Origin of the sequence: Ensifer sp. Root127 (assembly GCF_001425225.1) — a bacterium.
Classification (GTDB): Bacteria; Pseudomonadota; Alphaproteobacteria; order Rhizobiales; family Rhizobiaceae; genus Ensifer; species Ensifer canadensis.
Map to the genome: position 1 here is coordinate 1 of NZ_LMDX01000003.1, position 55,713 is coordinate 55,713.

59 protein-coding genes (1 of these 59 only partly in view) are annotated in these 55,713 nt (G+C 61.2%); 41 read left to right on the plus strand and 18 right to left on the minus strand.

Going from position 1 to position 55,713, the window contains the following annotated elements:
• The 5 genes from ASD03_RS07720 to ASD03_RS07740 all read right to left on the minus strand — a co-directional run.
• Positions 1-294: ThuA domain-containing protein (locus ASD03_RS07720; protein WP_348523267.1), on the minus strand; the 294-nt coding region annotated here is incomplete at its 3' end.
• Between the two features lie 108 nt (positions 295-402).
• Positions 403-1,431 (minus strand): ABC transporter ATP-binding protein, encoded by a 1,029-nt coding sequence (locus ASD03_RS07725; RefSeq protein ID WP_057212620.1) that lies wholly within the window; start codon positions 1,429-1,431, stop codon positions 403-405.
• A gap of 11 nt (positions 1,432-1,442) precedes the next feature.
• Positions 1,443-2,273 carry a carbohydrate ABC transporter permease gene (locus ASD03_RS07730; protein WP_025429604.1) on the minus strand — a complete coding sequence of 277 codons (831 nt, stop codon included), beginning with the start codon at positions 2,271-2,273 and terminating at the stop codon, positions 1,443-1,445.
• A complete protein-coding gene (locus ASD03_RS07735) occupies positions 2,273-3,259 on the minus strand; it encodes a sugar ABC transporter permease (protein ID WP_057212622.1) in 987 nt (328 codons plus the stop codon). The genes ASD03_RS07730 and ASD03_RS07735 overlap by 1 nt, the downstream gene beginning before the upstream one ends.
• 186 nt (positions 3,260-3,445) lie before the next feature.
• Positions 3,446-4,708, minus strand: a complete 1,263-nt coding sequence (locus tag ASD03_RS07740) for an ABC transporter substrate-binding protein (RefSeq protein ID WP_057212624.1) — start codon at positions 4,706-4,708, stop codon at positions 3,446-3,448.
• Between the two features lie 362 nt (positions 4,709-5,070).
• On the opposite strand from ASD03_RS07740, the gene ASD03_RS07750 reads away from it, so the two are divergent.
• Positions 5,071-6,090 (plus strand): substrate-binding domain-containing protein, encoded by a 1,020-nt coding sequence (locus tag ASD03_RS07750; protein ID WP_025429608.1) that lies wholly within the window; start codon positions 5,071-5,073, stop codon positions 6,088-6,090.
• 297 nt (positions 6,091-6,387) lie between these two features.
• Here the strand turns inward: ASD03_RS07750 and ASD03_RS37380 are convergent, their stop codons facing one another.
• Positions 6,388-6,660 (minus strand): hypothetical protein, encoded by a 273-nt coding sequence (locus ASD03_RS37380; RefSeq protein WP_082557276.1) that lies wholly within the window; start codon positions 6,658-6,660, stop codon positions 6,388-6,390.
• Between the two features lie 204 nt (positions 6,661-6,864).
• Between ASD03_RS37380 and ASD03_RS38710 the strand changes: the two genes are divergently transcribed.
• From ASD03_RS38710 to ASD03_RS07765, 3 genes are all read left to right on the plus strand, one after another.
• Positions 6,865-7,113, plus strand: a complete 249-nt coding sequence (locus ASD03_RS38710) for a hypothetical protein (protein ID WP_156407903.1) — start codon at positions 6,865-6,867, stop codon at positions 7,111-7,113.
• Positions 7,114-7,389: 276 nt separating this feature from the next.
• On the plus strand, positions 7,390-8,949 hold the full coding sequence (locus ASD03_RS07760) for an ABC transporter substrate-binding protein (RefSeq protein WP_057212630.1): 1,560 nt from the start codon (positions 7,390-7,392) through the stop codon (positions 8,947-8,949).
• Positions 8,950-9,159: 210 nt separating this feature from the next.
• A complete protein-coding gene (locus ASD03_RS07765; protein WP_057212632.1) occupies positions 9,160-9,699 on the plus strand; it encodes a ribonuclease H in 540 nt (179 codons plus the stop codon).
• 140 nt (positions 9,700-9,839) lie between these two features.
• Here ASD03_RS07765 and ASD03_RS07770 read toward each other — a convergent pair whose 3' ends face one another.
• A complete protein-coding gene (locus tag ASD03_RS07770; RefSeq protein WP_025429610.1) occupies positions 9,840-10,148 on the minus strand; it encodes a hypothetical protein in 309 nt (102 codons plus the stop codon).
• Positions 10,149-10,579: 431 nt separating this feature from the next.
• On the opposite strand from ASD03_RS07770, the gene ASD03_RS07775 reads away from it, so the two are divergent.
• The 4 genes from ASD03_RS07775 to ASD03_RS07790 all read left to right on the plus strand — a co-directional run bounded on the left by ASD03_RS07775 (position 10,580) and on the right by ASD03_RS07790 (position 14,542).
• Positions 10,580-12,187, plus strand: a complete 1,608-nt coding sequence (locus tag ASD03_RS07775) for an ATP-binding protein (RefSeq protein WP_156407904.1) — start codon at positions 10,580-10,582, stop codon at positions 12,185-12,187.
• Positions 12,184-12,783, plus strand: a complete 600-nt coding sequence (locus ASD03_RS07780; protein WP_025429612.1) for a response regulator — start codon at positions 12,184-12,186, stop codon at positions 12,781-12,783. The genes ASD03_RS07775 and ASD03_RS07780 overlap by 4 nt, the downstream gene beginning before the upstream one ends.
• A gap of 116 nt (positions 12,784-12,899) precedes the next feature.
• Entirely contained in the window at positions 12,900-13,388 is a 489-nt protein-coding gene (locus ASD03_RS07785; RefSeq protein ID WP_057212636.1) for a heme-binding protein, read from the plus strand.
• A gap of 893 nt (positions 13,389-14,281) precedes the next feature.
• Positions 14,282-14,542 carry a hypothetical protein gene (locus ASD03_RS07790; protein ID WP_063978395.1) on the plus strand — a complete coding sequence of 87 codons (261 nt, stop codon included), beginning with the start codon at positions 14,282-14,284 and terminating at the stop codon, positions 14,540-14,542.
• A gap of 129 nt (positions 14,543-14,671) precedes the next feature.
• On the opposite strand, the gene ASD03_RS07795 is transcribed toward ASD03_RS07790, so the two are convergent.
• The gene (locus ASD03_RS07795) at positions 14,672-15,511 is read right to left on the minus strand and encodes an APH(3'') family aminoglycoside O-phosphotransferase (RefSeq protein ID WP_057212639.1); all 840 of its coding nucleotides are present in this window, start codon (positions 15,509-15,511) and stop codon (positions 14,672-14,674) included.
• A gap of 214 nt (positions 15,512-15,725) precedes the next feature.
• Here ASD03_RS07795 and ASD03_RS07800 point away from each other — a divergent pair, with 214 nt between their 5' ends.
• From ASD03_RS07800 to ASD03_RS07855, 12 genes are all read left to right on the plus strand, one after another.
• Positions 15,726-16,130, plus strand: coding sequence for a VOC family protein (locus tag ASD03_RS07800; RefSeq protein ID WP_025429616.1), 405 nt, complete (start codon positions 15,726-15,728; stop codon positions 16,128-16,130).
• 144 nt (positions 16,131-16,274) lie between these two features.
• Positions 16,275-16,601, plus strand: a complete 327-nt coding sequence (locus ASD03_RS07805; protein ID WP_025429617.1) for a metalloregulator ArsR/SmtB family transcription factor — start codon at positions 16,275-16,277, stop codon at positions 16,599-16,601.
• Positions 16,598-17,008, plus strand: a complete 411-nt coding sequence (locus ASD03_RS07810) for an SRPBCC domain-containing protein (RefSeq protein WP_025429618.1) — start codon at positions 16,598-16,600, stop codon at positions 17,006-17,008. The genes ASD03_RS07805 and ASD03_RS07810 overlap by 4 nt, the downstream gene beginning before the upstream one ends.
• A 76-nt stretch (positions 17,009-17,084) precedes the next feature.
• The gene (locus tag ASD03_RS07815) at positions 17,085-17,297 is read left to right on the plus strand and encodes a hypothetical protein (RefSeq protein WP_025429619.1); all 213 of its coding nucleotides are present in this window, start codon (positions 17,085-17,087) and stop codon (positions 17,295-17,297) included.
• Between the two features lie 11 nt (positions 17,298-17,308).
• Positions 17,309-17,788, plus strand: coding sequence for a DUF1801 domain-containing protein (locus ASD03_RS07820; RefSeq protein WP_025429620.1), 480 nt, complete (start codon positions 17,309-17,311; stop codon positions 17,786-17,788).
• A 173-nt stretch (positions 17,789-17,961) separates the two neighbouring features.
• Entirely contained in the window at positions 17,962-18,180 is a 219-nt protein-coding gene (locus ASD03_RS07825) for a hypothetical protein (RefSeq protein ID WP_128090555.1), read from the plus strand.
• An 83-nt stretch (positions 18,181-18,263) separates the two neighbouring features.
• On the plus strand, positions 18,264-18,452 hold the full coding sequence (locus ASD03_RS07830) for a hypothetical protein (protein ID WP_057212641.1): 189 nt from the start codon (positions 18,264-18,266) through the stop codon (positions 18,450-18,452).
• Between the two features lie 425 nt (positions 18,453-18,877).
• The gene (locus ASD03_RS07835) at positions 18,878-19,183 is read left to right on the plus strand and encodes a hypothetical protein (RefSeq protein ID WP_025429623.1); all 306 of its coding nucleotides are present in this window, start codon (positions 18,878-18,880) and stop codon (positions 19,181-19,183) included.
• A 101-nt stretch (positions 19,184-19,284) separates the two neighbouring features.
• A complete protein-coding gene (locus tag ASD03_RS07840) occupies positions 19,285-19,668 on the plus strand; it encodes a hypothetical protein (protein ID WP_025429624.1) in 384 nt (127 codons plus the stop codon).
• 87 nt (positions 19,669-19,755) lie between these two features.
• Positions 19,756-20,430 carry a response regulator transcription factor gene (locus ASD03_RS07845; RefSeq protein ID WP_057212644.1) on the plus strand — a complete coding sequence of 225 codons (675 nt, stop codon included), beginning with the start codon at positions 19,756-19,758 and terminating at the stop codon, positions 20,428-20,430.
• Positions 20,427-21,890, plus strand: coding sequence for a HAMP domain-containing sensor histidine kinase (locus tag ASD03_RS07850; RefSeq protein WP_057212646.1), 1,464 nt, complete (start codon positions 20,427-20,429; stop codon positions 21,888-21,890). The genes ASD03_RS07845 and ASD03_RS07850 overlap by 4 nt, the downstream gene beginning before the upstream one ends.
• A gap of 213 nt (positions 21,891-22,103) precedes the next feature.
• Positions 22,104-23,324, plus strand: a complete 1,221-nt coding sequence (locus ASD03_RS07855) for an adenylate/guanylate cyclase domain-containing protein (RefSeq protein ID WP_244494186.1) — start codon at positions 22,104-22,106, stop codon at positions 23,322-23,324.
• A 45-nt stretch (positions 23,325-23,369) separates the two neighbouring features.
• Here ASD03_RS07855 and ASD03_RS07860 read toward each other — a convergent pair whose 3' ends face one another.
• On the minus strand, positions 23,370-24,008 hold the full coding sequence (locus tag ASD03_RS07860; protein ID WP_025429628.1) for an alpha/beta family hydrolase: 639 nt from the start codon (positions 24,006-24,008) through the stop codon (positions 23,370-23,372).
• A gap of 153 nt (positions 24,009-24,161) precedes the next feature.
• On the minus strand, positions 24,162-24,803 hold the full coding sequence (locus tag ASD03_RS07865) for a hypothetical protein (RefSeq protein WP_025429629.1): 642 nt from the start codon (positions 24,801-24,803) through the stop codon (positions 24,162-24,164).
• A 117-nt stretch (positions 24,804-24,920) separates the two neighbouring features.
• On the opposite strand from ASD03_RS07865, the gene ASD03_RS07870 reads away from it, so the two are divergent.
• Positions 24,921-25,346, plus strand: coding sequence for a low affinity iron permease family protein (locus ASD03_RS07870; protein WP_057212650.1), 426 nt, complete (start codon positions 24,921-24,923; stop codon positions 25,344-25,346).
• 39 nt (positions 25,347-25,385) lie between these two features.
• Here ASD03_RS07870 and hutC read toward each other — a convergent pair whose 3' ends face one another.
• Complete coding sequence (hutC, locus tag ASD03_RS07875) at positions 25,386-26,114, minus strand: histidine utilization repressor (RefSeq protein ID WP_057206141.1); 729 nt, start codon at positions 26,112-26,114, stop codon at positions 25,386-25,388.
• On the opposite strand from hutC, the gene ASD03_RS39655 reads away from it, so the two are divergent.
• Positions 26,004-26,285, plus strand: coding sequence for a hypothetical protein (locus ASD03_RS39655; RefSeq protein WP_057220388.1), 282 nt, complete (start codon positions 26,004-26,006; stop codon positions 26,283-26,285). The genes hutC and ASD03_RS39655 overlap by 111 nt on opposite strands.
• Positions 26,286-26,732: 447 nt before the next feature.
• Here the strand turns inward: ASD03_RS39655 and ASD03_RS07880 are convergent, their stop codons facing one another.
• On the minus strand, positions 26,733-26,912 hold the full coding sequence (locus ASD03_RS07880) for a hypothetical protein (protein ID WP_025429633.1): 180 nt from the start codon (positions 26,910-26,912) through the stop codon (positions 26,733-26,735).
• A gap of 402 nt (positions 26,913-27,314) precedes the next feature.
• Here ASD03_RS07880 and repA point away from each other — a divergent pair, with 402 nt between their 5' ends.
• From repA to ASD03_RS07905, 4 genes are all read left to right on the plus strand, one after another.
• Positions 27,315-28,511, plus strand: coding sequence for a plasmid partitioning protein RepA (repA, locus tag ASD03_RS07885; protein ID WP_025429634.1), 1,197 nt, complete (start codon positions 27,315-27,317; stop codon positions 28,509-28,511).
• 3 nt (positions 28,512-28,514) lie between these two features.
• Complete coding sequence (gene repB / locus ASD03_RS07890) at positions 28,515-29,519, plus strand: plasmid partitioning protein RepB (protein ID WP_025429635.1); 1,005 nt, start codon at positions 28,515-28,517, stop codon at positions 29,517-29,519.
• A 155-nt stretch (positions 29,520-29,674) separates the two neighbouring features.
• Positions 29,675-30,982 (plus strand): plasmid replication protein RepC, encoded by a 1,308-nt coding sequence (gene repC, locus ASD03_RS07895; protein ID WP_057212653.1) that lies wholly within the window; start codon positions 29,675-29,677, stop codon positions 30,980-30,982.
• 1,333 nt (positions 30,983-32,315) lie between these two features.
• Positions 32,316-33,470, plus strand: coding sequence for an RHE_PE00001 family protein (locus ASD03_RS07905; protein ID WP_025429638.1), 1,155 nt, complete (start codon positions 32,316-32,318; stop codon positions 33,468-33,470).
• Positions 33,471-33,839: 369 nt separating this feature from the next.
• On the opposite strand, the gene ASD03_RS07910 is transcribed toward ASD03_RS07905, so the two are convergent.
• The 3 genes from ASD03_RS07910 to ASD03_RS39660 form a co-directional block, all read right to left on the minus strand.
• On the minus strand, positions 33,840-35,018 hold the full coding sequence (locus ASD03_RS07910) for an IS110 family transposase (RefSeq protein ID WP_057212655.1): 1,179 nt from the start codon (positions 35,016-35,018) through the stop codon (positions 33,840-33,842).
• 260 nt (positions 35,019-35,278) lie between these two features.
• Positions 35,279-36,433, minus strand: coding sequence for an amidohydrolase (locus tag ASD03_RS07915; protein WP_057212656.1), 1,155 nt, complete (start codon positions 36,431-36,433; stop codon positions 35,279-35,281).
• Positions 36,434-36,675: 242 nt separating this feature from the next.
• Complete coding sequence (locus tag ASD03_RS39660) at positions 36,676-37,074, minus strand: hypothetical protein (RefSeq protein WP_057212658.1); 399 nt, start codon at positions 37,072-37,074, stop codon at positions 36,676-36,678.
• Between ASD03_RS39660 and ASD03_RS07925 the strand changes: the two genes are divergently transcribed.
• Positions 37,073-37,570 (plus strand): substrate-binding domain-containing protein, encoded by a 498-nt coding sequence (locus ASD03_RS07925; RefSeq protein ID WP_057212661.1) that lies wholly within the window; start codon positions 37,073-37,075, stop codon positions 37,568-37,570. The two genes, ASD03_RS39660 and ASD03_RS07925, sit on opposite strands and share 2 nt — an antisense overlap.
• A 22-nt stretch (positions 37,571-37,592) precedes the next feature.
• On the opposite strand, the gene ASD03_RS07930 is transcribed toward ASD03_RS07925, so the two are convergent.
• Entirely contained in the window at positions 37,593-38,417 is an 825-nt protein-coding gene (locus ASD03_RS07930) for an IclR family transcriptional regulator C-terminal domain-containing protein (protein ID WP_025429642.1), read from the minus strand.
• A 148-nt stretch (positions 38,418-38,565) separates the two neighbouring features.
• Here ASD03_RS07930 and ASD03_RS07935 point away from each other — a divergent pair, with 148 nt between their 5' ends.
• The 6 genes from ASD03_RS07935 to proC are packed head-to-tail and all read left to right on the plus strand — an operon-like array spanning position 38,566 to position 45,748.
• Positions 38,566-39,336: an enoyl-CoA hydratase/isomerase family protein gene (locus ASD03_RS07935; RefSeq protein WP_025429643.1), complete on the plus strand. Its 771-nt coding sequence runs from the start codon at positions 38,566-38,568 to the stop codon at positions 39,334-39,336.
• Between the two features lie 57 nt (positions 39,337-39,393).
• Positions 39,394-40,470, plus strand: coding sequence for an ABC transporter substrate-binding protein (locus tag ASD03_RS07940; protein WP_057212662.1), 1,077 nt, complete (start codon positions 39,394-39,396; stop codon positions 40,468-40,470).
• Positions 40,471-40,481: 11 nt separating this feature from the next.
• Positions 40,482-41,561: an ABC transporter ATP-binding protein gene (locus tag ASD03_RS07945; protein WP_025429645.1), complete on the plus strand. Its 1,080-nt coding sequence runs from the start codon at positions 40,482-40,484 to the stop codon at positions 41,559-41,561.
• Entirely contained in the window at positions 41,558-43,324 is a 1,767-nt protein-coding gene (locus tag ASD03_RS07950) for an ABC transporter permease subunit (protein WP_057212664.1), read from the plus strand. Before ASD03_RS07945 ends, ASD03_RS07950 begins: the two co-directional genes overlap by 4 nt.
• Before the next feature lie 21 nt (positions 43,325-43,345).
• Positions 43,346-44,878 (plus strand): AMP-binding protein, encoded by a 1,533-nt coding sequence (locus ASD03_RS07955; RefSeq protein ID WP_057212666.1) that lies wholly within the window; start codon positions 43,346-43,348, stop codon positions 44,876-44,878.
• 48 nt (positions 44,879-44,926) lie between these two features.
• On the plus strand, positions 44,927-45,748 hold the full coding sequence (gene proC, locus ASD03_RS07960; protein ID WP_057212740.1) for a pyrroline-5-carboxylate reductase: 822 nt from the start codon (positions 44,927-44,929) through the stop codon (positions 45,746-45,748).
• A gap of 24 nt (positions 45,749-45,772) precedes the next feature.
• Here proC and ASD03_RS07965 read toward each other — a convergent pair whose 3' ends face one another.
• On the minus strand, positions 45,773-46,699 hold the full coding sequence (locus tag ASD03_RS07965) for a LysR family transcriptional regulator (RefSeq protein WP_057212667.1): 927 nt from the start codon (positions 46,697-46,699) through the stop codon (positions 45,773-45,775).
• Positions 46,700-46,985: 286 nt separating this feature from the next.
• Here ASD03_RS07965 and ASD03_RS07970 point away from each other — a divergent pair, with 286 nt between their 5' ends.
• The 5 genes from ASD03_RS07970 to ASD03_RS07990 are packed head-to-tail and all read left to right on the plus strand — an operon-like array spanning position 46,986 to position 51,239.
• The gene (locus ASD03_RS07970; RefSeq protein ID WP_057212669.1) at positions 46,986-47,762 is read left to right on the plus strand and encodes a 5-oxoprolinase subunit PxpA; all 777 of its coding nucleotides are present in this window, start codon (positions 46,986-46,988) and stop codon (positions 47,760-47,762) included.
• Between the two features lie 16 nt (positions 47,763-47,778).
• Complete coding sequence (locus ASD03_RS07975) at positions 47,779-48,021, plus strand: acetyl-CoA carboxylase (RefSeq protein WP_057205843.1); 243 nt, start codon at positions 47,779-47,781, stop codon at positions 48,019-48,021.
• Positions 48,018-49,403, plus strand: coding sequence for an acetyl-CoA carboxylase biotin carboxylase subunit (locus ASD03_RS07980; protein WP_057212671.1), 1,386 nt, complete (start codon positions 48,018-48,020; stop codon positions 49,401-49,403). The genes ASD03_RS07975 and ASD03_RS07980 overlap by 4 nt, the downstream gene beginning before the upstream one ends.
• Entirely contained in the window at positions 49,403-50,278 is an 876-nt protein-coding gene (locus ASD03_RS07985; RefSeq protein WP_057212673.1) for a carboxyltransferase domain-containing protein, read from the plus strand. The genes ASD03_RS07980 and ASD03_RS07985 overlap by 1 nt, the downstream gene beginning before the upstream one ends.
• Positions 50,268-51,239: a biotin-dependent carboxyltransferase family protein gene (locus ASD03_RS07990; protein ID WP_057212675.1), complete on the plus strand. Its 972-nt coding sequence runs from the start codon at positions 50,268-50,270 to the stop codon at positions 51,237-51,239. The genes ASD03_RS07985 and ASD03_RS07990 overlap by 11 nt, the downstream gene beginning before the upstream one ends.
• 94 nt (positions 51,240-51,333) lie before the next feature.
• Here the strand turns inward: ASD03_RS07990 and ASD03_RS07995 are convergent, their stop codons facing one another.
• Positions 51,334-52,344: a GntR family transcriptional regulator gene (locus ASD03_RS07995; protein ID WP_057212678.1), complete on the minus strand. Its 1,011-nt coding sequence runs from the start codon at positions 52,342-52,344 to the stop codon at positions 51,334-51,336.
• A 563-nt stretch (positions 52,345-52,907) separates the two neighbouring features.
• Here ASD03_RS07995 and ASD03_RS08000 point away from each other — a divergent pair.
• The 3 genes in view from ASD03_RS08000 to ASD03_RS08010 are tightly spaced (at most 60 nt apart) and all read left to right on the plus strand, a layout consistent with a single transcriptional unit that may run on beyond the window.
• Complete coding sequence (locus ASD03_RS08000) at positions 52,908-53,984, plus strand: ABC transporter ATP-binding protein (protein WP_025429656.1); 1,077 nt, start codon at positions 52,908-52,910, stop codon at positions 53,982-53,984.
• Positions 53,985-54,044: 60 nt separating this feature from the next.
• Positions 54,045-54,944, plus strand: a complete 900-nt coding sequence (locus ASD03_RS08005; protein ID WP_025429657.1) for an ABC transporter permease — start codon at positions 54,045-54,047, stop codon at positions 54,942-54,944.
• 2 nt (positions 54,945-54,946) lie between these two features.
• Positions 54,947-55,713, plus strand: partial view of an ABC transporter permease gene (locus ASD03_RS08010; RefSeq protein ID WP_025429658.1) — the 5' portion only. The gene runs 79 nt beyond the window's last position; only the first 767 of its 846 coding nucleotides appear in the window; it begins with the start codon at positions 54,947-54,949; the stop codon falls past the right edge of the window.

A 55,713-nucleotide genomic window follows, 5' to 3' on the forward strand; every position in this document is an offset into this window, starting at 1 on the left:
CAGGCCCATGCCTTCCCAGACGCGCTTGGCAACGCGCTCGACGACCTCGTCGCTGACGGCGCCGTGGTCCTTGTGCCCCCACCACAGAAGCACATCGGTCTTGGCCAGCCGCTCCTCGCTCAGGCCGTGTTCCGGTTCCTGCAGCGTCGCCGTCGTTGCCTCGATCGAAACGTCCGTGTTCAGTGCTGCCGCGATGGTGTTGTGCATCCCGTTCGGATAGATGCTCCTGACGACCTCGTTGGTCTGCTCATGGATGTTCTCGCCCCATACGACTGTTTTGATAGGCACGGTCATTCTCCCTGCGTGTTCGCCCGTCACGGGCATGTCGTCTTACGATTGATCGGGTCGCCATGAATTGGCGACCCCGAAGCTTAAGGCCGTCTCAGTGTTCACCAGGGCTTGTCAGGCGGCCCCTCTCATGGGCGCACGGCCCAGGGCCAGCCCCGACGCATCAAAGCGGTGAATGTTGTCACCGACCGGCGAGATCTGTACGATCTCTCCCGGTTGGTGAAGCGAGGTGCCACCTTCCCGGACGATGACCGGTTCGGCGGAGCCGATATCGAGATAGATGTAGCTGTCGGACCCCAGCATCTCGGAATGCACCACCGTCCCGGACCATTTGCCGTCACCCGCCCTGATTTCCAGATGCTCGGCCCGGATGCCGATCGTGTGGGCGTCGTAGGGAGCAGCAAGAGCGCCCGAGAGGAAGTTCATCTTCGGCGAGCCGATAAAGCCGGCGACGAACACAGAATTCGGGCTCTCGTAGAGTTCGAGCGGCGTGCCGATCTGTTCGACCACGCCATCCCGTAGCACGCAAATGCGATCTGCCAATGTCATCGCCTCGACCTGATCATGCGTGACATAGACCATCGTCGTCTTGTGCATACTGCGATGCAGCTTGGCGATCTCGATCCGGGTCGCGACCCGAAGTGCCGCATCGAGATTGGAGAGCGGCTCGTCGAACAGGAAGACCTTGGGGTCGCGTACGATCGCGCGGCCGATCGCGACGCGCTGCCGCTGGCCACCGGAGAGCTGCCGGGGCAGTCGCTTGAGATAGGGGGTGAGCTGCAGCATCTCCGCCGCCGCTTCCACCCTCTTTTTGCAACTCTCCTTGTCCTTGCCCGCAAGCTGCATGCCGAAAGACATGTTCTCGAAGACCGTCATATGCGGGTAAAGCGCGTAGGACTGGAACACCATCGCAATGCCGCGCTTCGACGGCGTCAACTGGTTGACCACCTGCCCGTCGAAGGAAAGCGTGCCGGACGTGATTTCCTCGAGCCCGGCAATCAAGCGCAGCAGCGTGGACTTGCCGCAGCCGGAGGGTCCGACGAAGACCATGAACTCGCCGGCCCGGATATCCATGCTGACGCCCTTGATCACCTCGAAGGCGCCGAAGGACTTGCGCACGTTGCGCAATTGAAGCTCTGCCATGTTTTTCTCCCCTATCCTTTGACGCCGCCGGCCGTGAGCCCGGAAATGATCCGCCGCTGAAAGATCAAAACGAGGATCACCAGCGGCACGGTGACGATGATCGATGCGGCCATGATGTTGCCCCACGGAATTTCGTACTGGCTGTTGCCCGAAAGAAGCGCGATCGCGACCGGCACGGTGCGCTGGCTGTCTGAAGACGTGAAGGTCAGCGCAAACAGGAACTCGTTCCAGGCGGCGATGAAGGCGAGCAGGCCCGTCGTCACCAGCGCCGGCCACATCAGCGGCATGAACACCCGGGTGATGATCACCCAGGGTGTGGCGCCATCGACGATCGCCGCTTCCTCGATCTCGACCGGCAGATCCCGCATGAAGGTGGTGAGCACCCAGACCGTGAAGGGCAGCGTGAAGATCATGTAGGAAAAGATCAGCGCCAGCGGCGTGTTGAAAAGCCCGACCGAGCGGATGAGTTCGAACAGACCGGCAAGCACGGCGATCTGCGGAAACATCGACACCGACAGGATCGTTAGAAGCAAAAGCCCGCGTCCGCGAAACCGCACCCGTGCCAGCGCATAGGCAGCGGTGACCGCGAGCAGCAGCGACACCGCGACGACGACGGTTGCGACCAGCAGGGAGTTGGCGAGGTTGCGCAGGAAGCCACTGCTCGAGACGATCCCTGCGTAGTTCTCGAAGGAGATCTCAGTCGGCCAGTAATCGACCCGAAAGAGCGCGGTTCCGGATTTAAAGCTCGTCAGGACCGCGTAATAGAACGGGAAGACGGCCATGATGATAATGGCGGCGACGAGGGCATAGAACGCCGTGCGTCTGGTAAGAGTGGCGATCATCAGCGCTCTCCTCCTTCGAGATTGACCCGGCCGAACCACATGTAGGCGACGGTGATCGCCGCAATGATCAGGAACAGCATCGTCGAGGCGGTGGCGCCATAGGCGAACTTGTCGAAGTCGAACAGGTTTTCGCGCGCCAGTACCGACATGGTCTTGGTCTGCGCATTGTTGGGCGTCAGCACATAGATGAGATCGAAGATGCGCAGCGCATCGAGCATGCGGAAGATCACGGCGACCATCAGAGCGGGCCGGATCAGGGGCAGCGTCAGCCGCCAGAAGACCTTGACGGGATGAACCCCGTCGATTTTGGCCGCCTCGTAGATATCCGACGGCACCATCTGCAGCCCGGCGAGGATCAGCAGCGCCATGAACGGTGTCGTCTTCCAGACGTCGACGATCAAAACCGCGACCATCGCGGTCTCCGGATTGGCCGTCCAGGCGATCTTCTGGCTGATCAAACCAAGGCCGAGCAGCAGGTCGTTGAGAATACCGAACTGGTCGTTGAGCATCCACGCCCACATCTTGGCGGAAACGATCGTCGGAATGGCCCAGGGGATCAGGATCGCCGCCCGCACCAGCCCGCGCCCCGGGAAATGGGCGTTCAGCACCAGCGCCACAACCAGTCCCAACACCGTCTCAATGGTGACGGATATCGCCGAGAATTTCAGCGTGGTCCAGACGGCGTTCCACCAGGCGGGATCGGCAAGCAGGCCGTTATAGACCGTGCGCCCGCTCTTCAGCGTGATCCAGCTCAGATAGTTCTTGAAACCGACGAACTCGGCGCCATCAAGGTTGGTCAGCGACGCATTGGTGAAGCTGAAATAGATGGTGCGCAGCAGCGGCCAGCCCGCGACCAACGCCAACACCAGCAAGGTCGGCGCGAGAAAGACCCAGGCGGAACGAATGCGCTGGGCGTTGAGGTCGGAGCCGATTCTGGCACCACTCTCGAGTGTTCCAGGAGGCTCTGCTAGGGAAAGGTCGGTCATGTCTATACTCACCCTTGCCATTCGGCGCACGGCCGAGCGGTTGGCCTGAGAGGAACGGCGCCGCCAAGGCAATTCCGGGAAAAGTGTGAAACTGTTCTCTGTCCGGAATTTCCTGTAATCCAGCGCGCCGGAGTGGCTCAGTGGAGCGAGGGAAGGCCCTGAAGCACTTCCCTCGCCCCGGGAGGATTACCAGCTGTCGCCCTTCATCTCCGTGAGTTCGACTTCGAGCAGTTCCAGGTTTTCTGCCGCCGTGCCGTTGCCGGACAGCGTGTTGTGAACGGCATTCCAGAACTTGGCGGAAACCTCATTGTATTTGACCTTGGTGACCGCCGACGGCCGCGGCACGGCACTTTCGAAGATCGGCTTCCAAGCCGGCATGAACGGCTGTGCCTTGGCAATCTCCGCATCGTCGTAAAGAGCAGCAACCGTCGGAAGGTTCGAGAGCTGGATGGCCCGCTGCTTCTGCACCTCAGGGGATGCGAGGAACTTGACGAGAGAAATCGCCGCTTCCTGTTCGTCAGAATATTTAGAGACGGCAAGGTTCCAGCCACCGAGCGTGGAGGACGGTTGATCGCCATCAGTCGCCGTCGGCAGCGGCGTGACGGCGAACTTGCCCTTCACCGCGCTGTCGTCACCATTGCCGAGCGCGTAGGCATAGGGCCAGTTGCGCATGAAAACGGCGTTGCCGGTCTGCCAGACACCGCGCGATTCCTCTTCCTGATAGGCAAGCGCGCCTTGCGGCGAAATCGTGCCGATCCATCCCTTGATGCGGTCGATGGCTGCCGCCGCCTTCTCGTTGTTGATCGAGATTGTGCCGTCCGGCTCGACGATCTGGCCGCCACCTGAAGATTTGACCCATTCGAGCGCATTGCAGGTCAATCCTTCATAGGCGTTGCCCTGGAAGACGTAGCCCCAGAGGTCTGGCTGGCCGGCGGTGCGTTCCTTCTCCTGGATTTCCTTGGCGGTCGCCGCCAGTTCGTCCCAGGTCTTCGGCGGCGCCTTGCCGTATTTTTCCAAGAGGTCCTTGCGATAGTAGAGCGCCGGCGCATCGGTAAAGGCCGGCAGGGCCACCAGGCGGCCGTTGACGGTCTGCGAGGCAATGATCGACGGGAAGTGCTGACCGACGACATCCTTGGTCGCTTCCGTCAAGTCGACGAACTGGTCGGCGAGCTGCGGCGCCCAGACGACGTCGGTCTGGTAGACGTCGACGTCCTTGTTTCCGGCGGCAAGCCACAGACGGTACTGGCTGAACTGCTCGCTGCTCGACGGCGGCATGGTGACCAGGCTCACCTTGTGGCCGGTTTGCTTCTCGAAGACGTCGAGTTGCTCGCGGATGAAATTGACGTTCTTCCCGGTCGTGTTGGCCGCCAGCGAAAGCTCGGCGGCTACGACGACATCGGCTGCGGCGATGGCCGTGCAAAAACTCAAGGCGCTGAGAATGGCTCTCATGTCGGTTGACTCCTCCTGGTTCCCCTATGCCGCTCGAAAACTCCTCAGTAATTCGAAAGCGGTTTGGTTGGAAAAAGCTGCCAGAAGCAGAAAAATCTGTCAACCCTTTCGAGAAACCCCCTGCAAATACGTGGGTACTCAGAATTTTATTATTATGATTCAATATATTGCCGAGTGCATGATCGTTTATGATGGAGACAAGCGGCAAATATGGATTTACGCATGCTCGGTCAAAATTTAAAACGCTTTGGTTATTTGCTCGCGAGGAGATGCATGTGGGAACGCGCCGACAATTGGATTGTTACCGGCGGTGAAGGCGTATATTCCTGCAGGATAATGAGGGCTGAGGATACGAGTATCGCATGAAGCTAAGGGAGTTCGCGCAACAACTGGGCCTTTCGCCGACGACAGTCAGCCGTGCTCTGAGCGGCTATCCCGAGGTCAGCGAGAAAACGCGAACAAGGGTGGCCGAGGAAGCCGCCCGCCTCGGCTATCGTCCGAACATCAATGCTGTACGGCTCGTCACCGGGCGCGCCGGCGCCATCGGCGTCGTCATGGGGCGGTCCGGCGAATTCCACTTCTCCGAGTTCATGAGTGGCATGGCGGAGAGATTGGGAACCCAGGACATCGACATCCTGGTCAGCCCAATGGACGAGAAAGCCACCAAGGGCGAGATCCAACTCTACAGCCGGCTGGCCGTAAGCGGCCGGGTGGACGCCGTGATTGTGCATTCGCCGGAACCGAATGATGAACGCATCACCTTGCTGCACAGGCTCGGCATGCCCTTCCTGGTCCATGGCCGTTCCGAAACCGACGTGCCCCATGCCTGGCTCGATATCGACAATGAGGGCGCCATTCACCGTGCAACATCACATCTGCTCGATCTCGGGCACAGACGCATCGCGATGATCAATGGGCGCGAGGGCCGAACGTTCTCGCTTCATCGCGACAAGGGATACAGAGATGCATTGCAACAGCGAGGCATCCCGTTTGACCCGCGTCTCGTCGCCCACGGCAACTTTACCGACGAGCTTGGCTTCCGCTTCGCACGTTCCTTCCTCGAGCAGACCCCCCGCCCGACGGCGTTCGTCGCCGGCTCAATGATGACGGCACTTGGGGTATACCGGGCAGCGCGCTCCATCGGGCTCGAAATCGGACGCGATATCTCCGTGATCGCCCATGACGACGTCTTTCCCTATCTGACACCCGAGACCATGGTCCCCTCGCTCTCCGCCACTCGTTCGTCCATGCGCGCCGCCGGCGCGCGCACCGCCGATCTCGTGCTGCAACTGCTCGCCGGCAGACCCGCATCCGAGATCCACGAACTCTGGCCGGTCGAGCTTATTCTTCGTGAATCGACCACGCCCCTCCGCCAAAGCTAACAAGGAACGCTGGCCATCGGCTGCTACAGGCCGGGCTTCGGCAGCTTCTTCGAAGGCTACATCTTGCAATCTTCGGCTATCCCTCCGCGGTTCGACCAGGCAAGAAGGCCGCCGCCCAAACAACCATTCGCAAACCTGGGACCAGGACCTCCAAGGCTCAGTCTCGTCCCTGCGCCAGACGGCAGTTATGCCTCCTTTCTTGCCGAGCTCCGAGCGCTCCGCAACAAACGATCACCGTAATACAGACTGTCCCACCGCCCCTTAAGCCACCTCAACATAACAATGCCGGCGCTGCCCTCATAGCCAAAAGCGGGTGGTCTTAGGGGTCGCTCGCATGCCGTCGTGCGCATAGAGACGACCGGGGGCTTCCGGGTGACGAAGGAAGTGGAGTTCCTTGCCGGCCGCGGCGTAGGAATGGGGCGAAAATTGTTCGAGGCACTCGGGGACCGGGTTGGCGGCGTTTGCGGCCTTGACGCCGAACCAGTTCAGAGCGTCCTGCGGGGAATAAGCCTCCGCGACGAGGAGGGCACCGCTCGGCTGAAGGGCCACGGTCAGCGTGATACCCCTCACCTTCCTGAGCTCGAAATTGCGGTTGGGAAGATCCAGCGTCGATTCCGGCGCAAAGCCGATGCCAAGACCGGCCGCGGATTGTCAACAAATACGTTATAAATAGTACTCAGCATTGTCGACAATTACGTTGACAAACGCTGTCTGTGTGCGATGGTCCGGGTTAGCAGGCACGAGCTAGGGAGGAGCAGTGTTGATGCAAGGTCCTTGGAAGACCGTCGCGACAGCGTATCCGCTGGGCTTTTTGCGAGTGGCGCACACCCAACACGCTCCGCTGAGCCGATCGGCGTGCATCTTCTCACTCTATCCCCATTCCGCATCGAACGTTCCTCAACCACGTCGATGGTGTTTGCGCTGGCTATCGACTGGCAGCTTATCGACAACAAGATTTGGCGTTTCAAGCTACGCAAGGTGGCGAGTTTGGCAACGATACGGATTTCAACGCTGACAACTTGATTACCTTGCTGGCTAAGGAGCTCGACCGCCAAAGCGTCTGGCGATCGAAACGGGGGCGCTCGGGTCAAGCACGCGTTGCTCATGTTCCCGCTGTAGCGGCAGCCGGTGGCCTCGGGCGATGACCGTCAAGATTGAGCAGATCGTGTCCGCGCCGACAACAAGCCGCGCCACTGGCTGACCCGGCGATCCGACGTATCGGCTGCGAGCCGTCCGTGCCTTTTACGAAAAAGATTCCCGTCAAAGGGATAGGTGACCTCAACCAGGGAGAACTGCAGAATGCTCAAGAAACTGACCCTCGCGGCCGTCATGTCGGCTGCGCTTTCCGCGGCTGGTCACGCGGAAACGCTCAAATGGGGCGCCTCGCGCGACATCTATTCGCTCGACCCTTATTCTTATGGCGACAGCTACACGCTGTCTTTTCTCAATCACGTCTATGAGGGGCTTGTCCGCTTTGACGCCGAACTGAAGATCGAGCCGGCGCTGGCGATATCCTGGGAGACCGTATCGGATACGGTCTGGCGGTTCCATCTGCGCGAGGGCGTGAAGTTCCATGATGGCGCCGACTTCACCGCGGACGACGTGATTGCCTCTCTTACTCGGGTCAGCGATCCGGTGTCCCCGCTCCGCGGCAACCTTCCGGCCTACAAGTCGGCGAAGAAGGTCGACGACCACACTGTCGATATCGAACTGGTCGGACCCTCCCCGCTGCTGCTGAACGACCTGACGAATATCCACATTTTCGACGCTACCTGGCTCACCGACAACAACTCGCTGAAGCCAACGGATGTCGGCAAAAGGATCGAAGGCTACGCCACCTACCACGCCAACGGCACTGGTCCGTTTGAGCTCGAGAGCCGCGCGCCCGACAGCAAAACCGTTCTTGTCAAGAACGCCGAGTGGTGGGACGCGTCGCAGTCCAACATCGATCGCATCGAGTTCACACCGATCATCTCGGCAGCGACGCGAGTAGCCGCGCTGTTGTCGGGCGAGATCAACTTCACCGAGAATGCGCCTGCACAGGATATCCCGCGCCTTGTCGCGCAGCCGGACCTGAAGGTCATGGAGCGCACCGACCTGCGCACCATCATGGTCGGTTTCAACCGCAAACCGAACCTGGCCAACGGCGTCGACAACAAGTTCAACGACCTGCGTGTCCGCCAGGCTGTCGCCCATGCGCTGGACAAGGACCTCATTCAGAAGCGGGTCATGCGCGGCAAGTCGAGGATCGCGGGGACGATCATTGCGCCTGAGATTCCCGGGTATGCCGAAGCACTGGACATGGTGGTGCCGTTCGATCCCGAATTGTCAAAAAAGCTGCTCGCCGAAGCCGGCGCCAGCGATCTCCCCTTCACCCTCGTCTGCACGAACGAGGCCTATATCAACGAGGAGGAGCTTTGCCAGAGTATCGTCAACATGCTGAGCCGCGCCGGTTTCAAGCCGCAGCTCGACATAGGCCCGACGGCTGCACAGGCGCCCAAGCGCACGGGGGGGCTATCTGATGTCTACCTCATCGGCTGGGCGAACGAGCCGATGCTCGACAGCTACTCGATCCTGCTCCAGATGATCGAGACGAGGAGCGACAAGGCGGGCGTTTTCAACTGGGGTGGCTGGAGCTATCCAGATATTGATAGGCTGATCATCCAGGCATCGACCGAAATGGATCGAACGAAGCGGCTCGAATTGCAGACCAAGGCACTCCAGATGGTCAAGGACGAAATGATCATGTTGCCGTTGCACCAGCAGCCAATGGCCTGGGCGATGAGCAATGAGATCGACCGGGTCGCTCAGCTGGCGGACAACAAGCCGCGCCACTGGCTGACTCATTTCGCCGAGTAACCGCCGTGAGGAGCTGGAACGACAGGCGTTCCAGCTCCTGCCCAACTTGCGTTTTCAGCGCGTCCCAATCGCGGTCGTGGCGTCGCCAGCCTATTTCGAGCGGCATCCGCTTCCACAAACCCCGTATGGATCGTACGGCGGCTTCTGCCTTGAGCCCACTTCAGAATGTAAAACGTTAGGCAGATGTACGCGACAGGATTAAATGGCAAGATGAACGGCATTTTCACCAAGCTCTGTGCTCCCGATCACACCGCCGAGATACTGCCCATTTCCGAGGGCCTTCACGTCTTTACGGACGGCTCGTATGAACCGACCTCTGCCAAAGGCGGATGGGCATTCGTCGTCTATCGCAATGGCGCGGAAATAGCATCCGAGTTTGGCGGCGCCCGACCTTCCGCCGACAACACAATGGAGTTGACCGCGCTCTTCAAGGCAGCGCTGTGGGTCAACGGCAATGCCTCAGGCGAACGCACAATCGTCTGGTCCGATTCCGTTTACGCGGTAAATGGCTGCAACAGCTGGCGCCAGATCTGGAAGAACAACGGCTGGAAAAAGATTGTCCCTAATGCGAAGGCCAGAAGCCGGACAATAGCCAATGCCGAGCTTTGGATGGCGATCGATCTTCAGCTGTCTCGCAATCCCCAACTGGCTATCGCGTGGTGCAAGGGCCATTCCGGGCTCGTTGGCAACGAGCGTGCGGATACCCTTGCGGGACTTGCGCGCCAATCTGCCCGGTGCAGCGACCGTTGAAACCGTCAGTGTCTTTCGCCAATTCGGCGATGCCAATGACGGCATTGCCAGGACGGCCAGAGCGTTTCCGCGAAACGCTCTAACGCCATGTTTTACCCATTTCCGGACGGAAAACCGTTCGCGCTTTTCCTGGAAATCCTCTAATGGCAGGCTTCCGGTGTGTGGGTCATCACAGCAGCCACGGCAGCAGTTGATCTCGTCGAGGACAGATGCACGAGCGTAATCCCCAGCTCGAGAAGAAGTTCGGCAGATTTGAGATCCTGCGTTCCGAGGTTGTCGGCATATCCGCGGATCGTACCTGCAACACACTTCGAGTTGGCGGCAAAACGGGCGTCGCCCAGGTCTTCGGCCTCTTCGGCGACAGCATCGAGCGCACCGGCGACCGTTTCGAGCATGCAGCACCGTTCGCGCATGCTCATGTCTTCAAGCGTTTTTGGGATCCCGACCATGTTATCTCCTTCGCGCCCGGCAGGATGAGCCGCGGCGCTGGTATCACGTTCGAATTCTGGTGTTGCACCTCATATGGAAATCGCAGCGGCTATAAGCAAATCATGCCGGCCATGCGGCTGCTGCATGGCACGCGCAGCAATTCAAAGTGCTACAGCGACCTTTGCGCGTCTAATAAGACGCGCGGCGCTGTGGGGCTGCAGCGGTGTGTGCCACCGCGCGTCAGGTTCCGCCAGGTTTCATCATCACGTGCGTGTGGTATGACGTCTCACGGCCCCAACGTTTTGGGGTCAATCATCAGATTGGGATGCGGTAGCCGGCGAAGCAGAGACATGTTTGAATTGAGTGCTCATTTTACGCTGCGCGTGTTGGATCAGGCCGAAGACATCGGCAGCAGACCAGCCACGTCATCTTTGACCCTGGTTGAGTTTGAGTGAGCAACACCCTCTTGAAGTCCTGGTTGTTCGGCGTGGCGTTGTGGCTCGCTGCGGTCTCGGCATTTGCGCTCTATTCCGTCGAAACGTCGCGGCAGCGGCTGACCGATGAACTGGCGGTGACGGGCCGGACCCTGCACCGCTTGATATCCCAGCGTGCCGCGCAGCACGACGCCCACATGACCAGCTTGATCGCATTAACCGGCGACACGGACCCCACACGATTGGACGCCACCCGGCAGGTGATGGAAAGTGTTGCGCGCTTCTATCCGCGCATCGCCTGGCTCGCGCTTGTTTCGCTCGATGACAAGGTCGGACAGCAAGGCGCCGCAACGGCACAAAGTGGCGGCGCACCTAAACTGTTGCTCGAAGTCCCCTCCGGCGGGGGCGAAGATCTTTCCCCGTTGCGCGACGCAATCACGCGACAACAGCGCGGCAAGGTCGGGGCCTATGTCGGCAGTAGTGGCCGGTATCTGCTGGCCAAGCGGGCACAGGCGCCTTCGAACACCGCGCTGGTGATTTCCATCGACGCGCGCCATCTGCTGGAGCAGGAGGAACAACCGCGATGGGCGCACGTCAGGCTTACGCTCAACGAGCAGCTGTTGCTCGACCTGCCGGCCGAGGATGCCGTCAGTGGCAACACATCTTTCGTCGCCCCCGCCCATTTCGAATCGACGATCGACAGTGAGAGCCAACGGATCTCGCTGTCACTCGACCGGCCGATGCCGACTGAGGCGCTCCTGCCTTTGAGACCGTTGATCGGCTTTGCGGCAATGGCCGGACTGGCGTCTTTCGCGCTGGTGTTCGCATTGCGCCAGCGCGCCGCCGTCCAGAAATCCCAGAAGTCGACGCGAGAGGCCGAAGCCCGAGCGCTCTTGCAGGAGCGGCAGGCGCTGCTTGCTCATGCTTCGCGTGTCAACGCCATGGGCGAACTGGCGTCAGGCATAGCGCATGAACTGACGCAGCCCTTGACGGCGATGCTCAGCCGCAGCCAGGCAGCGCTCAGATTGGCCGGCACGGACAAGCCCGATATCGGGCTGATCTCGGAGGCACTTGAAGTCAATGTCCGCGAGGCGAAGCGTGCGGGCGAGATGTTGCGGCGGATGCGCGACTATGCCTCCAACCGTACACCGGAGCCTATCACCAGCGCGATCAACGGTATCGTTGCCGAAATCGCGGCCCTCACCGGCTCCGATCTTCAGCGACGCGGCATCCAGCTTAGCCTCGACCTGACGAAGGAGCCGCTTGCGGCCGACGTCGACCCGATTGAGCTGGAGCAGGTTCTGCACAATCTGATCCGCAACGCGGCCGACGCGCTGGAGGGCGCAGGGACCAAAGACGCGCAGGTCGAAATCGAGACACGAGCCATTGGCGACGAGGTAAAGATCATCGTGCGTGATAATGGACCGGGGATCGCCGCAAATGCTTTTCCCAAGCTGTTTCAACCGTTTTTTACGACCAAGCCCGATGGCATGGGCCTGGGGCTCTCGCTGTGTTCGACCCTGATCGAGCGCGTCGACGGCCGAATAGAAGCGGAAATTGCTGCAGGTGGCGGGGCGTGGTTTACGATTACGCTGCCACGTGCGCAGGAACAGGAGCCGCAGTGAGCAAATACCGGGTCTATCTGATCGACGACGATGAGGCGGTACGGACAGCGATCGCCTTTCTGCTCAGCACCTATGGCATCAATGTCGAAACATTTGGCGATCCCCAGACTTTCCTGACGCATATCGATGAGGAGAAGCCGGGATGCCTTATCGTCGATCTGCGCATGCCCTTGGTTTCGGGGCTGCAACTGCACGCGAAACTGGCCGCGCGCGGCATTGATTGGCCGACGATCATGATCACCGGCCATGGCGACGTCGCAGCCTGTCGACGGGCGTTCAAGGCGGGTATCCAGGATTTCCTGACCAAACCGGTGGACGGCGAGGTGTTGGTGGAGGCGCTGCAGCAGGCGTTCGCCAGCTTCGATGCACGGCTCGAAAAGCGCGAGGCACGACTGCAGCTCGCACGGCTGACCGAACGCGAGCGCGAGGTTCTCGATATGGTCGCCTTGGGTTGGGCAAGCAAGGAGATTGCGGCAGCGCTCAACATATCGGCACGAACCATCGATGCGCACCGGGCGAAGATAGCCGAGAAGCTTGGCACCAGTTCGGTGGCCGAGTTCGTGCGGCTAACGCTCGCGGATAAGGGACCGGCATAGGTTGTCCTACCTATGCCAGGTGGTGCCATCGCGGATTCTGCAGGCGGGGCCGATTGGATAGTTCTGGTTTCGGAAAAGCGAAACGCTTCCTCCGGAAAAAGGACAGGAACCACGCCATGATCAAGACCCTTCTCGCAACGGCTTCCGCGCTCGTCATCGTCAGCGGCACCGCCCAGGCCGAACTGCTGACCGAAAAGAATATCCCGTCGAACCTCGCCGTCGAGATCGCCACGAATGCGGTCCAGGCCTGCGCCGCCGATAAGTACAACGTGACGGCAGCAGTGGTCGATCGCGCCGGCGTGCTGCGCGCGCTCGTGCGCGCCGACAACGCCGGACCGCATACGGTTGAGGCGGCTCGCGCCAAGGCGTTCACGTCCGCATCCTCGCGCACACCGACCTCGAAAATGGCAGAGAACGTCGCCAAGAACCCGGTCGCAGCCGAGCTGGTCAACATCGAAGGCTTTCTCGTGCTCGCCGGTGGTGTACCGATCAAGGCCGGTGACGTCACGATTGGCGCAATCGGCGTGGGTGGCGCTCCTGGTGGCAATCTCGATGAGGCCTGCGCAGCGGCCGCGATCGAAAAGGCTGCCGGCCAGCTGAAGTAATTCAGAAGCATGTCGCGCAAAAAAGCCCAGCAGTTTTGCGCGACATGGAAAGACAAGGCGCAGAGCGCAGCGACTGAATTCATCGCGACGCGCTTAGGCGACCGCAGGTAGGACCGGCCCTTCCGGTGCGATCGGCGGCCTTTGCTCACACTCCTATGCATGGTCTCGGACAGGCTGGCATCGCTCGAACAGCGAAGCCGGCCTGGCCTGCCACTGTCTAGGCGCGGGTAGCGGTCGCCATCCAATGCAGGGATCATCCCCCTTGGGTCCCGGCCGATAAATGCGGTCGCCATCAATCGGCCAACAGGTGCCACGCTCCGGAAAAGCACACCCGACCAGACAAGCCTCGTCCTCCGGTTTCACTAAGAAATTCGGCAAGCAAAGGCAGCGAGAAGAACGGCGGAACGCTTCCGCGATCACCGCTCCAGGCGACGGGCGCCCGCGGCCGTAGCACAGAGACAGTCTTTGCGGCAGCAGCCTTGTCTCATAGAACGGCAGAGCCAGCGTGCGCTGGTGTATCGATGCCCGGGCAACAGAACGGTGTTGCAACTCAGCAACATATCTCACATCAATATTTGCAATTCGCAATTGCGACTTGCGAAGAGAATACTCTCATGCGACGTTGCATTGTCAGCAACCCACACTATAGGAGGCGTGAGATGACATATACTCTCTTTAATATGCGCACTTCTGGTGGATTCGTTGCTGTGCTCGGGATGCATCTCGCATCCTGCGTCGACCCATCGGGTTCACGAAGCGCCTAAACGCTGACCTTCGACGGCTCGGCATTTCCCAACTGACCTAACGCTACCGGCCCACCGCGAGACCATTCGCGTCCAAGCCCAAATCAACGTTTAGAGGACCCGATCGCGTCGCAGCATCGGGATGAACACATGCGTGAAACATCATTTCCGGCCGCCGGCACTCTGCCGGCAGCCCTCGACGAACTGTGCCGTACATTTGGCATCTGGAGAACAACAGGCGGCCTCGTCAGGGCAGCCTGGCGGCATCATCGACTGGTCAACCAGACAACCGGCCTCTCCAACCGGATGCGCCGCGATATCGGGCTTCCCGAAATCGGCGAACCGCCCGACGATCCCTGGATCGCTGCGTGGGGATCACCTCGGTGGGCCCCGTCGGTTCTGATCAACTGAGGTGGAAGGCAACCGCCAAGCCCAGCGGGCAAGACGGTTGTCGCCATAGCGCAACACGGGCACGATGCAAGTCGTGCCCGTGACCTGCCGCGCGGACGCGACGTAGACATCATAGCCGAGCCATCAGGCTCACGCTGGAACCGGCCCATCGACGGGTGGCGCCATCAAGCCCCACGTCAGTGGATCGAGACGCAGGTAGAAATCGAGACGCGCACGATCGGGTGCTACAATTCCCAATGTATCAAACAGGATGGCAAAAGCCCGCTGCTCCTGATCCGGACTCGTCCAGCTTTCACGGGCGTTGGCTGTCATCAGCGCCAGATCGGCGTAGCGGTCCGCCGTTCCGAGACGACCGAGATCGATCATGCCGCTGCAGCGAAGGGTTCGAGGGTCGATCATGAAGTTCGGCATGCACGGATCACCGTGACAGACGACCCTGTCACCCGTTTCCTGCTCGAGGCGAACCGCAAGTTCGCGCTCCACGCGCGCCAAAAGGTCGTGGGCGGGTGTCTCCTGATCATCGACCGCAAGAAAATCGGCGTTCACGGCATCCCGGGCCACCACGTCCACGGCGCGCGCGAACATGGGCGCCAGACCGCGGTCGAATGGGCATTGGCCGACATCGAGCGCGTGGAGAGAGCCGAGTTGCCAGGCCATGGACGGCCAGGCCTCGAGTAGGTCGGCAGCCGAAAGATCCACTGCCGGGATGCCTTCGATTGCAGAAATGATCAGGCAGGCACCTTCGTCGGCAATGTGCCAATCAGTCACTTCAGGCGTCAGGATGCCTTTGCCCTGCAGCCACAGGAGCCGATCGCGCTCTCCGGAAAGCTCGGCCGACCGGGCCGCCGTCGCGACCTTGGCATAGGCTCGTCCGTCGCTGCGCTGATAGACGAAATCTCCGGACTCTCCCGTGACGACCGGCACCCATTCGAAGGGCGAACGCCCGAAAAATTCATGTGACAAACTCAATGCGAAGACTCCCGCGACCTCAAAAGTGCTTGTGTTAGCTGGGTACCGCCAGCAAAGATTGCAACATCGTAGATCCGACAGATTAGACGCCGTCTGCTGCCTCATGCCCGGCCGCGCCGATCACCGATGGTGGCTTTCCACAGAACGCTGGCCGATGCTCGATCAAACTGACGCCGGCAACGCCGCGCACTTCCAGCACAGGACAGAGGGTAAAATGAACCAGACGCTCGCACTCATCGCTATTGTTGTTCGAGACTATGACGAAGCGATCGATTTCTATGTGAACAAGCTGAAGTTCGCCTTGGTCGAGGACAGCTATCAACCGGAACAGGACAAGCGCTGGGTCGTCGTCAAACCGGTCGGCGACGGCAGCACCTCCTTGCTACTCGCCCGCGCTTCCAGTCCCCACCAGGAAAACTATATCGGCGACCAGGCGGGTGGCCGCGTCTTTCTCTTCCTGCGGACCGATGACTTTGTGCGCGACTACGCCGATCTGGTGGCACGCGGCGTCGAATTCGTCAGGGAACCCAAGGATGCACCCTACGGGACCGTCGCGGTCTTCAAGGATCTCTACGGCAACCTTTGGGATCTTGTGCAGTTTACGGATGGCAGGCCCTGAGGCCCTCGAGCACGAAGGGTTCCAACGCCGCGGACTTCCGCAAGGTTTGCCGCTGTACCTAACGTCGACGACGTCAGAACCGGGCTTGACTACCCATAGCTCGGCGGTTATTGATCCAATCCATAGCCAACGAGTTATTGAATTGTGACGCCACAGCCGCACGAGATCCTGTTCAAAACCCTTGCCGATCCGACGCGACGGGCGCTCTTTGAGCGGCTGTGCCGCGACGGCGACCAGACGGTCGGGGCACTTACGGCGCACGCCGGGATATCGCAGCCGGCCGTTTCCAAACATCTCGGGATCCTGAAGCGCGCCGGCCTGGTGCAAGATCGGCACGAAGGCCGCCTGACCCACTATAGCGCGCAGCACGGCGCGCTTGACCCGTTGATCGGCTGGGCAAACCAGATGGCCGGGTTCTGGCACAACCGCTTCGACGACCTCGAAGACTTGCTCAAAAGGATGGACCAATGACCGAAACATCAACCGAAACGCTCACCGTCATCGTCGAACGGGAGGTACCCTATCCGGCGGAGAAGATCTGGCGCGCGCTCACCCAGCCTCACCTGATCGAGGAGTGGCTGATGAAGAACAATTTCAAGCCAGACCGTGGGCACCGCTTCAATCTGACTGCCGACTGGGGCGCCGTCGACTGTCAGGTGCAGGCGGTCGAACCCAACAAATCGCTATCCTATAGCTGGGACACCAAGGATCTGAAGAGCCTCGTGACCTGGACGCTCACCCCGACGGGCGCCGGTACCCGGCTGCGCATGGAGCAGTCCGGTTTCCGGCCAGATCAGCAGCCGTACTATCAGGGTGCAACGGCCGGATGGCCGAGATTCCTTTCGGCGCTCGAGGCGGTCCTGGGCCGGATGGACTGAAGACCAACCCTATTCTTTGAGTTCGCGCCACGCGGATCGCCCGATCCGTTGCGGCTGGTATTGTGAGGAGGTGCCAATGAACTGGAACAACTGGATTCGTCAAATTCACCGCTGGACGTCGCTTGTCTTCGCAGTGGTGGTCGCCGCCATCTTCATCGCCTTGGGCGTAGGCAAGCAGCCCGCCGAATGGGTCTATTTCCTACCCCTGTTCCCACTCGCCATTCTCGTGCCCACCGGTCTCTACATGTTCGTGCTGCCTTACCTTAGCGGGCGACGCACCGCCGGATAGGAGAAAGCGCGATGGCCAGCAAGACATCCAAGAAGCCGGCGGCGGCAAAGGCAGACAAACCACGCGCCGCGGCACCGGCTCAGGCCGGCGACGTGCCCCTGCTGTCCGGTGGCAACCCGCAGATCGCCAAGGGCTATGGCGACGCCCCCGTCCAGGCCTATATCACCGCGATGCCGGGCTGGAAGAGCGATGTCGGCCGGCGCCTCGACGCGCTGATCGAACGCACAGTCCCCGGCGTCTACAAGGCCGTCAAATGGAACTCTCCGCTCTATGGCATTGAGGGTGAGGGCTGGTTCCTCGGCATCCATGTCTTCACGAAGTACGTCAAGGTGGCGTTCTTCCGCGGCTCGTCTCTCAATCCGATGCCGCCCGGCCAGTCGAAGCACAAGGAGGTTCGCTACCTCGACATTCGCGAAGACGACCAACTCGATGAAGAGCAGTTCACCGACTGGGTAGGGCAAGCCAGCCAACTGCCCGGCGAACGCATGTGACGGCCATGAGGCTGCGTGGCCCGACTCCGCCGATCTTCGGCAGTTCACCGCGCGCGTTAAAGGTTCATTAAGCATAGCTTGAATCGGGCCGCCCGATGCACTTGGGGACGCGCACAGCTTCACCTAAGTACACGCTCCTCACCCGATGCTGGGTGATTGAATGGAGTGACATGATGTCAATGGAAAATGAGGCAGCCGCCCAGGCGCTGGCGCTCGACCGTTCGGTCAGCGATGCCGAAATCAGTATCGCCATCTCCCACGCACAGAACGCGATCGAGGCCGCGGGCGAGACCCAGTCTCCGGGGCTTCGCCGCGCGATGCAGGTCAAGGATGCACTCGAAGGCGCTCTGCGTATCCGCGGTCGGACCACCGGCCGGCCGGTGAACGGATGAATTCCGTAGGTCCCATCCACGGCGGTCCGTTCAAGATCACCGCGCGCGCCCGATAGGTTCCGCACCGCCAAACAGGATTCACGATGCAGCTGATGTCCATGCCGGTTGTCGCCGGCATATCCCTGGGCGTTGCGATCATCACGATCTTCTCCCAAAAGCACCGTGGCAAAGCCGCCGGCGAAAGGGCGCTCGTCTCCCTCGGAAGCTTTCTCGCGAGCCTTCTTGTGCTGTTCATTCTCAACTTCGCGATCTTCTGCGTCCAGCAATCCTAATGCACGTCCGATCGAATCTGTTGAGCGATGCCGGCCGTATCATGTCGCGCAAAGACATGTGCGGCGACACCAGCGCCGCAAACAGCCCTGATGGCGTCCCGTCAACGTCGCGCGCCAAGGCCACGAGGCCACTTGGCCCGTTGACACGGATGGTATGCAGCACCGCGCTTTACGGTTTCCTTATTCCCAAACTCCCTCTTCCCAAGCGATTTTCTATGCACGCTTGGGCTAAGTGTTGCCGCGCCCCGACGCGTGATCAGTCGGTGCGCCAATGAAATATCGGCCGAGGCAGCGCTCGAACGCCACTGCCATGCTTGCGCCGCTTTCGGGTGGCTTGAGACGCCGGCCCCCTTTCCTTTGCGGCGTCACGGCCAGCAGCGATGCCTCAAGGAGCAAACGACAGATCCTATGACGAGTATCAGACGATGAAGATGAGAAACGCATTCAGGCTTGCGCCAAAACAGAGCCGGAGATTGCCCACCGAGTATTTCATTCTGGCGAATGTGCGTTTCGAAGGGCAGGTCGTCGGATACCTCGCCGGACGGCCAATCCGCGAAATAGCGACCGACGGCGGCGGGCTTCGATACCAGTTCGTCGGCGTCGCCGCGCGCAACGCTGCCGGAGGTCCGGACGTACAGTCGCTGCGCAAGGGCGAATGGATCGTTCAACCGGGGCTGGTCTATGCCAGTATCGGCGACGACGTCGTCGCTTCTGCAGACCGCGCCGCCTGACACCGGTCGAAGTGTCGGGGAAGCTATCGAATAGGACCGCAATGTCTATGTAATCTTGGCAGATTAGCTCCGGGGTAGACAATTCGAACCCGGGATCGAACATGCCCTTTTGCAAAGCGCGCGGCACCTTCGCCGCCATCGCTATCACCGCAGCCCTCATTCTGACCGGCTGCGCCTCCACCGTGATGAAGAACTATATCGGCCAGCCGGTGGAATCGGTCGTCATCGACTACGGACCGCCGACCGCCGTTCTTGACCTCGGATGGGATCAGCGCGCCTACCAATGGCGCAAGATCTCCACCAACGTCGTTTCCGGCTCGACGAGCGGTGAGATTCGCGACACGCGGCGCGGCCAGCGCTATGAAGAGACCGTAACGCCGGGCTATGTCGAGGAGCAGGAGTGCTTCTATACATTCTACGCCCGACAGCAGGGCGGCCGCTGGTATGTGACGAACTTCCGTCAACCGAAGCTCGAATGCGAGTGAGCGCTTCAACTCGCCCCCGATTTGAGAAATGATGCATTCGACACCGCGGCTCCGGCGCTTTCGGAACCGCATTCAGGAGAGATCGGCATGCGCATCCTGCTGCTAGAGGACGAGCCCGAAATGGCGTCGGCCCTGAAGGCCGCGCTCGAGCGTCGGCAGGTGATCGTCGATCATGTTTCGACGCTCGCCGACGCCGAGGCCGTGGTCGAGCTCTGGTCCTACGACGTAATCGTACTCGATCGCCGCCTTCCTGACGGCGAGGGCCTCAGCCTCATTCCGAAGCTGCGCGCGCTGCGCGTCGAAGCGCCGATCATGATGTTGACGGCGCTCGGCGCCATCAACGACCGCGTCGCCGGTCTCGATGGCGGTGCCGACGACTATCTCGCCAAACCGTTTGCGGTCGAGGAACTGATGGCGCGCCTTCGTGCACTTGGTCGCCGTCCCGTCACGCTCAAGTCCGACCAGATCATGGTTGGCCGCCTGACCTATGATTTCCGCCATCGCGAAGCGGTCGTCGACGACAAGCCGCTCGACCTTCTGCGGCGGGAAAGGCTGGCGTTGGAGGCGCTGATGCGCCGCCCGGGCCGCACGGTCCTGCGCGCAACGCTGGAAGATTCCGTCTATGCCATGGAAGACGAGATCGATTCCAACGCGCTCGATTCCCACCTTTCGCGGCTGAGACGAAAGCTCGAAGAGGTCGCGGCCGGCGTCGAGATCAGGGCAATCCGCAACCTCGGCTATCTCCTGCGCGCAACGGCATGAGAAAACCTCGCTCGCTTCAATGGGTCCTGGTGCGCCGCCTGATCCTGCTGCAGGCGGCAACGTTCGTCGCCTTCATCGCCCTGCTGGCTGCGATCCTGACGATCGCCCAGCCTCGGCTGATCATCGACAACGAGGCGGCCATCAAGCACCTGTCCGAGGCGGTGGCGCACGACAAGAGCGGCGGCCTCATTGTGCGCGACACCGAGGAGCTTCGTGCGTTCCGGGAAGACTTCCCCAATCTCTGGTTCATCATCCGCGATGCCGACGGGCATGTGGTCGAGCAAGGCAGCATTCCGGCCGCCTATGAAGCGGCTGGTGGAGAGCTGTTGAAGAATATCGGCCGCGCGACGCTGCGGTTCGATCAGGGCGACCTTCGACCGGAAGCCGCCCTTGCCAATGTCGACACCGATGTCGGCCGAGTGCAGATCCTTGCCTCCTCGATCTCGTCGCGCGACGAGAACGATGGGCTCGAAGTCGAGATCAACGTGAACGCCGAGATGGCAAAGGATGCCAATGGCAATCCGGACTGGCTTCGCGTGCTGCCGGTCCTGGCGCTGCTTATCCTTTGCCTGCTGCTGCCGATCATCCTGGTGATGGGCGTCGCCACGTTGGTCACCACGCCGGCCGTTGTGCGCCGCTCGCTTGCCGGTCTCGTTGCGACAGCCGATCAGGCCGGGCGGATCGATATCGACAATCGCGCGGTGCAGCTCGAAACCGCCCAGGTGCCGACGGAAATCGCGCCGATGGTGCATGCCTTCAACAACGCGCTTTCTCGTCTGGACGAGGGTTACGACCAACGCAATCGGTTCCTGACAGACGCGGCCCATGAATTGCGCACGCCGATCGCCATCCTTCGCACCCGCGCCGAATTGCTGCAGGAAGATCCGCAGAGTGCGCGGCTAAGGAAAGATATCGAGCGGCTGTCGCATCTGGCCCAACAGCTTCTGGAACGCCAGGTGCTTGAGCACGGCAGCGGCACCCGCGAGGTCGTCGACCTTGTGGCGCTCGCCAAAACGTTGGCCGCCGACTTCGCGCCGCTCGCCTTCGAGGCCGGCTACGAACTGGCCTTCGAGACGAATGCGACGCGGCCAGTGCCGGTCAGCATTCATGTTCAGCAAATCGAGCAGGCGGTCGCCAATCTCCTGCGCAACGCCGTCGAGCATAGCGCCAATCGCGGAACGATCACCGTACTGGTCGACGCCCGCGGCGGGATCGAGGTCCATGACGAGGGTCCCGGTATTCCTGAGGACGAGCGAGACCGTGTCTTCGAACCCTTCTACCGCCTGCGCCCGCGTTCGAGCGGCGCTGGCCTCGGGCTCAATCTGGCCCGCGAAATCGCCCGGCTGCATGGCGGTCGTATCGATATCCTCTACGGTTCGTGGTCCGGCGCGCGGATCAGGCTGCAATTGCCGGTGGTCGACGGGCATCACCTCGCGGCGCTTTCGACCACCTCCGCCTGAACAGCACCGGGCGGCAGTCGGTCGGTCGAACAAGGCGTCAACGGCTTTGCAACTTTTCAGATCACTTTTCGCCTTAGCCCTTATCAACGGTCGGCCGATGGTCCACATATGTCTCGGCGTTTCGAGGTCAGCGTTCTCCGGAGCTTCCGCTTCGAGAGCAGCAAGGCCGTCAGAACAGAGTGGAGAATTGCGATGCAGACTTCATCCGAGGCAATGGCCGGACCGCTGCACGACAGCGGCGCCCGTCCCATCGACAGCAAGGGAATTCTCGACTGGCTGATCATGGAGACCCGTGACCAGCGCTTCATCGACAATATTTTCGTGGATCTGTGCGAACGACTGGTCCAGGCCGGCGTTCCGCTCGCGCGGGCCACCCTGCATTTCCGGATCCATCACCCGCAGTGGCTCGGCGCCCGCATCCTTTGGCGCAAGGGCCTGACGGAGGCGGATATCCGCATGTTCGATTATGGTGTCGAAGACACGACGCAGTATCTCAACAGCCCGCTCTATGCCGTCAACAACGGCGCCAGCCAGGTTCGCAAGAACCTCGAGGCGGCAACCGACGATGAGGTGCCGAACTCGCTCTATGAAGAACTCCGTGCCGACGGCTTCACCGACTACGTCGCCTTGCCGCTGGAACACACGCTCGGCAAGCGCCACGTGGTGACCTTCGCCAGTGATCGCAAGGGCGGCTTCGAGACTGTTCATCTCGAGGTTCTCACCAGTCTGTTGCCGGTTCTGGCCCTTGTCAGCGAAATCCGGCTGAAGAACCGGATGGCGCGAACGCTGCTCGAAACCTATGTCGGGCCGCATGCAAGCGAGCAGATCCTTGCCGGTGCGACGACACGGGGGAGCGGCGTGACCGTCAGCGCCGCGATCCTGATCTGCGACCTTCGCGACTTCACCAAACTATCCGACCTCTGGCCGCGCGATGATGTGATCGAGTTGCTCAACGGTTACTTCGATGCCATGTCCGAGCCGATCGAGCGGCATGGTGGCGAGATCCTCAAATTCATGGGCGATGGCCTGCTGGCGATCTTCCCGCTCAGCAATCCGCGGGCCTGCGAAAACCTGCTGCAGGCAATCGGTGAGGCGGAGGTCGCGATCGCCACCCTGAACCAGGAAAATCTGGCAAGGGGGCGCGAGGCCCTCGGCTACGGCATCGGGGTCAACGTCGGCGATGTGATGTACGGCAACATCGGCTCTCGCCGGCGGCTCGACTTCACAGTGATCGGACCGGCCGTCAATATCGCTTCGCGCCTAGAGAACCTGACAAAGCAGGCGAAGCGCCCGGTGCTGCTGTCACGCGCCTTCGTCGAATTGGCGGGACGCACGCGCGACATGGAGCATTTGGGCGCCTTTCCCGTGAAGGGCCTCGACGATCCGATTGACGTCTTCGCATTTTCGTCCGGCACCGCTCAGGCGGCGGAATGATCGGTGCAGAGTCTTGGTTTTTGCTAATCGGGCGGGCGCGACCGTTTAAGGCAACCGCTCGCCGACCCAACGCGCGACGGTCTGCGCCATCGTTTTCAGATGATCTGCAGCGGAATAGCCGGAGATCGTCTTGCGTGGTTTGAGATCGTGGTCGCCATCTTCGAGCCAAAGGATTTCTATTGCACCGGACAGGGGGTATCCGGGGACCTCCTCGCGCGTGCCGAATTCGTCGCGCGTGCCCTGGCAGATCAGCGTCGGCGTCTTCAACTCCCCGAGGTGTTTGGTGCGCAGCTGATCGGGCTTTGCTGGAGGATGGAACGGATAGCCGAGGCAAAGCAGGCCGATGATTTTGCCTTCGGCATAGAGCTCGTCAGCAATCATGCTGGCGACACGCCCACCCATCGATTTGCCGCCGATTAGCAACGGGCCGACCGCACCAAGAGACGCCACGGCGGCCCTGAACTCCGGATTGAGCGTTTCGGCGCGCGGTGGCGGTTTGCGGCCGCCTGATCGACGCCCCGCCATGTAGTCGAATTCGAACCGGGCCACACGAAAGCCTTCGGCAGCCAGCGCTTTGGCCGATGCGGTCATCGAAGCCGAATCCATCGGCGCGCCGGCACCATGCGCCAGCAAGATGGTCACCGGCGCATTCTCTGGCCCATCAAACAACATCGTCTTTTCCATCTCGACACCATCCGGCGTATCCGCCAATGAAATGCTGACTTTTATGCTGCGCCAGCGTCTTTTGGTCGACGTGGCTCGTGGGTCAACGTGTTTTCTACTGCATGTTTCCTTAAATCGTATCCGATTTAAGGAAACATGCAGCAATTCAAAGTGCTACAGCAACCTTTGCGCGTCTAAATAAGACGCGCGGCGCTGTAGCATGTCGAGCGCCGTGAGCCAGGGGTGCAGCGTACCATAAGCAGTCACGATCGATTGCCGCAACCAGTCGCGCTGCAACGCACTCAATAGCGGTAGGCAGGCCCCGAAATCGAACTCGTCTTTTTGTCGGGGCGTTTTTGCCTTGTAGAACAACTGGACCTCAACAGCGAGGAACGGTGGATCCCCGCCAGCCGCCATCGCGCTGATCGGCCGGGTCACCAGAGGATTTCGGCGCGAACGCCAGCTTTCCCCATTACTGTGGTCGAACATCAGTTGAAAGCGCCATGGCCCTTGCCGCTCGCCACGGCACCAGACATCGTTTACCGTTTTCGGCAGGCTTTCCGTTTCGCTCCACCGGCGCAAATGCCCCGGCGGATCCGCAGCCCAGCAATCCCATTGCCGAAGAAAGGAACGAACGTGCGCGCTGTCTCTCTGCAGCACGAGGATATCGATGTCGCCGTGACTGCGAAAAGGGCGACCGACGAAATGCTCGATCGCATACCCACCAGCGATCCACCAGGGAAAGGGTGCGGGCGCGAAGAGTACCGCGATGTCTTCGGGCAACAGCGGCTCCCACGGTTTTTCATGTTCCTTCATCCGCAGATCATTCCCGTCTTGCTATTCTGGCCGCTGTGACACTGAACGGAACTTTCTTCGTGACTTGCCTGTTAAAGAACAGTTGAAAGCCGTTCAGGTGCTCAGACGTCCGGCAAGATCGATGCCTTTTCCCGATTTGCCAATGCCGTTTCGAAACAGTCCGGCAAGCCAGGCACATTCGCATTCGCAGTCGGTGCCGTTCTCCTGTGGGCGGCCACAGGTCCGATCTTCGATTTTTCCGAGACCTGGCAATTGGTGGTGAACACGGCGACGACGATCATTACATTCCTGATGGTCTTCGTCCTTCAGAACTCTCAGAACCGCGACAGCGCCGCCCTTCAGGCCAAACTCGACGAACTGATCCTGACCAGCTCGGCCGAAAACGAATATATCGGGATCGAGAGACTTGAGGAACATGAGCTGGAACGACTGACGGAACTCCTGAAGCAGCATGCGCGAGATGCGCACGATCACGCGCTTCACCAGAAAATTTCAAATGCCGTCGGCAAGAAACGCAAACGGCGAGCCGACCCAGCGGCGTGAGACAGCGCGTCGTGTCGCGGCAACCGTGCGGCGCTCGATCTAACCGAGCGGGCTCGGCGCAAATTGCGCCACCAATTCATGTCGATCACCCGGATAAGTCAATCGCACATGGGTGACCGGGGCGCGACCGCTCCAGGTGCGCCGCTCGATGACGAGACAAGCGGCGCCTGTCGAAATGTCGAGCGCCTGCGCCGCGTTGCGTCCTGCCGCCACGGCCCGGATGCGATGTTCGGCCGTACTCCACGGTACCTTTCCGAGCAGCCAGGAACCGGGCGCTGACGTCTCGAAAAGCTCTGTCTCGGCTTCGGGAACAGCCGCCAGGCTGATAAGCCGCTCCTCGAAACAGAAGGGGCGACCGCCGGCGAAATGCCGGCAACTCACTTCGAGCAGTCTTGCAGACGGCGGCAGGTCGAGCCGACCGGCATCGCTGCCCTCGGCCTTGCGGATGCTGCGTTCATCCAGGTGAAAACTGTAATCCAGTCCAAGGGACTGAACCTCCAGCTTGACATCGTGGATTTCCATCACCGCCGACTGCACATGCGGGAAAGTGACGTAGCTCCCCGACTTGCGCCGCCGCTCGATCAGTCCGCGTTTGACCAGTTCGGTCAGCGCCTTGTTCACGGTCATGCGCGAACAGCCATATTGCTCGGTCAATTCATGCTCGAACGGGATGCGATGTCCAGGTGGCCACGCGCCGGAAAGAATGTAACCTTCCACATCCCCGAGGATTCTCTGGTGCAACGAAAGCGACTGGGGCTGGTTGCCCACTTCGTCGGCTGGCTGATCGCTCGGAATGTCGGCACCCTCAATGGTTTGCTGTTGCCGGCAAGCTTAAACATTTCCCGGCGCCGCGACAGCCCTCCCCTCGCCCTTTCCCGCTTTTTCGCCAAAGCTTCCTCGGCCGTCGGGTTACGCGACGGGTGGCTGCAGCTTATGTAAGCGGCGCACGCACTTCCAACCGCGGACGCAAATCCTCGCGACACAGCTAACGGCAGCACCAATGACGCTTGCCGAGATCAGCCTCACTTCGGCGGCGTCCACCCCAAGCTGGGCGATAACTGCCCCGCGGCTCGCCCATTCCGGCGCCGGCCTCCACCATACTAACTTATTGTAATTTATGGCTTTATTTTCGTGTTCGGCATTGTTCGAAGCCGAGCGTTCAGCCGTTGCCGCCGAGTTGGCTCGATATCGCTTCTTGGACAGGAAGAGCGCGGGCGGTTGACAGCTGTCAACGTTGACGGCCAATCATTTTGGGCGCGTCATAAGCTCCCTGTTTCGCAACGAGGAGACGCAATCAAAAGAGGTCCAGCGGCAAAGCGGCGTTCGGGCCGGACCCTGTGCGACGGCTGCATTGGCCACCGCACATTTTGGGCAACCAGGGTCGTATCAATAAAACAGATGCCAGGGCGTCAGGAAGGCGCGGGCCCATTCCTGATCGCGCTCGCGCTCACGATCGTCAGCCGGTTCGTGTGGCGTCAATTCAATGCGCGGCTTTACCGACTGCACGACGGCCTTCGGCGCTGGCGGCTCGAGGTAACCAAGTGTCATCCCGCCGAGATAGAACATGCTGCATCCCTTCCAGTCCACCTGACATCATCGTCATCGCACCACGATCTTGCCACAATTCAACTCGCTGTCAATAGTCGACTAAATCCATATTTTAATAGCCACAGTTTGCGATGGAGCATCAAGGCAGCGTTCTTCTCCCCCTCGGCTGCAAAACAGGTGCGCGCGCCGTTCGCGGGGAGCTGTAGTTGCTGGTTGGAATCGGGCCGACATGTTAACAACCTGGTCGGCCGTCGCACGAGTTGTCCGCGGACAACTGGCGCCATTGCGCGCCCTCCGTTGCTTGAGCCGGCAACACGGCCATTCGGCTATCCATTTGTACATTCAGGCCGAATCGGATCATAGTGCATCTGCGCATATTGCCTCGATATGACAATATTTGCGCAGTTTTTGGAGAACTCGATGTTGCAGCAGAAAATCCACGGCCTCGATGTACAGGAGCATTTGCCAACGCTCCTGGCTGCCGATGCCATGGAACTTGCGCACCAACTCCAGCAGCATCAGAAGAAAATCTTCCCGCCGCAAGCGCAAAAGACGTTGCGACTTTTCAGTCCGGCCGAGGCGGCCGCCTTTATCGGGATCGCCGAAGGCTACCTGCGCCAGATCGCCTCGGAGGGCCATGGGCCCGAGCCGTTACCGAATGGACGCCGCATGTATGCGATCTCGGATATCGAGCGCATTCGACGTGTTCTCGACGAAGGTGGCAAGTCGGGAAAATACATTCCGCATCGCCGCGGCGACGAGCGGCTGCAGGTCATCTCGGTCATGAACTTCAAGGGCGGATCGGCGAAGACGACGACCTCGGCGCATCTTGCGCAATACCTCGCACTTCGCGGTTACCGCACGCTGGCGATCGATCTTGATCCGCAGGCTTCACTTTCGGCCCTGTTCGGTCACCAGCCGGAACTGGACGTTGGCGAGGCGGAAACGATCTATGGCGCCATTCGCTATGAGAACCCTCGCCCGATCGCAGAGATTGTCCGTTCCACCCATTTGCCCAATCTGCATTTGATCCCCGGCAACCTCGAACTGATGGAATTCGAGCACGAAACGCCGAAGGCCATGACCAGCGGTTCGGCGGAAACCATGTTCTTTGCGCGTATCGGCGACGTGCTGGCCGATATCGAGAGCTTTTACGACATCGTCATCATCGATTGCCCGCCGCAGCTTGGCTTTCTCACCATGTCGGCGCTGTGCGCGGCGACATCGGTGCTGATCACCGTGCACCCGCAGATGCTCGATGTCATGTCCATGTCCCAGTTTCTCTCGATGACCAGCGAATTGATGCGCGTCGTCGAGAACGCCGGCGGCCGGACCAGCTATGACTGGATGCGCTACCTCGTCACCCGGTTTGAACCCAATGACGGTCCGCAAAGCCAGATGACCGGTTTCATGCGCTCCATCTTCGGCAATCGCATGCTGCACAACGCCATGGTCAAATCGACGGCCGTTTCCGACGCCGGCGTGACCAAGCAAACGCTATATGAGGTGGAACGCTCGCAGTTTGTCCGCGGCACCTATGACCGCGCGATGGATTCCCTGACGCTCGTCAATGGCGAGATCGAGGACCTCCTGCGCAAGGTGTGGGGAAGGAAGTAACCCATGGCCCGCAAGAACCTGATCGGTGTTTCAGACAGTCATGCTGCAGATGGCGAGGATAATCGTCCGCTGGCCGGACGGCCGATCATCGGCCTCGATCCCGGCCAGCGACCACACGGCCCGATCGGCGGCATCACCCGGTCTCTGTCGAACATCACGCAGAAGGTGGAGCGAGCTCAAGAACTTGAACGCCAGCTTGCAGAAGGCCTGGCGGTGATAGAGCTCGACCCGGATCTGGTTGACGTTTCCTTCGTCGTCGATCGCCTCGGCGTCGCGGCCGATGTCGAACGCTCGCTGCTCGAACAGATCCGGGATCACGGACAACAGGTGCCGATCCTCGTGCGCCCGCATCCCAACGAGGACGGGCGTTATCAGGTCGCTTACGGCCATCGTCGTCTTGCCGCCACGCGTGAGCTTGGCAGCAAGGTCAGAGCTGTCGTCCGCGACCTCAGCGACGAACAGCTGGTGATTTCGCAAGGGCAGGAAAACAACGCTCGGACGGACTTGTCCTTCATCGAGCGGTCGCTGTTCGCCACCCGTCTCGAAGACCGCGAATTCTCGCGTGACGTCATCATGTCATCGCTTGGCGTCGACAAGGCGGCCCTGTCGAAGATGATTGCGATCGTGCGCCGGCTACCCATCGATGTGATCGAGGCAATCGGTGCCGCGCCGGCCATCGGACGGCGGCGCTGGGCGGAGCTTGCAGAGCTTGTTGAGAACGACGATGCGCTCATCAAGACCAACGCGTTCTTAGGGCGCACTGAATTCCTGGCAAGGGAGAGCGATCAACGGTTTGAGACGCTGTTTTCCTTCCTGAGCACTGTGAAGGCCCGGAGCCAGGCAGTTCCTTGGGTGGCGCCAGATGATACGCGCCCGGTGCGCATTCGAGAAACAAACAGCGAAACGACGCTTTCCTTCAACAAGAAGGTCGCGCCCGGTTTTGCAGATTTCGTGAGGCAGAGGCTCAAATCTCTGTACCTCGAATATCAAGAGGAAACAGGAGACTAACAGAGCAAAAGAAAAAGGCTTCCGAACGACTAGCGCAGCGGAAACCCTTCTCTCGTGTAGCAACTAGAGAATCCCATTTCCGCGAATCACTGTCAAGCGTTTTTAACGTCGTTTCGGCGAACGGACTTCTTTTGCCTTTGAAAAGGTGAAGAGAGATGGAGCGTGGAAATGTGACGACGCCCTTTGGGCGGCGCGCGATGACGCTTGGCATGTTCGCAAGCCAAGTCATCGCGAGCGAAATCGATTCGCAGCAGCCGATCGATAAATGGAAACTGTTTCGGACCGTCTGTGAAGCCAAGGCTGTCGTCGGCGTGTCCGACCGTGCTTTGGCCGTACTCAATGCGCTGCTCAGCTTCTACCCTAAGGTCGAGCTGACGTCAGGCAAGGGGTTGGTGGTGTTTCCATCAAACAACCAATTGGCCCTGCGCACCCATGGCATGGCAGGCACCACACTGCGTCGCCACCTGGCAACATTGGTGGAGGCCGGCCTTATCCTTCGCAAGGATAGCCCAAATGGCAAGCGTTACGCCCGTAGAGATACAAAGGGCGCCATCGGCGACGCCTTCGGGTTCGATCTGTCACCGCTGCTTGCACGCGCCCATGAATTGCAAACGGCCGCAGCCGCAGTCGCTCTGGCCCGACAGGAGGCGCAGCTTGCCCGTGAGCGTCTCAGCCTTTGCCGTCGCGATCTGACCAAGCTCATAGACGTGTTGCGCGAAACCGACCAAACTTCCAACTGGGACGACCTTCAAAGCCGTTATCTTCTCGCCGTCGACACCCTTCCGCGGAAACCTGGCCTCGCTGAAATCGAGCCTGTTCTCAAGCAACTGGACGCGTTGCGCGCGGAAGTGCTCAACCAATTGGAAAAACTGGTAAATCTTGAAAATTCGGACACCAATGATAGCCAAAATGGCTGCCACATACAGAGTTCACATCCAGACTCTTCTACTGAATCTGAACCGGGCTTTGGAAGTGAAGCTGTGACGTTTTCGAACTCACGCCAAACGTCCGACAGCATGGCCGTTGTGCAGGCAAGCAATCGGACGGCAATTGCAACAGACGCGGCCTCCCAGACCGAAACACCGGAGGTAACCCGGGGTAAAACGCATCGACCTCCGCAAACCTTCCCGCTATCAACCGTGCTGAAAGCCTGCCCTGATATCGTCGACTATGGTCCTGGCGGGGAGGTGCAGTCCTGGCGTGATCTGATGATAGCTGCCGCTGTGGTCCGTTCCATGCTCAATGTCAGTCAGGGAGCGCATGATGAAGCGTGCCGGGTGCTTGGCCCAGAAGCGGCCGCGACGGTGCTCGCATGTATCCTGCAGCGCTCGCCGCACATCGCGTCTGCCGGTGGTTACCTGCGGGACCTGACGCGGCGATCTATGCGACAGGAGTTCGTGGTTGGGCCGATGGTCATGGCGTTGTTGCGTGCCAATCCCGGCAGTATGGCGCTAGCCAGCTGAGCTAGAACAACGCGGCTGTTTCGACGGACGTTGACAGCTGTCAACTGCGGCTAGTTGTGCGCCTCATTCGGCAATCAATGTCCAATGAGGCGGACTGGTGGCCGACCTGTGCAGGATGTTGAGATCGAGTTTGCCGGGTCCAACACCTCGCAGCAGCTGATCCCGATCCCTGCCAAATTGCAGCGTGCGCGGCGCTGAGTACCGGCTTGCGACGGGCAACGTTAGATCGGTCCCTTGGTGAGTTGACAGCTGTCAACGGTTTCACGTCAGGCCATTCGAATGGAAAATACCACAACCACCAGCCCGCTGCAGATCCGTACACTTAACCTCTATCGACGAGAGGGTCGTCCAGTTCGCGGACTTCTGATCAAGGTCTGCCCCACCGGCTCCTGTCCTCCCCGGCAGAAAGATGGCACAAACGCTGAGGCTGCAAGGTGTCTACACCCGCAAGCGGTCACAACCTCAACCGCGTCCTGAGGCCGTGCAGGCATGAAGCTGCCCAACCGCACCTTCAGACGAGCATTATTCTGTCAGGCATTGCATTGGGTGATTTTCCCCACGCGCTCGGGGTGTGACGGGGCGAAACGCGATCCGGCAAAGTTCTAATGCATTGAGGCTCCGGACATGCCGGAGGGTTGCCTTATAAACCGTCGATAGATGTGATTGGTCGCTGGCCTGAGTTTGTTGTTACCCTCTGGCGGGGCCGATGTTGACAGCTGTCAACGCGTGACGGGCCGTTTTGTCGGAAAGTATCGCTCCTACACATTCGGCAGCATGAACGAACGCAAGCTGCTGCGTGGGCGCCATGCCCATCGCGATGCTAAGGCGAGTTAGTTTCGCCAGAGCGAGAAAGCGCCTGCGTGATAGGTTGCGCAATGCCTTTTCGGCCCAGAGAAGGGCAGGGGCCACCTGTCGCATAGACGCGTGTTGACAGCTGTCAACACGCAGGCGTTCGTCTGGCATCCCCAGCTCGAACCGCTATCCGTCCGCAATCCTGTCCGGCCTGACCTGTCGACTTCGATGACCAAAATCCCTTCACGACCGTCTTTCGAGACGTTAGCCGAATGGAAAGGAAATGCTGCTATGTTGGCAATGCTGGCCTTCCTGCGTTGCGAATGGCCCTCAAGAGCGTACAATGTGATGGTCGAATTCGTCGATTCGAATCCGGTTTGCGCTCATTTGAAGCGCTAAGAAGGCCATTCTAGCCTTCCGTACTGGTCAACGCAGAAACCCGACGACAAACATCCCGGTATCCGCTAAAACGGCATGTCATGTGTGTCGGAAGAAAACTGTCCGTTTTCCTTCCGTTTGCCAGAAATAGCGTGTGATTGTAATGCGATACCAAATCCCGGAATTAGTGCTGCAGACGCTGTTTTCCGCAACGATCGAAGCTGAAGATCGGTTGGCGCGGCTGGATGAGCGTGCCGGCCGCCATCCCGTCGCCGAAGGCTTTCGCGAGCGTGGTCAGTTCTTCGATGCGGCCGGTGCCCTCTGGGTTGCCGGCGAGTTGGTCCATGTCGAGGATCTGGTGCTGCATGATGCGCATATGGATGCCCGTGCGCCGACACACGAGTTGACGATCGCGCATGCAGTCTTGCGTGCGCGCCGGAGGATCTGGTTGTCCGACCCTGATTGGGCGCTATCGTCCGCCGGTCTGGCGGTCCTTCGCGGCGAACAAGTCGGCGGCGAGACACCGTCGATCGAGATGGACCGAGGCGTTCCGCCGGGGACGGCGGATGACGATAATGTCATCGCTGACGGCGATGACGACGACAATCCGCTTTCCCTCGAGTTCGCGGAGATCGATGCTGCGATCGCGCGATCGCAACGTCTGCTCGATGAACAGGCGGATGAAGTCGGTGACAGCGGATTTGGGGGGACAGAGCGCCCGTCCGCCTCAGAGCCCAAGGGACAGTTGGGGCTGCTTTTCGATGACGAATGGGACGAGGGCGCGCGGCTCGAGGCGTGGCGATCCCTGATTGCGGCTGCGGACCGAATGCCGGCCTGCCTTGGCGCGGCGATGCTCTTCGATGCCTGGGAGCAGATCGAGCCGCTTCGCAGGCAGCATTGGCTGGGAGGGTTGCTCGTTGGCGCCTACCTGCGCGCGCGTGGTAAAGTGACGTCGCATCTCATCAGCTTCCATACGGGCCTGAAGACAATTCGCCACGAACGGCGTCGTGCAAGAGATCAGGAGGTTCGGCTGAGGGCGTTTCTGGAGGCTCTAGTCCTCACCGGCGAACTTGGCCTCAAGGAGTTGGATCGACTGTTTCTCGCCAAGACCCAGATGGAAATGCGCGTGCGCGACCGTCGCTCAAATAGCAGCCTGCCAGGCCTGATCGAGCTTCTGCTGTCTCGGCCGATCGTTTCCGCCGGGCTGGTGGCGCGTCATGTCGGCGTCACCCAGCGGGGCGCGCTCAATCTTGTCCGCGAACTTGGGGCCAAGGAAATGACCGGCAGGGGGCGTTACCGCGGTTGGGGGATATTGTAACCGGTTGCGCAGTTGCACGGGCGGCAAACGGTCTTGACCGGATGTTCGGCTCACCGCGGCTCACATGGGGAACTTCGGGTCAAGAACTTTTAAAGGTCCATCGCATGTTTCCTTCGGTCGCTCTTTCGGCATCCAAGGCTGAGCCTGTTCGCGTGAACGGGCCTGTTTCCATCGCCGGTTCAAACTCACATTCGGTCGCCGCGCCGAGCGGCTGCACCATCATTCCGCTTGCGTTGCGGCAAAGGCTCAGGAGGACGAGACCATTCTTAGTAGCGGCGTTTGAAGCCATGTCGCGGATCGGTTCGTCCCCCTGGATCCGCCAGGATTGATCGCTCCTGGAAGATTAGAGAATGTGGCTTGTGTGCATTGTCAGGCCGTCTTTAACACCGCGCCCTCGATGACGACGCCGGCGATCACATATTTCCATAGAGCAACCAACAATTTGCGTGCCAGCGCCACGATCGCGCTCTTCTTCGCGCGCCCACCGCTGGATTGCACGCGGGCCGTAAACCACTGGCTCAACGCTGATTGCGGCTGATGGCGCAACCACAACCACGACAGTTGGATCATCGTGGTACGCAGGCGCGGGTTGCCCGCCTTCGAGACGCCTTGCTCGTGATCGATGGTTCCACTCTGCCAGGGTGTCGGTGCCAGCCCCGCGTACGCAGCAACCTGTCGCCGGTTGTCAAAATGGCGAAACAGCCCTTCGGTCCAGAGAACAGCCGCGAATTCCAGACCAATGCCTTTGACTTCGCACAACATCGCCCCAGTTGGGATCAGCGTTGCCGCCACGCTGTCCTTTTGCGCCGCCAGGAGCGTATCGCGCTCGTTTTCCACCGCTGTAATTTGCTCTAGCAACAATTCAAGGCGATCAAGTTCACGGCTTATTTGAGTTTTGAGGTGGGTCGGCAAAGGACGGCCATCACCCGTGTGAAGCTCGTCCAGTTGCTTGCGCCGGTTCTTGCGCAGCGGCTCGTAACCACTTATGCCCTGACCGAAGAGCAGGCCTTTAATGCGATTGACATGTTTGACGCGCTCGGCGATCAGAACCTTGCGCTCCCGGCAAAGGCGACGGCGATCTTCTTCCTCGGGGCTTGGCGCATTGACCATGGCGCACACCCGCGGCTCTCCGCGTTTGAAAGCCAACAGCGCTCGGACCAGCGCCTCACCATCCAATTTGTCCGTCTTCGCTCGCCGGCGCCTGCGCGAGGTTGCTATCGAGGCTGGATCGACGACGTAACTTTCTATCCCGTTCGCCTTCAGCACACGATCGATCCAGAAGCCGTCAAGCCCGGCTTCCTGAATGCTCACGATCGGAACCTGATTGCCCGTACGAGATCGCACCTTCTCCTGGAGCTGAGTAAAACGACCCAGCAATGCCGTCACATCGCCGCCAACCACAGAGTGCTTCGACATCTTCTCGCCGTTTCCCGGCGACAACGATGTGATCAGCCAGGTTGAGCGAGAGAGTTCCAACGACACGAAAATTGCGGCAAGATCAGTGCGGATAGCGGTCGGCGTATGCGGTTGGGAAGTTCCAGCTTCCATAACGGCGTCTCCTATGAGGTGAGTGCGTTATTGCAGCCTCACTCTGCCAGAGCGCCGGCCGCTATTCACTCCCCATGGAATCTTTGTAGGTCAACTCAGGCGTCAGCTCTTGATCCTTGAACGACGGTGCCACGGTCGACGGCGGGCAGCAAAGATCGCAGCGCAGCCCGATTATTCGGCATAGTCCTACAGGTGATCCAGACCACAGTCTTGATCCGGGGGGCAACGAATGCCTGCCGCTCGCTGCTCCCTGTCGGCAATCAGCCTAGCAGGTTGCGGATCGTCCGCATGAAGGCGCGAGCGCCCACCTCGATCAGTGCATCGGGAAAGTCGTAGTCCGGATTGTGCAGGCGAGGGTGGTCCTCACCTGCACCGAGGAAGAACATTGCTGAGGGGGCGACGCGGCCGAAAAGGCCGAAATCTTCCGATGCCTTCATCGGCAGGGCGGTCGGGCCCGCGTCGTGGCTGATCCGCTCCTCGCCAAGAGCGCGGCGCAAATGGTCGACGGCCCCCGGCGCGTTGCTGCACTGATGGAAGATATCTTCGTAGCTGATCGACGATGTGAGCCCGCCGGCCGTCGAATGTTTATGGACGAGAGCTTCGGCACGCCTCACCAGCTCACCCATCCGCTCGTTCGTCAGCGTGCGCAATGTTGCCCAGATCTCGGCATGGCCGGGGCTGATGCCGAAGGCGGGTTCGCCGAGGCGCGCGTGGGTCACGGTTACCAGCGTGAAATCGGCATCGAGCGAACCGCCGGCGCCAAGTGCAGTCAACTCACTCAGGAGATGAGCCATGGCGGAGGTCGGGGCGACGCCATCTTCCGGGCAGGACGCGTGCGCGGTCTTGCCCGAAAGCACGAACCTCATGCCGCGCGAGGCGCAATTGACCGGCCCTTCGGCCAACGCAACGTGCCCCAGCGGCAGGCCGGGAAAGTTATGCAGCGAAAACACAAAGTCCGGTTTCAGCGGCTCGAATTTAGGATCCGCCAACACGGCGGCGGCACCGGCACCATTCTCTTCGGCCGGTTGGAAAAGCAGGATCGCCCGCCCGCGTGCCGGTCTTTTCCGGGAGAGCCCTTTGGCGAGCGCCATTAGGATTGCCGTGTGGCCGTCGTGTCCGCAGAGATGCCCCTTGCCGGTGATCTCGGATCGGTGCGGCGAAGTTGAAAGTTCTTCGATCGGCAAGGCATCGAGTTCGGAGCGGATCATCACGGTCGGACCATGGGTCGCTCCGTGATAAACGGCCGCCACCCCATGCCCACCGAGGTCAGTGACGATCTCGTCCGGTTGGCTCGACCCCAGCGCCCGTGCGACCATTCTGGCCGTCTCGACCTCTTCGCCTGATAGCTCCGGCTTGCGATGGAGTTCACGCCGAAACGCGGTGATCTCGTCCAGTTCGCCACCATTCAAAAACATGCGCAATATCCCAACCAGTGTCCGCCTCGGTGGGGCGTGTCGATCGAGCCCCGGTATCGGTGGGGAATGTGAAGCGGCGCTCCAGCTCTGTCTAGTCGGGAAAGTGCAAGTCGGCGAAGTGTCTGCATCGAGACCGCGAGTGCCGGGTAGTGTTGGAAGACGATATCGGTCGGGACCGCTGTAACCCAATCGACTTTCTCCACCGCCCGGAAAGCAGGCGGTGGAGAGATCCAGGAGGGCCGCTAAGGTCCCCATTCTCCCGAGGCGGCGTCCGCCACCAGACGCACCAGCATCTTGCCGTGGTTGGCACCCCTGAAGAGGTCGATGAAGGCGGAGGGAGCATTTTCGAGACCGTCGACCACGGTTTCGCGGATTTTGACCTGCCCCGCCTTCAGCCAACCGACCATATCGAGGAGCGCCTGGGCGTCTCGGTTTTTGAGATCGAGGGCCGCAAGGCCCTGCTGACGCGCCAGGGCCATGTGCTCTATCGGCGCGGCAAATCGCTCGTCGACGAAGCCACAAGACTGGAGCGTGCGGCGAGAAACCTCGCCAAGGGCCAGGAGCAGGAACTTCGCCTTGCGGTGGAGGGGCTGCGCAGCCGAATACCCGGAGACGCGGATCGAGATTTTCGAAACCGTCATGGGCGGCACGGACGAAATGCTGCTCTCGGGCGCCGTCGATCTTGCGATCTGCGCCGATACCCTGCCGGCCGGCCACAGGGGCGAGGTGCTGATGCGCTATCGGGCGATCGCGGCTGCCGCCCCGTTCCATCCGCTGCATCAGATCGGCCGCGAACTGGCAATGGAGGATCTGAAAGGGCACCGCCACCTCGTCATCCGTGACAGCGGGCTGCAACGCGTGCGCCATAGCGTCTGGAATGTGACTGAACAGCGGCTCACAGTCAGCCACAAATCAACATCCATACGGGCGGCCTGCATTGGCATGGGTTTTGCCTGGTATCCGGAAGACTGGATCCGCGAAGAACTGGCCGCAGGCCAGCTCAAGCCCTTGCCGCTCAGGGAAGGGGCGGAGCGCTGGGGCGCGATGTATCTGGTTTATCCCGATCCTGATGGTGCCGGACCGGGCGCCCGCCGGTTGGGCGATATCATCATCCACGCTGCACAGGGCGTCGCATGAGCGATTGACCTGGGTCGAACAGCTATCTTCGGGCGCCACCAACGAGCGAGATCGAGCGCGCCGCGGCGGTCACCAGCGGAGCAAAGCGTTCTTCCGTTTCCTCCGGCGTGTAGCGGCTGCGCGATACCGCGATGTTGATCGCGCCGTAAGGCGTGCCATTGGCATCCAGCACCGGTGCGGCGATCGACAGGTCGCCGTGGAAATATTCCTCGAATGCGGTGGCATAGCCCTTGGTCGCCGATTGTTTCAGCTTTGTCTTCAGCGCATCGATGTCCCATGTCGTGTGCGGCGTAAACGGGTAGAGATCCGATTTTTCGAGGATTGCATGGGCGGTCTCCTCCGGCAGGCCCGAGAGGATGGCGATCCCCGGAGCCGTGCAATAGGCCGGCAGTCGCGTGCCGGTGATGACGTCGTTGTTCAGCACGTGACGGCTCATGAAGCGCGACACGAAAACAATGTCGGTATCGTCGAGCACGGTCAGGTTGACGGTTTCTTCGGTCGCTTTGCTCAGGTGCAGAAGATAGGGCATGCCCCGTTCGACGAAGCCGCTGGCGCGCGTGTAGTGATAGCCGAAATCAAGCGCCTTCACCGTCAGCTCAAAGCGCTTCGTATCGGCGTTTTTGCCGAGATAGCCGAGCTTGGCGAGCGTGTGCGTGAAGCGCTGGGCGGCGCTCATGTCGAGCCCGGTTTCCTCGGCGATCTGTGACAGGCTGAGGTTCGGGCGGCGACCGTCAAAGGCTCTGAGAACCCTGAAGGCTTTCTCGACCGACTGAACCAGCAAGGGATCGCGGTCTTCTCCCGGCGTTTCGTTTTCGTCTGTCGCAGCCTTGTTCGCCTTGCGCGCCATGTATCCCCGGTCCCTGCGGTTTCCCACATATCGATAACAGAATCGCCAAGCATCGGAAAAGGCGCTTGACAGCTAAAATAAACATAATCACACTATGACATAACAATTATCGCATTGCAATAGTTGTTTAATTGCAACGGAGAAAATCATGGACCGCTTCATCCTGACAGAACGGCGTGGCGAGGTCGGCGTCATCACGCTGAACCGCCCCGAAATCCTCAATGCCTGGCACAGCCCGATGCGCCAGCAGCTGGTTGCTGCCTTCACGTCGTTCGAAGAAGACGAGACGGTCCGCGCCATTATCCTGACCGGTGCCGGTGATCGTGCGTTCAGCGCAGGCCAGGATCTGAACGAGACCCGCACGTTCGACGGTGCCCGCGGGCAGGAGTGGGTGGGCGAATGGGAACGGCTCTATGATGCGATGCGCTCGCTGTCGAAGCCGCTGATCGCGGCACTCAACGGTGTTGCCGCCGGTTCTGCGTTTCAGGTGGCACTTCTCTGCGACTTCCGCGTCGCTCATCCGGGCGTGCGTATGGGGCAGCCGGAAATCAATTCCGGCATCGCCAGCACCACAGGCCCGTGGATGATGCGCGAGATGATCGGTCTTTCCCGCACCATCGACCTGACGCTTAGCGGGCGCCTGATGCAGTCGGATGAATGCCAGGCCATCGGCATCATCAACCGCATCGTGCCGCAGGAACACGTCATGGATGAAGCCCTCTCGCTGGCCCGTGAACTCGCCGCCAAGCCACCGGTCGCCATGCGGCTTGACAAACAGCGCTTCAGGGAGATGACAGAGGCTGGTTTCCGCGACTGCCTCGAAGCCGGCGCTCGCATCCAGCGCGAAGCCTACGCCTCCGGCGAACCGGCGCGGATGATGGAACAGTTTCTCGCACGGCGTGCGGCAAGCAAGGCCTGACAAGGGCCAGGCCGCTTATGGGAGGCGGCGCGCAATCCAAAACAAGAGGGTAGAACAATGACCAACAACAAAGACATACTGATTGACCGCCGCAGCCTGTTGAAAATCGGCGGAGGCCTGGGCGTCGCCCTGGCCGCGCCTGCCGTCTTCACGCGGTCCGCATTTGCCGCCGAAACCCTGACCGTCGCCGATCCCGGCGGCCCCTACAGCCCCGGTTACCGCAAGGCATTCTACGATCCCTTCGAACAGGCGACCGGTATCAAGGTTATCAATGTTGCCCGCGACGCCGAACCGACCGCCCAGTTCCGGGCGATGGTCGAGACCCAGTCCTATAGCTGGGACGTCTGCACGCTGACGCTTTCCGCCCGCGACATTCTGGAGAAGCGCGACCTGCTCGAGCCGATCAACCTGCCGGCAGCCGACGTTCCCGGGCTGATGCCCGACGCCCTGACCGAGCTATGGCTTGGCGTCGACGTCTATTCCACCATCATGGCCTATCGCACCGACCACTTCGACGCGGCCAACGGTCCGAGTTCCTGGGCCGATTTCTGGAATGTCGAGAAATTCCCGGGGCGGCGTGCCCTGCGCAAGAACCCGATCGATACGCTGGAGCAGGCGTTGCTTGCCGATGGCGTGCCGATCGCCGAACTCTACCCGCTCGACATCGAGCGCGCCTATGCCAGCCTCGAGAAGATCAAGCCGCATGTCGATGTCTGGTGGACAGGCGGCGCCCAGTCGAGCCAGTTGATCCAGAGCGGCGAAGTCGACCTGATCGCGCTCTGGAACGCCCGGGCCCAGGCGGTGATCGACGGTGGTGCGCCGGTCAAGATCGGCTGGAACCAGGGGCTCTACTCGATCGAGGGCTGGGGCATTCCGAAGGGCTCGCCGCGCGCCGATATCGCCCGGCAGTTCGTCAAGTTCTGCGCCGATCCGAAGCAGCAGGCGCTCTTTACCGAGTTCCTCGCCTACGGCCCGACGAACCTGAAGGCCTATGAGCATATTCCGGCAGAACGCGCTGCCGCCCTGCCCACCTCCGAGGCCAATCTGAAGGTCATGACCATTGCGCGGGAAGACTGGTGGAGCGCCAACCGTTCCGAAATGACCGAGCGCTTCAACGCCTGGATCCTGGGTTAAGGGGAAATCTGATGCTCGCGAAGCCCGAACAAGCCACTCGCCCAAAACTTCTCGTCGACGGATTGGCCAAGAGCTACGGCGCCACCGTTGCTCTCAAGCCCACGCACGTCGCGGTCCAGACCGGCGAGTTCCTGACGCTTCTCGGGCCTTCGGGCTCCGGCAAGACCACCTTGCTGCAGATGATCAGCGGGCTGGTCCTGCCAACGGAGGGCCGCCTGTTCATCGACGGCAGCAATGAGACGGAAACGCCGGTACACAAGCGCGACATCGGCCTCGTTTTCCAGCACTACGCCCTGTTTCCGCATCTGACGGTCGCCGAGAATATAGGCTTTCCCTTGAAGATGCGCGGCAAGAGCACTGCCGAGATCGACAGGCAGGTCAAAGGCGCACTCGACATGGTTCAGCTCGGCCATCTGGCCGGGCGGTTCCCGCGCGAACTTTCCGGCGGGCAGCAGCAGCGCGTGGCGCTTGCCCGCTGCTTCGTCTACCAGCCGTCGATCATCCTGATGGACGAGCCGCTGGGCGCGCTCGACAAGAAGCTTCGCGAGCATATGCAGTTCGAGATCAAGCGGCTGCACCGGCAGACCGGCGCCACGATCATCTATGTGACGCATGACCAGGAGGAGGCACTGGCGCTCTCCGACCGCATCTGCCTGATGAATCATGCCATGGTCGAGCAGATCGGTCCGCCGCAGGAAATCTACGCCCGGCCACGCACCGCCTTTGCCGCCGATTTCATTGGCATCTCCAACATCTTCCGCGGCCGCGTCGAGCTTGGCTCGGGCGGTGTCGCGCACCTTTCGACCCCGAGTGGACGCTTCCGGATCGATGGCACCGGCCTTTCCAACAATGCCGAGATGGCGCTGGTGGTGCGGCCGGAGCATCTCGAACTCGGCTCGACCGGCGCAAACGAGATCAGTGGTCGCGTCGCAGAGGTCGTCTATGCCGGCTCTGAAACCCGACTGCTCGTCGACATCTCTGTCGGTGAGCTGGTCACGGTTCGTGTCCTTCCCGGTAAGCCGTTGCCTGGTATAGGCGACAACATCACGCTGAACTGGGCGCCGGAAGCCGCCGTGTTGGTGACGCCATGACCGCGGCGGCTGTCTCCACTCCGCGCTCTGTGCGCTCCAACCGCTTCCGCTTTGGGCCGCTTTGGCTGGCAGCGCCCGGCCTTGCCTTCCTTCTGATTTTCTTCCTCGTCCCCGTCGCCCGGCTGATGGGCCTCAGTCTCGAGGACGCCGACACCGGCGCGATGACCGCCAGCCACTATGCGAGGATCTTCGAGACCGACGTCTATTTCCGCGTTCTGTTGATCACCTTCCGCATCGCCGGACTGACGACGCTCTTCTCTCTGCTTCTCGGCTATCCCCTGGCCTACTGGTTGTCGCGCTTGCCGGATCGGACGCGCGGCACGATGATCCTGCTCGTGATGGTGCCGTTCTGGACGAGCTACCTCGTCAAGAGCTTTGCCTGGGTCATCGTGCTGGGACGCACCGGGATCATCAACCAGATCGGCCTGGGATCAGGTGTGCTCAGCCAGCCGCTGGAGCTGTTGCACAATGAACTCGGCGTTATGATCGGCATGGTTCATGCCATGGTGCCGCTCGCCATCCTCACCATGCTGCCTGTCATGACCGGCATCGACCGCCGGCTGACGCAAGCATCGGCAACGTTGGGCGCGACGCCTGCGAAGGGCTTCTGGCTCGTCTATTTCCCGCTTTCGCTTCCGGGTGCGGCGGCTGCCGGCCTGCTGACCTTCATCTCCTCGCTCGGCTTCTTCATTGTTCCGGCCCTGCTTGGTGGGCGTCAGCAGACGATGCTCGCTCAATTGATCATCGTCCAGGTTCAGGAAATCCTGAACTGGGCCTTCGCCGGGGCTCTTGCCGCGATGATGCTGCTGGCGGCACTGGTGACGTGCTGGGTTTACGATCGGGTGTTCGGGCTCTCCAGCCTTTCGGGCGAGCCGTCCGACGGCAAGACCGGCAAAACCGGTTTCCTGCGCGCCCTTGGCCTGGCGATCCTCGATCGGGTGGCGAGCATCAGCAGCGCCATTGCGTCCGGCAGCCACCGGCTGTTGGGAGCGGCGGTTTCAAGCCGCATGCTCGGCATCTACAGCGTCTTGCTGTTCGCCTTCCTGATGCTGCCGACGCTCGTCGTCCTGCCGATCGCCTTTACCAGTTCGCAGTTCCTCGAGTTCCCGCCGCCGGGATATGGCCTGGAATGGTTCCGGACCTATTTCACCTCCGACCTCTGGGTCGCGGCCACCATCCGCTCGTTCGGCGTCGCCTTCGCGACCGCCATCGTTGCAACGGTGATCGGTGGCTTTGCGGCGCTGGCGCTTGCCCGTTCGCGTTCGCGCTGGCGCGGCATCATCTTCGCCTTCTTCCTGGCGCCGATGATCGTGCCGCGTATCGTCATTGCCGTCGGCCTGTTCTACCTCTTTGCCCAGATGGGACTTGTTGCCACCGACCTTGGCCTGGTGATCGGTCACACGGTGCTGGCGCTGCCCTTTGCCTTCGTCGCCATTGCCGCTGTGCTGAAGAGCTACGACTGGCGGCTCGACCAGGCTGCGGCAACCCTTGGGGCAAATCGGGTTCAGGCCCTGCGGTTCGTGACCGTGCCGCTGATCAAGAGCGGCCTGACGGCAGCGTTCCTCTTTGCCTTCATCACCTCGTTCGACGAGCTGACCGTGGCGATCTTCGTCAGCGGCGGCGTCAAGACGACCCTGCCGAAGCAGATGTGGGATGACATGATCCTGCAGCTCAACCCGACGCTCGCGGCGGTTTCGGTCGTCGTCTTCATCGTCGTGACAACACTTCTCCTGGCGGCGGAAAAACTCCGCCGCTCCTCCTGACACCCCATCCGAGATCCTCCCATGACCGTATCTCTCGAAGGCTTCCTCGGAAGCTTCACGACCAAGGCTGCCCGCAAACCGGAACAGGTGTTCGCCCGTTTCAATGGCGAGCCGATCACCTTTGCCGCCCTCGATACGATGTCGGCAGCACTTGCCGCCGAGCTGCGCCAACGCGGCCTGAAATCCGGTGACCGCGCCGCGGTGATGATGCGCAATTCGCGCCTGTCGCTGGCCGTGCTCTTCGGCCTTGCCAAGGCCGGCGTCGTCTGGGTCCCGGTCAACGCCCAGCTTCGCGGTGAGGGCCTGCGCTATATCCTCGAACATTGCGAACCGGGCGCTGTCATCTGCGATGTCGAGCTTGCCGAAACCATCGCTGAAAGCGGTGCTGCTGTGCCCGCTGCCGGGATAATCCTTGCAGGCGAACAGGCTGGCCCGGCGTCGCTGGAAGCAATTCTGGCTTCGGGTGCGGCATTCAGCGAAGAGCCGCCGGCCGCAGATGATCTGTTTGCGATCATGTATACCTCCGGCACCACCGGCCGGCCGAAGGGCGTGCTGGTGACCCACGGCATGATCCGGCTTGCGGGCGAGGCGGTGCGCACGCTTTCGGTGGCAGGGCCGGGCGACGTCTTCTTCGTCTGGGAGCCGCTCTATCATATCGGTGGCGCCCAATTGATCGTGCTACCGATCATCGAGGACCTGTCGCTCGCCATGGTCGACAAGTTCAGCGCCAGCCGCTTCTGGGATCAGGTGCGCACCTATGGTGCCACCCATATCCACTATCTCGGCGGCATTCTGCAGATCCTGCTGAAGCAGCCGGAAAGCGAAGATGACCGCAAGCATCCGGTGCGCATCGCCTGGGGCGGCGGCTGCCCGAAGGAGGTCTGGCCGCAGTTCAAGGAACGCTTCGGTGTCGAAATGCGCGAATGCTACGGCATGACGGAGGCCTCCAGCATCACCACCTGCAACGCCACCGGCGTCGTCGGCGCCGTCGGGCAGCCGATGCCCTGGTTCTCGGTCGCTATTCTCAACGAAAAGGGCGAGCCGGTGCCGGCAGGCGACAAGGGCGAGATCGTCGTGCGCACCTCGCTTGAGGGCGCACTGTTCAAGGGATATCTGCGCAATCCGGAAGCGACGGAAAAGACCCTTCGCAACGGTGCGCTTCATACTGGCGATTCCGGCTCCTTCGATGTCGACGGCAATCTCTGGTTCCACGGTCGGCTCACCGACAGTGTGCGATGCAAGGGCGAAAACGTCTCCGCCTGGGAGGTCGAGCATGTTGCCGCCGCCTACCCAGCGGTCGAGGATTGCGCCATGATCGGCGTTGCCGCCGATGTCGGCGAGCAGGACATCAAGCTCTTCGTCAAGCCGAAGCCCGGCAGCGCCATCGATCCGATCGATCTGTCAGGATGGCTGGCCCATCGGCTCGCGCCCTACCAGAACCCGCGCTACATTGCCGTCGTCGACGAATTCGAGCGCACGCCGAGCCAGCGCATCATGAAACACCGACTGCCCGCCGGTCTCGACAATTGCTGGGATCGGCTGGCACGACAGTAGGACCGAGGTGTCCTAGGGCGAACACGGCGAATGAAGAGAGGCGACGAGATGGAACAGTCAGAGGAAATCGTGTTGGTCGGCTGCGGCAACATGGGTTTTGCCTTGCTCGAAGGCTGGCTTGATCGGGCCGGTATTCCTGCAGCCCAAATTCATGTGGTCGAGCCTGCGGAATCTCTTCGCCACCGCGCCGCCGCGCGTGGCGCAACGGTTTATGATGATGCGGCCGGCTTGCCGGCTGCCTTGCGGCCGCGCGCCGTCATAATCGCCGTCAAGCCGCAGGTCGTCGGCTCGATGCTTGGCGCCTACCGCCGGTTCAGGGACACGGCGGTGTTTGTAAGCATCGCCGCCGGCGTGCCGATCTCGACCTTCGAGAATACCCTGGGCAACGCCGCGATCGTGCGCGCCATGCCCAATATGCCGGCCTCGATCGGCATGGGGGTGATTGCAGCCTTTGGCAGCACTCACATCGACGACAATCAGACGGGTTTTGTCACCGATCTTCTGGCGGCCGTCGGCAGTGTTCACTGGCTGGCGGAGGAACGGCTTGTCGATGCGGCAACGGCGATATCCGGTTCCGGGCCGGCCTATCTCTTCCATTTCATCGAGTGTCTGACCGACGCGGGAATTGCCGTCGGCCTGCCGGCAGGAACCGCTCTTGCCCTGGCGAAACAGACGGTGGGTGGCGCCGCTATTCTTGCCAGCACCAGCGCATTTTCGCCGGCGGAGCTGCGCCAACAGGTGACCAGCCCGAACGGCACGACCGCCGCCGCGCTCGAGGTCCTGACGGCTGAGCCAAGTCTGGCCGATCTGGTGAAGCGGGCGGCCGCGGCTGCGCATCGCCGGGCGTTGGAGCTGGCGGTCGCTAACTGATCGCCAGCCGAGGATGTTTCCGCATCAGGCCGTGGTAAACGACGCGTCGCGCACGCCCGGAATGTGAAACGTCTGCTGGAAATAGGACCGCAGCGCCTGCATCGGCGGCGTAAATTCCGCTCCCCGCCGCCAGGCAAGGCCGACGTCCATGGCCGGCACAGGATCGCGCACGTTGATCGTCTCGATGCGCCGGCCCTCGAGCGACCAGGGGCGATGGACCATGTCGGAGAGTATGGCAACGCCCTGGCCATTGGCGACCAGCGAGCGCACAGCCTCCACCGACGAGGTCCTGAGGATGACACGCGGCTGGTAGGTCGACGTGCTCCAGTATTTCAGCGACGAATGCGCGGCCTCGTCGACCGTCAGCATGATGTAGGGCTCCTCGGCGATCTCGCGAAAACCGACGCTGTCGCGTTGCAGTAGCGGATGCTGGGCCGGAACCCAGAGCCGTCGCGTCGAGCTCATCAGCTTTTCGGTCGTCAGCGCCGGGTTGAGGATGTTGGAGGTCAGAAGAACCGCCATGTCGTAGCGGTTGGTGAGCAGACCCTCTTCGATCGATTCCCGCTTGAGCTCGAACAGTTGCAGCTCGAGTTTCGGAAACAGCCGTCGCAGCCGCTCGATATGTTGCGGCAGGAAGTAGCCGATGACGGTATAGGTGGCGGCAATCGCGAGTGTACCCTCGACGGCGCTGCTGACGATGTTCAGATGGGTCGCTTCGTCCACCTTCTTCAGGATCTCGTAGGCATGGGAGAGAAACTGCCGCCCCGCCATCGTCAAGTCCATGCCGCTTGGCGTGCGCAGGAACAGGTTGGTGCCGACGATGCGCTCCAGCTCCTTGATCGCCGTGGTCACCGCGGACTGGGAGATCGAGAGATCGACCGCCGCCTGGGATATCTGACCAAGTTCTGCCGTCGCGACGAAATAGCGAAGCTGGCGAAGACTGATCGACAAAGCCCATCTCCCATCTGATTATTTTATACAGCGGCTCAGAAAATCAGAAAGTCTGCCACGTCTTTGAGCAGTCGTCTGGTCATCCCTCAGGCATTTCACCGTAAGCCGCTCTAAACACGCTAATTTTCGCAGGCGTTTTTTGCAACTGCGAATTCTGAAATTCAGATACTCGGCATGTGAAAATAGAATTTTTCAAATGCTCTGTTTCACCCTAGCGTTCCCTGGAGGTCAGGGTTGCCGGGAGAGCAATCTCCAGGAGAGCGACCTGCAACAGAGGGATGAGGCATTGCTCGACGTCGTCGATATCAATTGCGATATGGGAGAAGCATTCGGCCGCTGGCGCATCGGCGATACCGACGATGCGGCTCTGATGCCGCTGATCAGCTCCGCCAATATCGCTGCCGGCTTCCATGGAGGCGATCCCAATCTGATGGATGAAACGGTCCGGCTCGCCGCCGAACATGGCGTCGGCATCGGCGCCCATCCCGGCTATCGCGACCTGCAGGGTTTCGGCCGCCGCAAGATAGCAGGCACTGCCCGCGAGCTCGTCAACGACATGGTCTACCAGGTCGGCGCGATCCGCGAATTCGCCCGCCGGCACGGTGCCCCTCTGCAGCATGTAAAGCCGCACGGAGCGCTCTACATGGAGATGGCCGTCAACCGCGAACTCTCCCAGATCTTCATGCAATACATGCGCACGGTCGCGCCCAATGCTTTTGTCTTCTGCATGGCCGGATCGGCGACGGAGCTTGCAGCTCAGGAAGTCGGCCAGCCAGTCATTCGCGAGTTCTATGCCGACCGCGACTATGACGAAAGCGGCTCGATCGTCTTTACCCGCGATGCCGGCCGGCCCGATGCCGCGGCGATCGCCCGCAAGGTCGTTCGCGCCTGTCGGGAAGGGCGGGTGCGCACGGTCACGGGCGCCGATATCGCGGTTCCGTTCGAATCCATTTGTTTTCATTCCGATACGCTCGGCGCGCTCGATATCGTGCGCCTCATGCGGGAGGGGCTGAGTGCCGAGGGCATTCGCATCGCTCCCGTCTCTCAGGTCAAAACCAGATAACATAGCGGAGGCAACCATGAGCAAGCACGAAATCCGATCGCCCCTTCCAGGAACCTTCTATCGCTCGTCTGCTCCGGATGTCCCGCCCTTCAAATCTGATGGCGACGATGTTTCTTCCAGCGATGCCATCGGCCTGATCGAAGTCATGAAGACCTTTCAGGAGATCCAGGCCGGTGTCGCGGGCGGCAGCATCCGCTTTCTCGTCGACAACGAAGAACCTGTGATGGCAGGCCAGGTGATCGCCGAGGTCGAACAATGAAACTCCGCTCGGTCCTTATCGCCAATCGCGGAGAAATCGCCGTCCGCATCATCCGCGCCGCCAAGGCGCTCGGTATCCGCACGGTTCAGATTTATAGCGCCGCCGATGCCGACATGCTGGCCGTCAAGCTTGCCGACGAGGCGATCGAGATCGGACCGCCGGTGCCGAAGAAATCCTATCTCGACATCGCGGCCGTGATTGCGGCGGCCAAACGCGCCAATGTCGATGCGGTTCATCCCGGCTATGGCTTCCTGTCGGAGAACGGCGACTTCGCCGACGCCGTGGTTGCCGCCGGCCTGATCTTCATCGGGCCATCAGGCGATGCGATCCGCCTTCTGGGTGACAAGGTCGCCGCCCGTGCCGTTGCCGAGAAGGCCGGTGTGCCGACCGTTCCCGGCAGCGACGGCCGTATCTCGAGCCTTGCCGATGCACATCAAGTGACCGAGCGCACCGGCTTTCCCGTGATGATCAAGGCGGCAGCCGGCGGCGGTGGTCGTGGCATCCGCATCGTCAACAATGCGGTCGAGCTGGAGACACAGTTTCCCCAGGCATCGGCCGAGGCGCTGGCCTCCTTCGGCGACGGCGGGCTCTATCTGGAAAAGGTGATCACCCGCGCCCGCCATGTCGAGGTCCAGATCCTTGGCGACGGCAACAACGTCGTGCATTGCTTCGAGCGCGAATGCTCGCTGCAGCGCCGCCGGCAAAAGGTCTGGGAGGAGGCTCCGTCCTTCCTGCTTCCGCCCGAGGTCAGGCAGAAACTCTGCGACAGCGCCGTCGCGTTGGCGCGCTCCGTCGGCTACCGCGGGGCCGGAACGGTGGAATATCTCTACGACGACGAGACCCGCGAGTTCTACTTCATCGAGGTCAACACCCGCATCCAGGTGGAGCACCCGGTGACCGAGATGATCACCGGCATCGATCTGGTCGAGGAGATGTTCCGCATCGCTGCCGGCGCTTCGCTCTCGGTCCGTCAGGCCGACATTGCCGTCAAGGGCCACGCCATCGAATGCCGGATCAATGCCGAGGATCCGAGGCGCGGTTTCATGCCGGCGCCAGGCAGGATCGAAAGGCTCGACGTACCTGAGGGGGAAGGCATCCGTTTCGACACCATGCTCTACGAAGGCTACGTCATCCCGCCGTTCTACGATTCATTGCTCGGCAAGCTGATAGTCTGGGGCGAGAACCGAGCGGCGTGCCTCGCCCGCCTTTCGCAGGCGCTGGCGCAGCTCACGATCGAGGGCGTGCCGACCACGATCCCGTTGCATCGGGCATTGGCTGCCGACGCGCAGATCGCCAAGGGCGCCTTCCATACGCGCTTTCTCGAGACATGGCTTGAAACTGAATTTGCCGCCGATGGCGGCTGTGCCGCGGAGGTCGCGTGATGCCGACACGATACACGTTCGGAGGCGACGAGCACCTGTTCGTCGAATGCAGCGACGAGATGTCGTTGGAAGCCTTCTTCAAGAGCCTCTCTATGGCCAACGGTGTCAAGGAGAGCTGCGTCAAGGGGATCACCGAGATCTGCCCGGCCAATGCGTCCTTCCAGATTAAATTCGACCCGGATCAGATCAAGCCCGATGACGTGCTGAGGGAAGTGCGGGCGATCGAGGGCGCGGCCGAGCGGGCCGAACCCGTCATCCGCACCCGTATCGTCGAAATCCCGGTCTTCTACAACGACCCCTGGACGCACGAGACGCTGATGCGCTTTCGCGAGCGCCACCAGGAACCGTCAGGAACTGACCTCGACTATGCCACGCGGATCAACGGCTACGGTGACGTCGACGATTTCGTCGCCGCCCATTCCGGCTCGCCCTGGTTCGTGTCGATGGTCGGCTTCGTTGCCGGCCTGCCGTTCATGTACCAGATGGTCGAGCGGCAGCGGCAGATCCAGGTGCCGAAATATCTGCGCCCGCGCACCGACACGCCGCGGCTGACCGTCGGCCATGGTGGCTGCTTCGGCTGCATCTATTCGGTGCGCGGTGCGGGCGGCTACCAGATGTTCGGCATCACGCCGATGCCGATCTTCGACCCGACGCAGACCACCAGCTATCTCCGCGATTTCATGGTGTTCTTCCGGCCGGGCGACATCGTCAAGTTCAAGCCGATCGACCGCGATGCCTATGATCAGGCGGTCGAGGATGTCGACAAGGGGCGTTTCAGTCCGCCGGTCCGTGAGGTCAGCTTCGACCTGCGTGAATTCCAGAAGGATATCACTGGCTACAACACCCGGCTGGAGGGCATGATCAATGGCCATTAAGGTTCTGCATCACGGTCTTGCGACCACCGTCCAGGACCTTGGCCGTCCCGGTTACTTCCATCTCGGCATTCCACTCGGTGGAGCGATGGATCGCTATGCGATGCGGGCCGCCAACCTGCTGGTCGGAAACGACGAGGGGGCTGCCGGCCTGGAAGCGGTGTTCCTCGGCCCGAAGCTCGAATTTACCGAAGACACGCTGGTTGCGGTGACCGGAGCCGACATGCCGGCAAAGGTCGACGGGGTCGAGCAACCCGGGTGGACGGCTTTCCCCGTTCGCGCCGGCCAGACGCTGACGTTCGATTTTCTCAAGTCCGGCGCCCGTATCTATATCGCGATTGCCGGCGGCATCAATGTGCCGCTGGCGCTTGGCAGTCGCTCGACCTACCCGATCGGCGCGCTCGGCGGCTACAACGGCCGGCCGCTGGCACCGGGTGACGAACTGCCGGTTGGTGCCGGCAATGGCTCCGGTAAGGGTCGCTCGGTCGGCGCGCAGTTGCGGCGGCTGCCGGCCGCACCCGTCGCCCTGCGTGTCCTGCCCGGTCTCTACTGGGATCGTCTTTCCGACGAGGCGAAACAGAGCTTCTTTGCCGACGAATGGAAGGTGGCGCCGGAAGCCGACCGCATGGGGTACCGCTTCCGCGGCGGCCGCAAGCTCTCCTTCGTCGAGCGCGAACAGCCGTTTGGTGCCGGTTCCGACCCGTCCAACATCGTCGACAGTTGTTATCCCTATGGCTCGATCCAGGTCCCCGGCGGAACCGAGCCGATCATCCTGCATCGCGATGCGGTTTCCGGCGGCGGCTATTTCATGCTCGGAACCGTGATCTCCGCCGATATGGACCTGATCGGCCAGATGCAGCCGCATACACCGACCAGGTTCGTGGAGGTGACGATGGATGAGGCATTGGCGGCTCGGGCTGAGGAAACCGCGCGGCTGGAAGCGCTGCGCGCGTCGCTGAGCTGACGGTTCAGGGAAAACGGAGGGAAAGATGGAGCGCGGGCATCGAAGCAAGAGATCGGCAGCCGCGCTCAATGTCTCGGGTCGCAATTGCGAGCGGCTATTCGACCACGCGTGTCAGATAGGCGGCGGTGACGCTCGGGCCCGGAATGATTGCGACGATCTTCATCTGCGCGATCGTGCGGTTCATCGAGGCGTCGATATGGTTTTCCAGCATCGCGGCTGCGGCCGCGGTCGCGCCGCGCGTCATGAGTTCCACGATCAGCCGGATTTCGGCGATCACCGCGGGATCGCCGGGAAGGCCCAGTTGCCGCAGCAGCCGTTCGGTCGCGGTGACGGGAAGCAGGTTGTTGCGGATCAGTTCACGCAGCCGTTCGTTCGGCATCGCCAGCACGCAGCATTCGGTAAACTGGGTGCGGATGTCCTCGAGGCTCTGCCAGGTGTCTGCCGCTTGCGGGCCGTCGAGTTCCGACAGTCGAGCGAAGAGGGCTGCAAGTCGGTTGCGATCGATATGGCCGGCGCCGAGCGCAAGCGCCTGCGGTTCGAGCAGACGGCGCAGCATGAAATGGTCCTTGACGGTCTGTGCCGTCAGCGGGCCGGCAATCCAGTGCGAACTCTGGTTCTTGCGCACCAGCCCGCGCTCGCGCAGCCGCGTGAGCACATCGCGCACCACGGTACGGCTGACGCTGAAGTGGTTGGCGAGTTCGTTTTCGATGATGCGATACTGGCCGAAGATGACGCAGCCGGCGACGTCGTTCTCGATCTCGGTGTAGATGCGCTCCCAGGACGAGCGGCTTTGCAGCGCCTCGTCGGCGTGTTGCGGGATGGTGAGCCCGAGCGATTTGATGTCGGTGCGGTTGGGTTCGATCGCGCGGCCGGGTGGGCCGACGAGATAGCCGCGCCCCTTGAAGCGGTGGACGAGCCCGTCGCTTTCCAGTTGCAAGAGCGCACGCTGAACCGGCGCACGCGATATCTGCAGGATCTCGGCAATCGGCCCTTCGAGAAGAACGAGGCCGGGCGGCAGGATGCCTTCGGCGATGTTGCTACGCAGAACGTCCTCGGCAATTTCGTAGCGGCGCTGGGTATTCTGGCCGAGGCGTGGCTCGCTCATGCGGTCGGGCGTCTTCCGTTTGGCTGGCAATTTCGTCCTCTTTCTTTACGCCACTTGCCGGGGAATGTGACAGCTGAAAATAAATGCATTTTGCATACACGTTGGCAAATTAAATGTGCATTTGTTTGCGGCATCTGGTGTTGATGGGGTGGATGCCGGCTGCCGGTGAATGGATTTTCGGTGAGTCAGGCGCAATCCGGTAGCGCCCACACGGAAGGGTGGAATCGTTCTACCTTCGGGATTGCAGGGTGTTTAGGGCGGCTTGATGCGTATTCTAGCCTGGATGGCTGCCAGCGGAGCGAAGCCGTATTTCATTCCGGTCTAAATGACGAATAAAAGTCTATTGCATACAAAAATCATTCATGTCATTGTTCGTGACATGCAAGCGCTCAGAAGAAGCGTGCAGGTGGAACTTATTTTTTGAACCGCAAAGGACCTTCATCCCCGACGCGCATGTGACCATGCGCGAACGCGATCGCATGTCCGTTCGGATGCCTCGTCGGCTCCGGCGACGGCGAAGCTTTGGGTGGAGAACGTCCGGACGGCAAACTGGCAGGAAACCAATGTCGACGGTCCTTCAGCTCAAGAACATCACCAAAACCTACGGCGACATGCGCGCGCTCAACGGCATCGATCTTGCCTTGCCCGGCGACGCCTATATCTCGCTTCTGGGGCCGAGCGGCTCCGGCAAGACGACGCTCCTGAGGGTCATTGCTGGTTTTGAACATCCGGATGGCGGCGCCATCCTGTTTGACGGCAAGCGCATCGACACCGTGGCGCCGCACAAGCGCGGCATCGGCTTCGTCTTCCAGAACTTCGCGCTCTTCCCGCATCTCTCCGTCGCGCAGAACATCGCCTTCGGCCTGGAAAACAGGGAGGACGAGCCGGTCACCGACCGGCGCGTCGTCGAAGCCAGGGTGCGCGACATTATCAGCCTCGTCGGCCTTTCCGGTCTGGAAGGCAGGGCCGTCACCCAGATCTCCGGCGGCCAGCGCCAGCGCGTCGCCTTGGCGCGCACGCTGGTCACCGAGCCGCGCATGGTGCTTCTCGACGAGCCGCTCGGCGCGCTCGACGCCAATCTGCGCGCCAGGATGCGGGCGGAGTTGAGGGCTATCCGCGAGCGCTGCGGCGTCACCTTCCTGCATGTGACCGGCAGCGAGGCCGAGGCCTTGGCCATGGGCGACACGGTGCTGGTGCTGGAAAGCGGCCGCATCGCCCAGTCGGCGGATTCAGACACCGTCTACAACAGGCCCGCCTCTCCGGCGGTTGCCCGCTTTCTCAACTGCTACAATCTCTTTCCCGGGCGGATCGAAGGCGGCGCCTTCGTCGGCGGCGTCGGCCGGTTTGCGCTTGGGGCAGCGGCGCCGACGCGGGCGACGTCGCCGGCCTATGCGATCCGCTACGATCGTGTTTCGGTCCGGCCGCCCGAGGCAGCCATCACTGAGGACGAGATCCGCATTGAGGCCAATTTCGTCGCCAGCGAATATTCCGGCGCGGCGGTCAATTCCTTCTTCGCGCTCGATGACGGCCGGGTTTTCGAGGTCGAAAGCCATCTCAGCCATGCAGCGCCCGAGACCTATGCCGAAAAGGGCCGCTACGCGCTCGTGTGGAAGCGGGAGGACGCCCTTGTCTACGTCTGAAATCCTTTTGGAAAAACCCGGCGCCTGCGCGCCGCACCGTTCCTGCCCGGAGAATGAGAGATGAGCATGATGGCCGTTGCGGAGCAGACGGAAACAGAGACCGTCGCCGAGAAGAAACCACCGGGAAAAGCGCTTTGGCTGCTGGCACCCGGTGTCATCTGGATGACCCTGTTCCTCGTCCTGCCCATGCTGATGATGGTCTACGTCTCCTTCTGGACGCAGACGACCTTCACGATCGAACCGACGCTGACGCTGAAAAGCTGGATTACCTTCTTCACCAGCGACACCTATCTTGGGGCGCTGTGGACGACGGTGCGCATCTGGCTGATCGTCCTCGTTGCCACCGTGCTGGTCGGTTATCCCGCAGCCCTTTTCGTCGGGCTGTTCGTCAAGAACAAGGCGCTGCAGACGGTGCTTCTGGTGCTGTGCGTCATCCCCTTCTGGACCTCGTTCCTGATCCGCGTTCTCGCCTGGCGGCCGATGCTCGGCAAGGAGGGCGCGATCAACATGATCCTGATGAACCTCGGCATCACCGACGCGCCGATCGAGGTGCTGCTGTTTTCCGAACTGTCGGTGATCATCGGCATGACCCAGATCTACTGCGTCTTCATGGTCGGTCCGATCGCCTTCATGCTCGGCCGTATCGACACCTCGATCATCGAGGCCGCGCAGGATCTCGGTGCCGGCTTCTGGCGGATCTTCCGCACGATCATCCTGCCGCTGTCGATGCCGGGCGTGGTCGTCGGGGCGATCTTCGTCTCCGTCATGGTTCTCGGTGAATTCGCAACCTCGGCCGCCCTCTCCGGCCGCAAGGTCAACCTGCTCGGAAACATCATCGTCACCCAGGTCGGTTCGCTGAAATGGGCCTTCGCGGCGGTCGCCGGGGTCGTGCTTACCATTCTGATGGGCGCGGTCGTGGCCGCGCTGCTCAGGGTCGTCGATCTCAGGAAGGAGCTCTGATCATGAATGCCAGCGGCATGAAACTCAGCCTTGGCGCCTACACAGCGCTCTTCCTCGTCTTCCTCTATGGTCCACTCGTCGTGCTTGCCATCCTGTCCTTCCAGACGGGGCCGGAAGGCGGGCCGCAGTTTCCGATCATCGAATGGTCGACCTATTGGTACAAGCACCTCTTCGGCCTGACGCCGCCGTCGCGCATCGCACCGTTGCCGATCGAGCAGGCGCTGGTCCGCTCATTGGGGCTTGCGGTGATGACCATGATCGTCTCGACGGTGCTGGGTGTCTCGGCGGCCCAGGCCTTCCGCCGCAAGTTCCGCGGCTCGGGCGTGGTCTTCTACCTGATCGTTCTCGGCATGATGGTGCCGGGCGTGCTTGTCGGCCTCGGCATGGCGCTCGTCGCCAATACGCTCGGCGTCGACCGTCACTGGTGGAGCACGGCCTTCGTGCTGCACGTGGTCTACACCTTCCCCTTCGCATTCCTGGTGATGTTGGCAATCTTCAACCGGTTCGATCCGAGCATGGAGGAGGCGTCCTGGTCGCTCGGCGTCACGCCGGCGCGCACCTTCCGCAAGGTGACGTTCCCGCTGATCTTCCCCGGCGTGCTCTCCGCCATGCTCTTTGCCTTCACGCTCTCCTATGACGAGTTCTCGCGCACGCTCTTCGCTTCCGGCCGCGACTTGACGCTGCCGCTGGCAATTTACGGCACCTTCTCCGTCGAAGTGCATCCGAACGTCTTTGCCTTCGGCGTGTTGACGACGCTGTTCTCCTTCGC

Coding starts and splice junctions, on each gene's coding strand:
- ASD03_RS07725 (WP_057212620.1), bottom strand. CDS start 1,431: ATGGCAGAGCTTCAATTGCGCAACGTGCGCAAGTCCTTCGGCGCCTTC.
- ASD03_RS07730 (WP_025429604.1), bottom strand. CDS start 2,273: ATGATCGCCACTCTTACCAGACGCACGGCGTTCTATGCCCTCGTCGCC.
- ASD03_RS07735 (WP_057212622.1), bottom strand. CDS start 3,259: ATGACCGACCTTTCCCTAGCAGAGCCTCCTGGAACACTCGAGAGTGGT.
- ASD03_RS07740 (WP_057212624.1), bottom strand. CDS start 4,708: ATGAGAGCCATTCTCAGCGCCTTGAGTTTTTGCACGGCCATCGCCGCA.
- ASD03_RS07750 (WP_025429608.1), top strand. CDS start 5,071: ATGAAGCTAAGGGAGTTCGCGCAACAACTGGGCCTTTCGCCGACGACA.
- ASD03_RS07760 (WP_057212630.1), top strand. CDS start 7,390: ATGCTCAAGAAACTGACCCTCGCGGCCGTCATGTCGGCTGCGCTTTCC.
- ASD03_RS07765 (WP_057212632.1), top strand. CDS start 9,160: ATGAACGGCATTTTCACCAAGCTCTGTGCTCCCGATCACACCGCCGAG.
- ASD03_RS07770 (WP_025429610.1), bottom strand. CDS start 10,148: ATGGTCGGGATCCCAAAAACGCTTGAAGACATGAGCATGCGCGAACGG.
- ASD03_RS07785 (WP_057212636.1), top strand. CDS start 12,900: ATGATCAAGACCCTTCTCGCAACGGCTTCCGCGCTCGTCATCGTCAGC.
- ASD03_RS07790 (WP_063978395.1), top strand. CDS start 14,282: ATGCGTGAAACATCATTTCCGGCCGCCGGCACTCTGCCGGCAGCCCTC.
- ASD03_RS07800 (WP_025429616.1), top strand. CDS start 15,726: ATGAACCAGACGCTCGCACTCATCGCTATTGTTGTTCGAGACTATGAC.
- ASD03_RS07810 (WP_025429618.1), top strand. CDS start 16,598: ATGACCGAAACATCAACCGAAACGCTCACCGTCATCGTCGAACGGGAG.
- ASD03_RS07815 (WP_025429619.1), top strand. CDS start 17,085: ATGAACTGGAACAACTGGATTCGTCAAATTCACCGCTGGACGTCGCTT.
- ASD03_RS07820 (WP_025429620.1), top strand. CDS start 17,309: ATGGCCAGCAAGACATCCAAGAAGCCGGCGGCGGCAAAGGCAGACAAA.
- ASD03_RS07825 (WP_128090555.1), top strand. CDS start 17,962: ATGTCAATGGAAAATGAGGCAGCCGCCCAGGCGCTGGCGCTCGACCGT.
- ASD03_RS07830 (WP_057212641.1), top strand. CDS start 18,264: ATGCAGCTGATGTCCATGCCGGTTGTCGCCGGCATATCCCTGGGCGTT.
- ASD03_RS07835 (WP_025429623.1), top strand. CDS start 18,878: ATGAAGATGAGAAACGCATTCAGGCTTGCGCCAAAACAGAGCCGGAGA.
- ASD03_RS07840 (WP_025429624.1), top strand. CDS start 19,285: ATGCCCTTTTGCAAAGCGCGCGGCACCTTCGCCGCCATCGCTATCACC.
- ASD03_RS07845 (WP_057212644.1), top strand. CDS start 19,756: ATGCGCATCCTGCTGCTAGAGGACGAGCCCGAAATGGCGTCGGCCCTG.
- ASD03_RS07850 (WP_057212646.1), top strand. CDS start 20,427: ATGAGAAAACCTCGCTCGCTTCAATGGGTCCTGGTGCGCCGCCTGATC.
- ASD03_RS07855 (WP_244494186.1), top strand. CDS start 22,104: ATGGCCGGACCGCTGCACGACAGCGGCGCCCGTCCCATCGACAGCAAG.
- ASD03_RS07860 (WP_025429628.1), bottom strand. CDS start 24,008: ATGGAAAAGACGATGTTGTTTGATGGGCCAGAGAATGCGCCGGTGACC.
- ASD03_RS07865 (WP_025429629.1), bottom strand. CDS start 24,803: ATGAAGGAACATGAAAAACCGTGGGAGCCGCTGTTGCCCGAAGACATC.
- ASD03_RS39655 (WP_057220388.1), top strand. CDS start 26,004: ATGCTCGAACGGGATGCGATGTCCAGGTGGCCACGCGCCGGAAAGAAT.
- ASD03_RS07880 (WP_025429633.1), bottom strand. CDS start 26,912: ATGTTCTATCTCGGCGGGATGACACTTGGTTACCTCGAGCCGCCAGCG.
- repA (WP_025429634.1), top strand. CDS start 27,315: ATGTTGCAGCAGAAAATCCACGGCCTCGATGTACAGGAGCATTTGCCA.
- repB (WP_025429635.1), top strand. CDS start 28,515: ATGGCCCGCAAGAACCTGATCGGTGTTTCAGACAGTCATGCTGCAGAT.
- repC (WP_057212653.1), top strand. CDS start 29,675: ATGGAGCGTGGAAATGTGACGACGCCCTTTGGGCGGCGCGCGATGACG.
- ASD03_RS07905 (WP_025429638.1), top strand. CDS start 32,316: ATGCGATACCAAATCCCGGAATTAGTGCTGCAGACGCTGTTTTCCGCA.
- ASD03_RS07910 (WP_057212655.1), bottom strand. CDS start 35,018: ATGGAAGCTGGAACTTCCCAACCGCATACGCCGACCGCTATCCGCACT.
- ASD03_RS07915 (WP_057212656.1), bottom strand. CDS start 36,433: ATGTTTTTGAATGGTGGCGAACTGGACGAGATCACCGCGTTTCGGCGT.
- ASD03_RS07925 (WP_057212661.1), top strand. CDS start 37,073: ATGGGCGGCACGGACGAAATGCTGCTCTCGGGCGCCGTCGATCTTGCG.
- ASD03_RS39660 (WP_057212658.1), bottom strand. CDS start 37,074: ATGACGGTTTCGAAAATCTCGATCCGCGTCTCCGGGTATTCGGCTGCG.
- ASD03_RS07930 (WP_025429642.1), bottom strand. CDS start 38,417: ATGGCGCGCAAGGCGAACAAGGCTGCGACAGACGAAAACGAAACGCCG.
- ASD03_RS07935 (WP_025429643.1), top strand. CDS start 38,566: ATGGACCGCTTCATCCTGACAGAACGGCGTGGCGAGGTCGGCGTCATC.
- ASD03_RS07940 (WP_057212662.1), top strand. CDS start 39,394: ATGACCAACAACAAAGACATACTGATTGACCGCCGCAGCCTGTTGAAA.
- ASD03_RS07945 (WP_025429645.1), top strand. CDS start 40,482: ATGCTCGCGAAGCCCGAACAAGCCACTCGCCCAAAACTTCTCGTCGAC.
- ASD03_RS07950 (WP_057212664.1), top strand. CDS start 41,558: ATGACCGCGGCGGCTGTCTCCACTCCGCGCTCTGTGCGCTCCAACCGC.
- ASD03_RS07955 (WP_057212666.1), top strand. CDS start 43,346: ATGACCGTATCTCTCGAAGGCTTCCTCGGAAGCTTCACGACCAAGGCT.
- proC (WP_057212740.1), top strand. CDS start 44,927: ATGGAACAGTCAGAGGAAATCGTGTTGGTCGGCTGCGGCAACATGGGT.
- ASD03_RS07975 (WP_057205843.1), top strand. CDS start 47,779: ATGAGCAAGCACGAAATCCGATCGCCCCTTCCAGGAACCTTCTATCGC.
- ASD03_RS07980 (WP_057212671.1), top strand. CDS start 48,018: ATGAAACTCCGCTCGGTCCTTATCGCCAATCGCGGAGAAATCGCCGTC.
- ASD03_RS07985 (WP_057212673.1), top strand. CDS start 49,403: ATGCCGACACGATACACGTTCGGAGGCGACGAGCACCTGTTCGTCGAA.
- ASD03_RS07990 (WP_057212675.1), top strand. CDS start 50,268: ATGGCCATTAAGGTTCTGCATCACGGTCTTGCGACCACCGTCCAGGAC.
- ASD03_RS07995 (WP_057212678.1), bottom strand. CDS start 52,344: ATGAGCGAGCCACGCCTCGGCCAGAATACCCAGCGCCGCTACGAAATT.
- ASD03_RS08000 (WP_025429656.1), top strand. CDS start 52,908: ATGTCGACGGTCCTTCAGCTCAAGAACATCACCAAAACCTACGGCGAC.
- ASD03_RS08005 (WP_025429657.1), top strand. CDS start 54,045: ATGAGCATGATGGCCGTTGCGGAGCAGACGGAAACAGAGACCGTCGCC.